44 protein-coding genes, 5 tRNA genes and 1 riboswitch are annotated in these 57671 nt (G+C 42.6%); of the genes, 9 read left to right on the plus strand and 40 right to left on the minus strand.

All coding sequences use genetic code 11. The features are described from left to right. Nucleotides 1-283 precede the first annotated feature (283 nt). The gene (locus T515_RS07345; RefSeq protein ID WP_036609367.1) at nt 284-1459 is read left to right on the plus strand and encodes an IS110 family transposase; all 1176 of its coding nucleotides are present in this window, start codon (nt 284-286) and stop codon (nt 1457-1459) included. A 112-nt stretch (nt 1460-1571) separates the two neighbouring features. Here T515_RS07345 and T515_RS07350 read toward each other — a convergent pair whose 3' ends face one another. From T515_RS07350 to uxuA, 12 genes are all read right to left on the minus strand, one after another. After that, the gene (locus tag T515_RS07350) at nt 1572-4133 is read right to left on the minus strand and encodes a hypothetical protein (protein WP_036609369.1); all 2562 of its coding nucleotides are present in this window, start codon (nt 4131-4133) and stop codon (nt 1572-1574) included. A gap of 92 nt (nt 4134-4225) precedes the next feature. Continuing rightward, complete coding sequence (locus T515_RS07355) at nt 4226-4972, minus strand: sortase B protein-sorting domain-containing protein (RefSeq protein ID WP_036609371.1); 747 nt, start codon at nt 4970-4972, stop codon at nt 4226-4228. 265 nt (nt 4973-5237) lie between these two features. After that, a tRNA-Leu gene (locus T515_RS07360) sits at nt 5238-5318 on the minus strand. 85 nt (nt 5319-5403) lie between these two features. Continuing rightward, complete coding sequence (locus tag T515_RS07365) at nt 5404-7116, minus strand: GGDEF domain-containing protein (protein WP_051671546.1); 1713 nt, start codon at nt 7114-7116, stop codon at nt 5404-5406. 296 nt (nt 7117-7412) lie between these two features. Further along, nucleotides 7413-7485: transfer RNA gene (locus T515_RS07370), tRNA-Lys, on the minus strand. Nucleotides 7486-7490: 5 nt separating this feature from the next. Beyond that, nucleotides 7491-7562: transfer RNA gene (locus T515_RS07375), tRNA-Gln, on the minus strand. 20 nt (nt 7563-7582) lie between these two features. Further along, nucleotides 7583-7656: transfer RNA gene (locus T515_RS07380), tRNA-His, on the minus strand. A gap of 58 nt (nt 7657-7714) precedes the next feature. Beyond that, nucleotides 7715-7788: transfer RNA gene (locus T515_RS07385), tRNA-Arg, on the minus strand. A 201-nt stretch (nt 7789-7989) separates the two neighbouring features. Next, nucleotides 7990-8622 (minus strand): bifunctional 4-hydroxy-2-oxoglutarate aldolase/2-dehydro-3-deoxy-phosphogluconate aldolase, encoded by a 633-nt coding sequence (locus T515_RS07390; protein ID WP_036609372.1) that lies wholly within the window; start codon nt 8620-8622, stop codon nt 7990-7992. A 248-nt stretch (nt 8623-8870) separates the two neighbouring features. After that, a complete protein-coding gene (gene rdgB / locus T515_RS07395) occupies nt 8871-10055 on the minus strand; it encodes an RdgB/HAM1 family non-canonical purine NTP pyrophosphatase (protein ID WP_036609374.1) in 1185 nt (394 codons plus the stop codon). A gap of 253 nt (nt 10056-10308) precedes the next feature. Further along, nucleotides 10309-11919, minus strand: coding sequence for a mannitol dehydrogenase family protein (locus tag T515_RS07400; protein WP_036609376.1), 1611 nt, complete (start codon nt 11917-11919; stop codon nt 10309-10311). 1 nt (nt 11920) lies between these two features. After that, nucleotides 11921-13027, minus strand: a complete 1107-nt coding sequence (gene uxuA, locus T515_RS07405; RefSeq protein WP_036609378.1) for a mannonate dehydratase — start codon at nt 13025-13027, stop codon at nt 11921-11923. 404 nt (nt 13028-13431) lie between these two features. Between uxuA and T515_RS07410 the strand changes: the two genes are divergently transcribed. Further along, on the plus strand, nt 13432-14160 hold the full coding sequence (locus T515_RS07410) for a GntR family transcriptional regulator (protein ID WP_051671547.1): 729 nt from the start codon (nt 13432-13434) through the stop codon (nt 14158-14160). 97 nt (nt 14161-14257) lie between these two features. Beyond that, entirely contained in the window at nt 14258-15031 is a 774-nt protein-coding gene (locus T515_RS07415; protein WP_036609381.1) for an SDR family oxidoreductase, read from the plus strand. Between the two features lie 163 nt (nt 15032-15194). Here the strand turns inward: T515_RS07415 and T515_RS07420 are convergent, their stop codons facing one another. Beyond that, complete coding sequence (locus tag T515_RS07420; protein WP_081832719.1) at nt 15195-16211, minus strand: SPFH domain-containing protein; 1017 nt, start codon at nt 16209-16211, stop codon at nt 15195-15197. A gap of 399 nt (nt 16212-16610) precedes the next feature. Between T515_RS07420 and T515_RS07425 the strand changes: the two genes are divergently transcribed. Next, complete coding sequence (locus T515_RS07425; RefSeq protein ID WP_036609383.1) at nt 16611-18302, plus strand: sensor domain-containing diguanylate cyclase; 1692 nt, start codon at nt 16611-16613, stop codon at nt 18300-18302. A 477-nt stretch (nt 18303-18779) separates the two neighbouring features. Then, a riboswitch (glycine riboswitch) is annotated at nt 18780-18885 on the plus strand. Between the two features lie 190 nt (nt 18886-19075). Then, on the plus strand, nt 19076-20455 hold the full coding sequence (locus T515_RS07430) for an alanine/glycine:cation symporter family protein (RefSeq protein WP_036609385.1): 1380 nt from the start codon (nt 19076-19078) through the stop codon (nt 20453-20455). Nucleotides 20456-20673: 218 nt separating this feature from the next. Here T515_RS07430 and carB read toward each other — a convergent pair whose 3' ends face one another. The 10 genes from carB to T515_RS07480 all read right to left on the minus strand — a co-directional run bounded on the left by carB (nt 20674) and on the right by T515_RS07480 (nt 34792). Beyond that, complete coding sequence (gene carB / locus T515_RS07435; RefSeq protein ID WP_036609386.1) at nt 20674-24006, minus strand: carbamoyl-phosphate synthase large subunit; 3333 nt, start codon at nt 24004-24006, stop codon at nt 20674-20676. 296 nt (nt 24007-24302) lie between these two features. Next, nucleotides 24303-24965 carry a hypothetical protein gene (locus T515_RS07440; protein ID WP_036609388.1) on the minus strand — a complete coding sequence of 221 codons (663 nt, stop codon included), beginning with the start codon at nt 24963-24965 and terminating at the stop codon, nt 24303-24305. Nucleotides 24966-24992: 27 nt separating this feature from the next. After that, nucleotides 24993-25634: a hypothetical protein gene (locus T515_RS07445; RefSeq protein ID WP_036609390.1), complete on the minus strand. Its 642-nt coding sequence runs from the start codon at nt 25632-25634 to the stop codon at nt 24993-24995. Between the two features lie 251 nt (nt 25635-25885). Then, on the minus strand, nt 25886-27487 hold the full coding sequence (locus tag T515_RS07450) for a xylulokinase (RefSeq protein ID WP_036609392.1): 1602 nt from the start codon (nt 27485-27487) through the stop codon (nt 25886-25888). A 10-nt stretch (nt 27488-27497) separates the two neighbouring features. Continuing rightward, entirely contained in the window at nt 27498-28196 is a 699-nt protein-coding gene (locus T515_RS07455; RefSeq protein WP_036609394.1) for an L-ribulose-5-phosphate 4-epimerase, read from the minus strand. A gap of 105 nt (nt 28197-28301) precedes the next feature. Continuing rightward, nucleotides 28302-29768, minus strand: a complete 1467-nt coding sequence (araA, locus tag T515_RS07460) for an L-arabinose isomerase (RefSeq protein WP_242839350.1) — start codon at nt 29766-29768, stop codon at nt 28302-28304. A 66-nt stretch (nt 29769-29834) separates the two neighbouring features. Continuing rightward, a complete protein-coding gene (locus T515_RS07465) occupies nt 29835-30872 on the minus strand; it encodes an ABC transporter permease subunit (protein WP_442950146.1) in 1038 nt (345 codons plus the stop codon). After that, on the minus strand, nt 30869-31933 hold the full coding sequence (locus tag T515_RS07470) for an ABC transporter permease (protein ID WP_036609398.1): 1065 nt from the start codon (nt 31931-31933) through the stop codon (nt 30869-30871). The genes T515_RS07465 and T515_RS07470 overlap by 4 nt, the downstream gene beginning before the upstream one ends. A gap of 2 nt (nt 31934-31935) precedes the next feature. Beyond that, on the minus strand, nt 31936-33456 hold the full coding sequence (locus T515_RS07475; RefSeq protein ID WP_036609400.1) for a sugar ABC transporter ATP-binding protein: 1521 nt from the start codon (nt 33454-33456) through the stop codon (nt 31936-31938). A 172-nt stretch (nt 33457-33628) separates the two neighbouring features. Further along, nucleotides 33629-34792: an ABC transporter substrate-binding protein gene (locus T515_RS07480; protein ID WP_036609402.1), complete on the minus strand. Its 1164-nt coding sequence runs from the start codon at nt 34790-34792 to the stop codon at nt 33629-33631. A gap of 381 nt (nt 34793-35173) precedes the next feature. Here T515_RS07480 and T515_RS07485 point away from each other — a divergent pair, with 381 nt between their 5' ends. Continuing rightward, nucleotides 35174-36289, plus strand: coding sequence for a GntR family transcriptional regulator (locus tag T515_RS07485; RefSeq protein ID WP_036609404.1), 1116 nt, complete (start codon nt 35174-35176; stop codon nt 36287-36289). A 152-nt stretch (nt 36290-36441) separates the two neighbouring features. Here T515_RS07485 and T515_RS07490 read toward each other — a convergent pair whose 3' ends face one another. The 8 genes from T515_RS07490 to T515_RS07525 all read right to left on the minus strand — a co-directional run bounded on the left by T515_RS07490 (nt 36442) and on the right by T515_RS07525 (nt 46693). Continuing rightward, nucleotides 36442-38040 (minus strand): response regulator, encoded by a 1599-nt coding sequence (locus T515_RS07490; protein ID WP_036609407.1) that lies wholly within the window; start codon nt 38038-38040, stop codon nt 36442-36444. Nucleotides 38041-38059: 19 nt separating this feature from the next. Next, entirely contained in the window at nt 38060-39094 is a 1035-nt protein-coding gene (locus T515_RS07495) for an ABC transporter substrate-binding protein (protein ID WP_081832720.1), read from the minus strand. Between the two features lie 14 nt (nt 39095-39108). After that, nucleotides 39109-40557 carry a sensor histidine kinase gene (locus T515_RS07500; RefSeq protein WP_036609410.1) on the minus strand — a complete coding sequence of 483 codons (1449 nt, stop codon included), beginning with the start codon at nt 40555-40557 and terminating at the stop codon, nt 39109-39111. A gap of 224 nt (nt 40558-40781) precedes the next feature. Next, nucleotides 40782-41903 carry a GntR family transcriptional regulator gene (locus tag T515_RS07505; RefSeq protein ID WP_036609412.1) on the minus strand — a complete coding sequence of 374 codons (1122 nt, stop codon included), beginning with the start codon at nt 41901-41903 and terminating at the stop codon, nt 40782-40784. 59 nt (nt 41904-41962) lie between these two features. Then, a complete protein-coding gene (locus T515_RS07510; protein WP_442950147.1) occupies nt 41963-42871 on the minus strand; it encodes an ABC transporter permease in 909 nt (302 codons plus the stop codon). A gap of 78 nt (nt 42872-42949) precedes the next feature. Then, nucleotides 42950-44449, minus strand: a complete 1500-nt coding sequence (locus T515_RS07515; RefSeq protein ID WP_036609414.1) for a sugar ABC transporter ATP-binding protein — start codon at nt 44447-44449, stop codon at nt 42950-42952. A 14-nt stretch (nt 44450-44463) separates the two neighbouring features. Then, the gene (locus tag T515_RS07520; RefSeq protein ID WP_036609416.1) at nt 44464-45432 is read right to left on the minus strand and encodes an ABC transporter permease; all 969 of its coding nucleotides are present in this window, start codon (nt 45430-45432) and stop codon (nt 44464-44466) included. 94 nt (nt 45433-45526) lie between these two features. Continuing rightward, nucleotides 45527-46693 carry a sugar ABC transporter substrate-binding protein gene (locus T515_RS07525; RefSeq protein ID WP_036609418.1) on the minus strand — a complete coding sequence of 389 codons (1167 nt, stop codon included), beginning with the start codon at nt 46691-46693 and terminating at the stop codon, nt 45527-45529. A gap of 400 nt (nt 46694-47093) precedes the next feature. Between T515_RS07525 and T515_RS07530 the strand changes: the two genes are divergently transcribed. Next, entirely contained in the window at nt 47094-47861 is a 768-nt protein-coding gene (locus tag T515_RS07530; RefSeq protein ID WP_051671550.1) for an SIMPL domain-containing protein, read from the plus strand. 130 nt (nt 47862-47991) lie between these two features. On the opposite strand, the gene T515_RS07535 is transcribed toward T515_RS07530, so the two are convergent. Next, nucleotides 47992-49716, minus strand: a complete 1725-nt coding sequence (locus tag T515_RS07535; RefSeq protein ID WP_036609420.1) for a hypothetical protein — start codon at nt 49714-49716, stop codon at nt 47992-47994. 211 nt (nt 49717-49927) lie between these two features. Here T515_RS07535 and T515_RS07540 point away from each other — a divergent pair, with 211 nt between their 5' ends. Next, nucleotides 49928-51145 (plus strand): CapA family protein, encoded by a 1218-nt coding sequence (locus T515_RS07540; RefSeq protein ID WP_036609422.1) that lies wholly within the window; start codon nt 49928-49930, stop codon nt 51143-51145. A gap of 46 nt (nt 51146-51191) precedes the next feature. On the opposite strand, the gene T515_RS16550 is transcribed toward T515_RS07540, so the two are convergent. Then, nucleotides 51192-52160 carry a LysR family transcriptional regulator gene (locus T515_RS16550; RefSeq protein ID WP_051671551.1) on the minus strand — a complete coding sequence of 323 codons (969 nt, stop codon included), beginning with the start codon at nt 52158-52160 and terminating at the stop codon, nt 51192-51194. A 353-nt stretch (nt 52161-52513) separates the two neighbouring features. Here T515_RS16550 and T515_RS07550 point away from each other — a divergent pair, with 353 nt between their 5' ends. Further along, nucleotides 52514-53551: a uroporphyrinogen decarboxylase family protein gene (locus T515_RS07550; RefSeq protein WP_036609424.1), complete on the plus strand. Its 1038-nt coding sequence runs from the start codon at nt 52514-52516 to the stop codon at nt 53549-53551. A gap of 346 nt (nt 53552-53897) precedes the next feature. On the opposite strand, the gene T515_RS07555 is transcribed toward T515_RS07550, so the two are convergent. From T515_RS07555 to T515_RS07585, 7 genes are all read right to left on the minus strand, one after another. Then, complete coding sequence (locus T515_RS07555; protein ID WP_155988320.1) at nt 53898-54086, minus strand: hypothetical protein; 189 nt, start codon at nt 54084-54086, stop codon at nt 53898-53900. 58 nt (nt 54087-54144) lie between these two features. Beyond that, nucleotides 54145-55266 (minus strand): hypothetical protein, encoded by a 1122-nt coding sequence (locus tag T515_RS07560; protein WP_036609428.1) that lies wholly within the window; start codon nt 55264-55266, stop codon nt 54145-54147. Nucleotides 55267-55389: 123 nt separating this feature from the next. Beyond that, nucleotides 55390-55725 carry a hypothetical protein gene (locus tag T515_RS07565; protein WP_036609431.1) on the minus strand — a complete coding sequence of 112 codons (336 nt, stop codon included), beginning with the start codon at nt 55723-55725 and terminating at the stop codon, nt 55390-55392. A gap of 58 nt (nt 55726-55783) precedes the next feature. Continuing rightward, complete coding sequence (locus tag T515_RS07570; protein WP_036609434.1) at nt 55784-56053, minus strand: hypothetical protein; 270 nt, start codon at nt 56051-56053, stop codon at nt 55784-55786. A gap of 214 nt (nt 56054-56267) precedes the next feature. Then, nucleotides 56268-56699, minus strand: a complete 432-nt coding sequence (locus T515_RS07575; protein WP_036609438.1) for a DUF3021 domain-containing protein — start codon at nt 56697-56699, stop codon at nt 56268-56270. 2 nt (nt 56700-56701) lie between these two features. Continuing rightward, nucleotides 56702-57169 (minus strand): LytTR family DNA-binding domain-containing protein, encoded by a 468-nt coding sequence (locus T515_RS07580; RefSeq protein ID WP_207641131.1) that lies wholly within the window; start codon nt 57167-57169, stop codon nt 56702-56704. A 40-nt stretch (nt 57170-57209) separates the two neighbouring features. Next, nucleotides 57210-57653: an ATP-binding protein gene (locus tag T515_RS07585; RefSeq protein WP_051671552.1), complete on the minus strand. Its 444-nt coding sequence runs from the start codon at nt 57651-57653 to the stop codon at nt 57210-57212. Nucleotides 57654-57671 lie beyond the last annotated feature (18 nt).

Here is a 57671-nt window from a genome sequence, read left to right on the forward strand (position 1 = left end):
TCACGTATAATCCAATCATATTAGAAAAGTGATTGGATTATTCCTTTCTCCCAGGTTCTCTGGGCTATTTCTAATCCTTTTCTGATATATTTATTTAGGCACTGTGGATCTGTTTCTAAATCAATACAGCTTTGACTGGTGTGAGGTGACTCAGACCACAGCTTTTCGTCTAATACTGGTAATTAGTTTGTTAACGCTTGACGTTTAGATTTACGTGATTACACAGTCGATCTCTCTGTGGTAGACAACAGTGCCAACTATAATAATCAGGAGGTTATATCTAATGTCTATGTATTTTGCTGGAATTGATATTTCCAAGTACAAACATGATTGCTGCATTATAGCTGCAGCCGATCAATCTGTAGTTGCTAAATTCACTTTTAAAAACAATAAAGAAGGATTTGATCAACTATTCACAACTATTAACTCTTTATCCTCTCCCGAGGACATAAGAATAGGGTTTGAATCAACATCTCATTACGCCCTAAATCTTGAGCTTTTCCTTGAAAACGCCTCGCTAACGTTCATGGAAGTAAATCCAGTCTTGATATCGGAATATAAAAAATCAACCACTCTAAGGCGTACAAAAACCGATTCTGTTGACTGTGAATCTATTGCTCGATGGTTAATGACTGTTGAGTACAAACCCCATTCAAAAGGATTTTATCACTCTTATTCTTTAAAGTCATTAACCCGTCTTCGCGATAGGTTAGTCCGTCAAAGATCTTTATATCTTGTTAAACTCACTAATGTTCTTGACCATACATTTCCGGAGTTTAAGCCATTCTTTAATGAACGTTTTTCTAAAACAGCTCTATATCTATTAGAAAACTACGGCTCTGCTGAAAACATGTCTGCCATGAATGAAACTGACTATAATGAAATCCGTCGCATATCCCATGGTAAGTTTTCTCCTCAACAGTTCCTTGAGTTGAAGCGTTTAGCTACTAATACTGTTGGCATCAATAATTCCATATTTGATGTCGAACTTGAAAGTTTACTATCCCTTTTCAAATCCTTAGTCAAAGAAATAAATTCGCTTGAAGGCGAGATTATAAGGCTCATCAACGAAGTTCGTCCTCACTTCATGACCATTCCAGGAATTGGTCCTATTTCTGCGGCAGTAATCTACGCAGAATACGGAGACATTTCCAATTTTTCATCACCAGCACAGATGCTAGCATTTGCTGGCATTGAGCCAAGCGTAAATGATTCAGGTACAGAATCCCATGGTGGAAAGATGGTAAAGCACGGATCATCTCCATTGCGATATGTCTTGCTAAACTGTTGTCTTCCTTTAATTCGCTTCGATATGACTTTTGCAACTTACTATGCCAAGAAGCGTCATGAAGGTAAACCTCATCGGGTAGCTATAACCCATGTTGCAAAGAAACTCATACGAGTAATCTTTGCTTTAGAAAAACAAAACATAGACTTCAATTCTCAGAAATCACGCTAATTTCAAATAATATCTGATCCGTCCACCATCTGAAATACGGTATATTCAGATGGTTTATTAAAGTTACCCTCAAGTCAATTAATCCCAAATTTTCTCTAAAACCTATTGACTACTAATAGTTTGTCACCTCAACATGAATTCCCTTTCCGGAATACTTCATACAGGATCTTGAAGCTTCATCTATTGTGTCCTTTATATATGCAATAGATGTTAATTTCTCATCGTTAGCATGAATTGTCCAGGTCACATCACGGACTGTACAACCGTTTGAGGCTGTTGAAACCTTTGCTGGATCATCAACAAGTGTGCCGTATTTGACTATACTTGAGTAAGAAATATCGGACTCATAATGCGTGTCTATAACATTTTCTATACCCGGAACCTTTACGGTTACTGTATTTCCGGTTTCATCAAAGCTGATCTGGCTGTAATTATCGATGCTCTGAAGATTTACTGATGCGGTGTAGTCGATAGTAATGATTTCGTCGTCGTTCATCTTCGGAACTTTGATGGTGAAGCCGCGGCTGTCTTTTGAGCTGATAACCGCTTTGTCACTACCTTTTATTCTGATGGAGTCCGTATCCAGACTGAGAGCCTTTCCGTCAATCTTGTCCTCAATGGTTATATTTTCGGAAACACCTTCTGCACTTGCGGTAACTGTATAATGGATCTTATTATCTTTATTATCGTAATAGCCCTCTTTCTTGATATTGACTCTGTGGGAATCATCTACCACTATTTCTCTTACAACTGTATCCGAAAACATCACCCTCTTTGATGTTTTGTCGAAATGTCCCTCCAGTTCTGCGTAAAACTCTACGTTTGTGGAGTTAAGAAGCATGTTGTAGTTGGAGCTATTTTTATTCCACTGAAATCCCACTATACCCTCAGTGCTGTCTACCACCATACGGTTTCCTTCGACTATGTAAGAAGTACTACCATCCTCGATAGTTGCAGGAAAGGTAGTCTCTGTATCCTCCAGATAAAGTCCCAAGGGGATGCGGTATGTCATCCAGGTGTCATTATCAGGAAACTGATTATCGTTGGTTTCCTTAAATTTAAGCTTCAGCTTGTAGTTTTTTCCTTCTCTTACTGTCCAGGTCTTTCCGTCATCGGAATAAGCACCTTCGATGAAAACATTTTCAGCAAGATCGGCAATGTTTATTCCTGTCTCAACCATGGCATACTTTGAGAATGATTCGGAAGAAAATTCTATCTTTTGAACAGCCCCATCCGAATCCTCGGAAACGACTGTTTCGGAAGATTCAGTCAGGTCTTTAACACGATTAAGATCGTTGTTCTCTATATGATAGATTTTCACTTCGGAATTTTCTTCTGTTACCACAGGCTCTGTGAACTCCATGCTGATGGAGACATTGCCATCCGGCTCCACTTCATTTCCGTCTTCATCTATGAAGGAAATGTCGTAAGTATAAAGATTTCTGACATACAGTTTTTCGTCCTTCAGAAGCTTGTTAAAGGCTTCCTCGGCATTTTTCTTATCCTCTGACTTAACCGCACTTACCCTGAGGGAAACATCACCCTCAAATGTAGAAATGCCGTAAGATGCTGTAACAGATACTTTTTCATCATCAGAAACCGCAGTCTGAGACAGCGCTTTATAAATAGAAATGCTGCCGGCCTGACCTCCCAGTTCTATCTCTGTGATGTCATCCTCATTTTCCGGCATTGCCTTTGCTTTAAAGTAAAAGGCTCCGTCTATGTCCTTTCCTTTTTTTACAAAGCTCTCGTCAAAACGGATGATGAGGGAATCCTCCTTAAGGACATATCTTCCGATGGTTCTGTCATTGGAGCGTACATCTCCGGTCTCGTCTTTTACAGCCACAAGACCTTCAGGCATAACATAGACCACGCTAGATTCCTCAGGGGAAAGGGTTTCTCCGGGAATGTTGAAGAACAGTGTGACGTTGATTTTTTCGTTTGAATCAAACTCTGTAGCTTCTGTGAGCTTTCCGTGTGAAAGATGTTTTACTGAAGATATGGTCAGGTAATCATTTATCTCTATAGCATCTTCTGACTCAAGGTCCTTTTCGTCATTTTCTTTTTCAGCGGAATTGTTATCTCCGGATTTGATCCGGGAATCATCTTCTTTTCCCATGATTGATTCATCGAAATCCTCAGAGTCTTTTATCTCGCTGGCTGTTGCTTTCTTCCCGTTTTCCTTTATCTCGCTGGCCGTTGCAGTCTTTTTCTTCTGTATTTCGCTTTTAGTAGAAATATCAAAAGCAAATTTATTGTTCTTGATATCATCCTCATGTCTCGCATATACAAAACAGGATCTGTTACTGCTTATTTTGTCAATGCCGGCCATTATCTTATCATCAAGCCTGCGTTCTGCTTCTCCGAGTTTTACCGATAAATCGCTTTTGGTGGAGATTTTGTTTCCGTCGGAATCTTCATCAAAATCAAATATAGGAGAATCTGTCACTCCGTTTCTGGTAAGTGCTCTTCTGGCTTCTTCTCTTGTGAGTTCACCGGATTCATATCCTTCGATGATACTGTTTATGTAGTTGTCCCTGTATGCTGCTATAACCGGCTGCGCATCCCTCATTATGCTTAATGCCAGTATGGCAGATGCCATTAACAGGCTCATGAACTGTTTTTTAAATCTGCTGTTAAAGCAGGGAGTAAGCTCTGTGAAATGTTTTTTCATACCAAATAACTTCTTTTCTACTCTTCTACTACTATTTTAAAATTACATTATGATGAGAGTGTCCATGACCGACATCCCATGGAATAAAACATTTATCTTCGCGCTTTTTTCAGCCATATGATCATCCAGGATATCAGTATCAGCACTGAAGCGGCTGTAAGATAAAGATACAGCTGCATCCTGCTTTCGTCTCCTGTCTGTGGTGTTCTGCCTGCCCCAAGGACCATCTTTTTTTCAGGTATGGGAAGGTCACGACCTGCACCGAGAACGTTTCCCTTTTCGTATTCAAAATGGTCGGGTGATGAAGGTGAATCATTATCGGGAGTATTTCCTCCGCCACCACCGTTTCCTTTTGAATCCTCGATCTTTGCCTCTATGGAGACTGAAGAAGACTCGTACCCGGGAACAGAAACCAGACTGGGAGATGCATCATAGTCGTCTCTTTCGGAAAAAATGATGATGTATATTCCGTCTTTAAGGTCTTCAAAAAATACTTTGCCTTCAGTGTCCGATGAAGCTGAAGCTGTTGCTGTAATTCCGGTTTCTCTTATATGGTCCTGAAGCTCCAGAGCCTTGTTGGATATTTCGTTGGCGGTTTTTTCTTCTGTTATAAAGGCTGTATCTATTAAGCCTTTATAGCTTTCCTCAACAGAGTAGGAAAGTGTTTCTGAATCATAAGCCGCTATCTCATATAGAGCTATGTTCCAACCGCTTATTGCCTGATTTTTGGAATTTTTAATATGTGAAATGGTGATTGAATTGCTTTCTGATGCAATTGCTGTTGATGCCGGAAAAACGGACATCAAAAAAAGAAACATCAATGTAATAAACTTTTTCATACTATTCAGCGCTCACTCTTCGCTTAAACTGTTTGAATTTCGATGTTTGCTCCATGAAAGAGAATTCTTTATATGGAGTATTTAAAATATTTATAGCGCAATAGAAACCTCTACATGCGCACAAGGAAAAAGAATAGTACAAAATTACTTAGAAATCCGCTTAAAAATTAAGATAATTAAACTGCTTTATTTTTTTTTAATAAAAAGACGGCTCCCTATGTGATCTTAAAAATCACATAGGGAGCCGTCTTTTTGATTATTTTTATGGGGTCGAAGGGACTTGAACCCTCACGTCATGGACACAGGAACCTAAATCCTGCGCGTCTGCCAATTCCGCCACAACCCCGTTTAATGAAAAAGGTGGATTCTCTTAATCATCAGCGCTTTTATATAATAGCAAATGACGATAAGATAATCCACCATTAATTATATCAGATGATTTTCTCGCTCTTATAGATACGGCTGTATTTCTTCTCAAAGTCCATGATAGATACAGGCTTTGAGTAAAGATATCCCTGATAAACGTCACATCCCATGGAATTTAACTCACGGAACTGCTGAGGTGTTTCAACACCCTCTGTGACGGTATACATTCCGAGACGTTTAGCCATATATATAACAGAATCAAGTATTATCCTGCTTCGATCCTCATTCTCGGATTTGCGCAGAAAGCCCATATCGATCTTTACAACGTCGGCTCTTATATCCTTCAGCATGTTAAGGGAAGAATATCCGCTTCCGAAGTCATCTATCTCAATTATGAAGCCATCATCCTTCAGACGGAGTATCATCTCGCTTACAGTGGCCGGGTTACGCATAATAGCGGTCTCTGTTATTTCGAGATGCAGCTTTCCCGGGTCTATATCATACTTTTTCACAATACCTGTGATGACTTCGTATACATCCATAAACTCCATATCTCTCGGAGAGATATTAACAGATATATACAAGTCTCTGAACTCGGTATGCTTCCACTCACGGAGCTTGACTGCTGCAAGTTCCCAGACGTAAGCGTCCAAATGGCTGATCAGATTGGACTTTTCAAGAACAGGTATGAAGGCATTGGGCGGAATAACGGTAATGTCATCCTTCTTCCATCTTACAAGGGCTTCACAACCTATCAGCTCTTCATGCTGATTCATCTGCGGCTGCAGATATATTCTGAATTCCCCGTTCTTAAGTGCCGATTCAAAATGAGTAACCACTATTTTCTCGGTAATGGCCTTTTTCATCATTTCAGGATCATAAAAGGCAAAGGTTACAGGGTCCTCTGATTTGATGGAATTTAAAGCTATCATGGCTCTGTCGCACATTGCGCTTACATCGTCCATCATGGTATCCATCTTATAGACACCTGCCTGGAGTCGAAGTACATGTTTTTCGGATGTGATCTGACTTCTGATCAGATTTATCATGCTGTGATACATTGCCTTGTCAAAATTCTTTTCGGGAACAAGGATTGCGAACTTATCTGCGTACAGACGTCCGTAAATATCATCTGCATACAGAAGGGACTTGATTATGCGTCCTGTAGTCTTAAGTATGGAATCGCCGAACTTGTCTCCGTGTATCTGATTTATCAGCTTGAAATCCCGGATATTTGTTATGATGAGGTAATGTGCGCCGCGGTCCAGCTTATGCTGATTACGGTACTCTTCCACTACGTGACAGAATCCCTCGCGATTTAAAAGACCGGTAAGGGGATCATGCATCTGTCTGTATAGTGCACCTGCTCTTCCGGAAACATTGGAAACGCACTCATCTATGATGTATATGGAACTGCGAAGCTTGCCTTCAGCACTCTTTATATGCTGACATGTGATATCGAAGACCTTTTCTCCGTCTATGGACTCATAAACCTGACACCAGTTGGAATATTCAAGATTACTGGAATAGGTCTCTATCCAATTAAAGAATACCTTTTCCAGACTCTCACTGCTGGTAACGTTAAACATCTCAAATGCTCTTGCGTTAGCGTATGTAAGCCTGTTTTTGTCATCGAAGCATACGAGTATCAGATTGCTTGACTTGATTGCCTGCTGTAATAATGCCACAAGCTTTTCATTTGTTAATGCAGTATCCGTAAATGAATCTCTATATCCTATTAGATTTCCAAAGCGAAAATAAGCATCATCGTTGAACATAAATTTCTTCCTGTTTCCTGTAATTTAGCGCGGTTTTTAATATATCATACCCACTTGTATCTATCTACATAAAAAAAGACATGAATGAATTAAATTTCATATCATGTATCAATATTTTTTTGTAAAAAATAATATACTACATAATTCCAAAAAATTAAATCTATGAAAAATCTTAAAAAAATTAATTTTACACACCTGATATAACCTGGTTTGCATAAAAAGCGGTAAAAACGGAAAAATAAGCAAAAAAAAGATGTAACCGAAGTTACATCTGAACTGATCAAAAATATAAAAGATGAGGCTGACGGGATTCGAACTCGCGACAACTTGATTAAAAGTCAAGTGCTCTACCGACTGAGCTACAGCCTCATAAACAGGGCCAGTTGGATTCGAACCAACGAATGCAGGCGTCAAAGGCCTGTGCCTTACCGCTTGGCGATAGCCCCACTTTAGCCTGCTGGCTAAGGGTGGGTACCGGAACTCGAATCCGGGATCTCCAGAACCACAATCTGGCGCGATAACCAACTACGCTATACCCACCATATTACGGCCGCGTTAGCGAACCTTTATTGTCATTCTCTTTTTCTCAAAAGAGAAATGAGCCAGAAGGGATTCGAACCCCCGACCCACGGCTTAGAAGGCCGTTGCTCTATCCAGCTGAGCTACTGACTCATTTGTTTTTGTGTCGCTCGCTTCAGGCGACTCAGTTATATTAGCGAATACCCGCGAGAATGTCAACAACAAATTCAAACTTTTTTCAAATATTTTTTTGAATGGGCTTTAAGCCTTGATTTTACAGGGGGAAATGCCACGATTTACTTTAAATAAAATGCTGTTCTGTATCTCCTTCCGGATACAGAACAGCATAAATAATCAGTGTGTGAGATCGTAAGCTTCCTGACAAAGCTTTGTGATGCCTGCCCAGTCCTTGGCTGCAACGAGATCCTTCTTGCATACCCATGTACCGCCAACGCTGATGATCTTGTCGAAACCAAGATACTCGTTGACATTATCAACATTAACACCGCCTGTAGGCATGAACTTGATCTGTGGGAATACGCTTGCAAGAGACTTGATTGTCTTAAGTCCGCCGTAGTTTCCTGCAGGGAAGAACTTTACCATAGGAAGATTGTATCTGAGAGCATTTGTTATATCAGTAGGAGTACATGTTCCGGGGCAATATGCTACTCCGTGTCCGATAGCGCACTGTGCTACTTCATCTGAGAAAGATGGTGCAACGATGAACTGAGCACCTGCCTTGATGGCACGTGTGCACTGCTCACGATCGATGACTGTACCGGCACCAACTACTACATTCGGGCACTCCTTGGCGATACGGGCGATAGCATCGGCAGCTGCAGGTGTTCTGAAAGTAACCTCAGCCATAGGAAGCTTTCCTGCTTCAAGAGCCTTTGCAAGAGGAACAGCATCCTCAACGTCATCAATAACAACTACAGGACAAACCTTAATTTCAGCAAGTCTTGCCATAAATTCTTCTTGTGTCATAACATATCTCCTTTGTATAACAATATAAATACAGGTTCATAAACATAAGCGGTTTTGTAACCGCTTACAAGACTATATTATATATTAAAAAAACAGCTCTTACAAGTAAAAGTACCTGCGATTTACAAAGAACAAAACCGGTTTACAGAATTTCAAACAAAGCTCTTCTTCATATAATTGAGTCAAACAGTCGGGTTTCGTGCTCCGCACTCTCAACCCTGACTCATATAAAAGAATTCAGTTCAGTATCATTTCCTGTCAAGATAGACCTGGTGATATTTGAATTCCCCTTCTTCGTTTATATCTATGACCATATAGGAAGGACGTCTGTCAATCTGTCTGGGGAAGCTTATAGAACCCGGATTTATGCATGTAACACCGTTTACAACCTTCAGAAAAGGTTTATGGGTATGGCCGAACATGGCGATATCACATCCCCGGAGCTTTGCCTCCTCTGCGAGCTGTGTCATGTCGAAATTCACCCCGTAATAGTGACCGTGAGTCATAAAGCACTTGTGGTTACCGAATTCCGCAACTATATCCCTGGGAAGATCATTGAAGAAATCGTTGTTTCCCTGCACAAAGTAACACTTTACACCATCTCCGGCATATTGCTGTATCATGCCCTCTGTTCCCTCTGCATCGCCAAGATGAACGAGGAAATCTATCATACCGAGACGGCTCAGTACATCCTTCAGATTCTCGTCTTTATGATGCGAGTCACTTACTACAAGGATTGTCTGAAAGGGGCGGACAAGTCCGCTGTCCTCCTTATTCTCGGGGAATGCTGCCTGATTGATTCCCTTTTTCTTATCTTCTTCGAAAACCTTCTTAAGAAGATCTCTCATGGCTCTGAGAGCCTTGCCTCTGTGAGACATGCTGTTTTTTTCCTCAGGAGTAAGCTCGGCTGAAGTTTTTCCGTATTCCGGAAGATACAGTATGGGATCATAGCCGAAACCGTTCGTGCCCTTCGGTTCCTCTGCGATCAGACCTTCAAAAAGTCCCTCGGTATGAAATACTCTTCCGTCAGCGAATACCGCGCAGATATTGCATGTGAAGTGTGCTGCACGCTCCTCGCCCTGTGCAAACCGAAGTTCATGTATGATACGGGCATTCTTCTCTTCATATGAAGTATCCTCGCCCAGATATCTTGCACTGTATATTCCCGGCAGTCCGAACATGTAGTTCACGCATAGTCCGGAATCGTCTGACATGATAATGTCATCGTCCTTCAGCATTCCGTGGGCCAGCATGTAGCTTCTTATGCCTGCGGCTTTAAGTTCTGCATTGTCCGCAAATGTCTTTCCCGTTTCAACAGGCTCAAAGTCGATACCGAGTTCGCTTTTTGCAACTATGTCGCTTGCCACTTCGCCCAGTATCTGCCTTACCTCGATGATTTTGTTTTTGTTATGTGTAGCAAAAATAATACGCATATCCTATCTCTTTTCTCAGGGTGATTTGCAGGCGCCTTTCTAACAGTAAGACATGAGTGTCAAAAGCCGACATCGAATCGTTCTGCAAAGAACGCTCTTACATTTATGTCATATTAAGCTATCCTAAGAAAAGGAACATGCTCTCTATGGATAAGGCTATACCTACAGTATTAAATAATACAGTAAGTATAGCCATACATAAAAGTTAAAATTGATAATTAATCAAATTTAAGCATATTTGTAATTTGAAGCTTTAACCAAGGTACTTCACAAGAGTTGCTCTTACTGCACCCTTGCCGGCGATTTCCTCTTTGAAAAGCTCCTCTATTCTCTCTCCGAGACCTACTGAGTAGAGGTCTGAGCCGAAAATGTTGGCATTGGAAAGGATAGGCTTTAACTTATCGCCTACAGTTTCAGGCTTGCCAAGCTCGATTCCCTTAACGGCCTCTGTAAGAGACTCAAGCATAGGGTCTGATGAGCGTTCAAATGCTTCACCCTGATCATCAACGCCGAGAAGGTATCTGAGCCAGCCTGCAATGGCAAGAGGAATAGCCTCAAGCTTCTTTGCATCACCATACTTCGCAACATAGCTCTTGATGGTCTCACCGTAACGGATGCCTACCTTCTGGGATGTATCTGTGGCGATACGCTGAGGTGTGTCAGGCATGAAAGGATTAGGTATTCTTTCGTTGATAACCTCATTAACAAAGGTTTCAGGTGAAAGGATTCCGGGATCTGTAACTACAGGCATGCCCTCTACAGGTCCGATGCGATGAACAAGCTCCTTGAGCTCCTTGTCCTTCATTTCATCGGCAATAAGGTTATATCCGAGAACGCAGCCGTAAACAGCAAGTGCTGTATGAAGCGGATTTAAGCAGGTTGTAACCTTCATTCTCTCAACCTTGTTTACGGTATCACGGTCTGTCATGTAAACACCGGCTTTCTCAAGTGCGGGACGTCCGTTAGGGAACTTGTCTTCGATAACAAGATACTGAGGACCCTCAGCATTAACAAAAGGTGCGATGAATGTGCGCTTTGAAGTTACTACAGGAGCCATGTCCTCGATGCCAAGCTTCTCAAGCTCAGCCTCAACAGACTCTGCAGGTCTCGGTGTGATCTTGTCGATCATTGACCATGGGAAGGCTACCTTTGACTCATCTTTTAAGTAATCAATGAAGTCTGCCGGAACGAAGCCTTTCTTTGACCACTCTTCTGCCATTGTTACTATTGAAGACATAAGCTTCTCACCGTTGTGTGAGCAGTTGTCGCAGCTGACGATGGCTACAGGATACTTTCCTGCCTTGAAACGTTCAAAAAGAAGAGCTGTAACGATAGCCATGGCTGCACCCGGCTTCTCGGGACCGTTGTCGATGTCTGCCTGTACGAAGGGGAAATACTCGCCGGAAGCATTTTTAAGAGCATAGCCCTTTTCTGTGATGGTAAAGCTTGCCATCTGGAATTCAGGATTTGTGAAAATCTCCTTGAGACGGTTCCAGTCCTCAGGAACCTGAGCCTGAGCCTTAACAGCTTCTGTCAGAGAACCGATGACTCTCTTCTCTGTTGTACCGTCAGCCTTTAAGGTTACGCCCAGTACCAAATTGTCGTAAGGCGCATAAATCTTGTCCACAACATCGAAGTCAAATGTCTCCACACAGGTGATTCCTTTATCAAGAGCACCCTTCTCGATGAGAGTGTCTGCAATACCGCCGATGAAGATACGGAAAATGTTTCCGATTCCGAAGTGTACCCATACAGGAGACTTCTTTGTATTCTCCGCAACAGCTTCTATATCATACTGAGGAAGCTGTACACCGGCCTGCTTCCATGCCTCTTTATCCTTTAATCCTTCAAGTGTTAAACGCATTTTAGTTTCCTCCCAGTCTCTTCTCACTCTTCTCTATAGCTTCCCAAAGTCCCTGGATATATGTAGCGCCAAGGGCTCTGTCGTAAAGTCCGTATCCAGGCATTACACCAGGCTTACCAACCTCGTCCCAGATGTTTCGGCCATGGTCAGGTCTTATCGGACCGTCAAAGCCTGTCTCGTAAAGTGCACGAACGATCTCATACATATCGAAGTTTCCATCGCTTGAAATGTGGCATGCCTCCTGGAAATCGTAGTTCTCACGGGATGTATCGTTGAATCTTAAGTTTCTTACATGTGCAAAATGTACACGGCCCTTAAGTACACGGATCATATGAGGGAGATCATTCTCAAGATTTGTTCCATAAGATCCTGAACAGAAGGTTACACCGTTGTGTACATCATCAACCGCCTTCATAAGACGAAGGATGTTCTCTTCAGAGTTTATGATTCTTGTAAGGCCGAAAACTGACCATGCAGGATCATCAGGGTGGATAGCCATCTTGATGTCATACTTGTTGCATACAGGCATGATGGCCTTAAGGAAATATACGAGATTTTCGAAAAGCTTCTCTCCGTCTATATCCTTGTACATAGCAAAGAGCTCGTTGATCTTTGCCATACGCTCAGGCTCCCATCCCGGAAGTACTGTTCCCTGAGACATCTTCTCCATGGAAGCTGCAAGATCGGAAGGATCGATTGCATCGATAGCCTTCTGATTGTATGCAAGACCTGTTGAACCGTCAGCATTCTTTCTTGCAAGCTCGGTTCTTGTCCAGTCGAATACAGGCATGAAGTTATAGCATACAAGGTGAATGTCTTCCTTACCAAGATTCTCAAGAGTCTGAATGTAGTTCTCGATGTACATATCGCGATCCTTGTCGCCGACCTTTATGGAATCGCAGACATTAACAGATTCGATACCGCTGATGTGAAGACCTGCAGCCTCAACCTCTTCCTTTAATGCGTGAATTCTTTCCTGTGACCAGACCTCACCAGGTGTTGTGTCATAAAGAGTTGTGATAACGCCTGTTACGCCCGGAATCTGGCGAATCTGCTGTAAAGTTACAGAATCAAACTTTGATCCATACCAACGAAATGTCATTTCCATAATGCATTCTCCTTTAAATACGCTTTAAATTTCTTCACTTACTACACATCATTTCAAAAGATATGTGTAACATCTCAGAAAATGTATACCAGTTTTTACGATGCTAATGTTAAGCCTGTTTCACCATAATGTCAATCCTGTTTTTTGACTTTTTTGCATTAATTCATCATCGGATCAGGACGGTATTTAGGGTAATTGGTACAATATATTGTGATTTTTTTATCTATGTGAATAATCAAAAGTATTGATACGATTATAAGGAATTTATCCGGCAATGATGAAAAGTCGGATTCATGTAGTATAATATCTGTATACCACTTTTTGAAAATACAGAGTCGGCTTGATTTATCGCCGGTTTTATTTTATGTTTATCTTATATTTGTATACCAGATTGAGAGGTTGATATGGAAACACCCAATTTTGAAAACAAAGACTCCGCTATCGAGGCACCGAAGCTTCCGGACGAGATACATTATTATCTATGGAATAAGATAGCAACCCTTGAACTGAAACCGGGAGTCAAGCTTAGTGAGCTTGGTCTTGCGGAGCAGTTTAACTGCAGCCGTATTCCGGTAAGGGAAGCTGTAAGAAGGCTTAATGTTGAAGGCGCTTTGGACTCACAGCCTCAGAGGGGCAGCTTTGTAAGCCGCATAGATCTTAACGAAGTGAAGCGCGTAAGATATTTGAGAGAAGTTCTGGAAACAAGAATAGTTCTGGATGCTTATGATGCAGATCTTCTTGGCCCCCTTGTTCCGCTTCTCCGTGGTATGGTTCGTGATCAGAAAAATATGCTTTCCTTCAATGAACTTGAGAAAATGACAGAAGCCGACTCTCAGTTCCATGATTTTTTCTACCATCTTGAAAACAAGGAATTCGTACAGGCCCATACAGGAAGATACGATATCCACTATATACGGGCACGTCGCCTTGCCCTTGGTGTAGAACGCAGTGATAAGCAGCGTTATGATGACAGTTTAAATGTAGTACTCCAGCATGACCGCATGGTTGATGCCATCGAAAACAGAGACCGTGCCGCACTTGAAGACGAGCTGATTAATCACTTCAGAAACATTAACCATACTCTCGAAGATATATTAAGCAGGAACGAATTTACCGATTATTTTTTAATTTGATTAAAAATTTTATAAAATTTGACCAATTTTGATTGACAGAGTATAATCAGAAGCAGTGAAAATTAAAGTCAGTTGCTGACAGGAAAGAGGTTGGAAAATGAAAGAGTATTTTGACTTAAAGGGTCAAGTGGCTATAGTCACCGGCTGTTCAACAGGTCTTGGAGTTCAGATGGCCAAGGCTCTTGCAAATCAGGGTGCAACTATCGTTCCCGTTGCTCGTCGTCAGGAAAAGATCGAAGCCGTTGCAAAGGAGCTCACTGAAGAGTTCGGCGTAGAAACATTACCTATCCGCTGTGATATTACAGATACAGAGGCAGTTGAAGCATTAGTTGATAAGGTTCTTGAGAAGTTCGGAAGAATCGATATCGTTATCAACAACGCAGGCACAGGCGCAGTTGCTCCTGCTGAGGACATTACAGATGATCAGTTCTCTGCCGAGATCAATATAGACCTGTTCGGAACCTTCAAGGTTGCACGTGCCGCAGCAAAGAAGGCTATGATACCTGCCGGATACGGACGTATCATAAACATTGCATCCATGTACGGTCTTGTTGGCAACAAGATCGCTCCTGCAAGTCCATATCATGCTGCCAAGGGTGGAGTTGTAAACCTTACAAGAGCACTTGCTGCTGAATGGGGCAAACTGGGAATCACAGTCAATGCTATCTGTCCCGGATATTTCTGGACTCCTCTTACAAAAGAAACTCTTGATTCCGATTGGTTCAAGGAGTACGCAAAGGCTTCCATACCTATGGAGCGTTACGGAAAAGAAGGCGAGCTTGATACAACTGCCCTCTTCCTTGCATCAAAAGCATCAGGCTATGTAAACGGTGTTATGATTCCTGTTGATGGCGGATACACCTGTGTCTGATTATTAGGTACTGAGCCATCTTAAATAAAGAAAATAAAAATCCGGTAAAGCATTCGATCTGCTTTACCGGATTTTCTTTATTATTTCCTTTTCTTATAAACAGCCCTATGTTTTCGGCTAATCTTCCCGGGAACTGAACAAAGACATTACCATCCCGGTTTCGTCATTTTCCGGGTCTCTCAAGGAAGTCCGGCTCTTTGTGAATATCGAAGCCATCTTCCTTTGAAGGAGTCTTTACACCGGCCTTTTCCTTTGAAGTTTCAAATGTCTCTGCCGCAACAGATGCAAGGGATGCCACCTTTGTAAGATCAGACGGGATGAATATCTTTGTGGAATTTCCGTCTGCCACCTTTTCAAGTGTCTCAAGACTCTTAAGCTTTATGACCGCATCATCGGCTCCTGATTCTCTTATCATACGGATACCGTCGGCAGTTGCCTGCTGTATCTGTCTGATAGCCTCTGCTCTTCCGGCCGCCTTATCGATGAGGGCCTGCTTTTCCGCTTCGGCTTCGAGAATTCTTTTACGCTTATCTGCCTCTGCATCAAGGATAAGGGCTTCCTTATGACCTTCTGCCTTAAGAATATCCGACTGCTTGTGACCTTCGGCTTCAAGTATTTCAGCTCTCTTGTTTCTTTCGGCAGTTACCTGCTTCTCCATAGCCTGACGAACATCGGCGTTAGGAGTAAGTGACTTGATCTCCACTCTTCTCACAAGAACTCCCCAATCATCGGTTGCTTCATCAAGCACGGTTCTCATGGTACCGTTGATTCTTTCTCTTGAAGTAAGTGCTTCATCAAGGGTCATCTCACCAACAACATTTCTCAAAGTAGTTGCCGCAAGAAGTTCGATTGCCTTCTCCGGATTTGTAACACCGTAAGCATATTTCTTGGGGTTATCATCATTTTCACGTACCTTATAGAAGACAACGCTGTCTACCTGGAGCATGACATTGTCCTTGGTGATGGCTTCAATAGCTGCAAAGTCGCCTACCTGCTCCTTTACATTTACACGTCTTGCCACCCTCTCAAAAAAAGGAATCCTGAAATGGGGACCTGCATACCAGGTTGAATGATATTTGCCCAGTACCTCGGTTACATAGGCAAAGCCCTGGGGAACGATGACCAATGTTGATACCGCAGCGGCAATCAAAATGATAAAAAAGAATAAAACAACAAACATATTACCCCTCCATCACATCATGTGTTTTTGATAATGAAAAATTAACTGTTCTTTTTCACATTATCCTAAGCTGTTTATTATTTCTGAGTATATTTTAGCTGTTTTTTAATCAAAAGTCATAGGCCGTAAACAAAATTATAAAATCTTTCATGCTTTGTAAGGATAATTATATTTATGAAGTTATTATAATTATTTTATAAGTTTTCGTGGAAAAGTATTAAAATAAAAGTATCAGCAGAACAATATTGATATTAAATTCACAACAATAACGTGTTATTTTAAATGTTGCTATATAAAATATAAATAGTATAATAGAGCAGGTAAATTGTTACGCTCTGAGTGTAGGAAAATCAGTATTTTTTAGTTTTTCATGTATAAAAAATTTTTTTGGGAGGGTCTATGAAGTTTCTACGCGAACCTTACATTTCAATACAGACAAAGTTCGCCACTTTGATCCTCGCATGTATTTTCTTTACAACATTGGTCATAGGCGGGGTTGGTATCAGTACGTCAGTTTCCATACTGGATACCAATTCAACAAAAATTATGAATTTCACTGCTCTTGATTCTGCTACAAACCTGAACAACAAGATGCAGACTATCATTCAGAATGCCGATAAGAGTTCGTCTTATGCATTATCCATGCTGAATGACTGGCATGATCTTAAGGATCCGGCTTTCAGACAAGAGTACCTCGATGATCTTGATCAGGTTTTTAACATCATTTCAGGAACAGAGGATATAATCTATTCTTATGGAATCCTCCTCAATCCTGTGATTTCATCCGTCGATTCAAATATTTATTACTACAGACCCTCCAGTGACGAAGGCTTTATACGGGCAGATCATCTCGATATCCAGCAGTATGATGAGATGGACAGCAAAGTCAACTGGTACTTTCAGGCCAGAAATGCAGGGACAGATTTATGGCTGAAACCCCATTATGATGATGTCTATCAAAGCTATGTTATTTCCTATGTAAAACCTATGTATAAGGATGACATGTTCATAGGTGTCATAGGCATGAACATCGATTTTACATATATAACAGAGTATCTGGACAGCATCAGTCCGTATGATGGAAGCATTTCTTTTCTGCTTGATACAAAGGGACATGTGGTATATCACCGCCTTTATGAAGCAGGAACAAATTTCGCTTCCCTGAGTCCCGAAATAAACAGGATAACCCAGCGTATACGTACAGAGAATCACAGCGACAGTCTTGTGGATTTCAACTGTCCGGTAAAGGAAACCGACTACAAACTGACATGGTATACGCTTAAGAACAATATGAAGCTTGTGGTAAGCGCTCCTACGGAAGCTATTGATGCAGAGCGCATCGAGCTTATGAAACGTATCATGTCAGCCTCCGTAATCATAACCATAGTTTTCTTTTCTCTGACTATGATTATGGTACAGCATATAATCAGACCTATTCATAAACTCAAGGACTACGCTTCGGAGATTGCCGCAGGAAAGCTTGATCTGACACTTGAGCCCGAGTCCAATGATGAAATCGGTGATCTGACGGTGAGCTTCACCAAAAACGCCCAGGCTCTGAAGGAATATGTTGAGCAGATTAAGGTTTTGGCATACAGGGATGCTCTTACCGGTACAAAGAGCAAGCTTGCATACCAGGAATATCTTATCAATGCAGAGTATATCATGCAGCACAGGAGCAAACCCTTCTCCATCATAGTATTTGACGTAAACAATCTGAAGAAGATCAATGATCTCTACGGACATACTTATGGCGACAAGTACATAATTAACTGCTGCTACTGCTTCCGCAAGAATTTTGTTCACAGTCCCTTCTTCCGTATAGGAGGTGACGAGTTTGTTGTATTCCTTTATGATAACGACGATTATAGCAAGCGCTACAGTATACTTGAAAGTATCGAACAGGAGATGTTTGCACAGAATGCTTCGGACATCCCTGTGGAGAACAGAGTTTCAGTTGCCTATGGTATAGCAGACTTTGATCCTGAGACATCCCCTGAAAACATGCATTTTGCGCAGCTTTTCGATATCGCCGATGTTCGCATGTACGACAAGAAAAAGGAAATGAAAAGGAAAGAGAAGGCCCTTTGAATGCCGGTAATTGCATTCAAAGCGGTCTTCTTTAGTACCATCAAAGTGCAGTTGTCAGAGTGTAATTAACTCTTAAACTGCACTTATTTTTTTAGATTTAAAATGCCTGCCGGGGGGCTAAGGCGTATGTTCAGGATTTGAGTTCCGTATAGTTCCGGTGTAACCTTCTGACGGAAAAATAGAAGAATGTTTTAATATAACCACATTTTATGTCTGACTGCGGTTTTGCCAGGCATGCATATCTATTATTTATAGTAGTTTCTTCCGCCTTGACGCTGGGTTTTACCGATGTTACGCTTAGCGGGCATAATATATACGTAGAAGTTATTAGAAAAGTGGTTAGCGATATTTCAGTGTTATCCTTTTGGATTTATGAGATATCATGTATCTCCCGATAAACGCTTTGTTTTCATAGGAGTACCTGCCTGCCGAAGGAGTAAAACTCTCAGGAGTCTGTAACAGACGGAGACTAATAACGGAGTGAACTCTGGAGAAGCTCTTTAATGAGTGCCGAAGGTGCAAAGGTCCGGGATAAGAAATTATCCTTCCCCAATCTCTCAGGCAAAAGGACAGAGAAAATATTGCATTAGATATCATGATTACATATCTATGGGTACTTTCAGGTACCTCTTTATTTTGTCAGACCACTTTATCGATTTAAAGGTCTGATGTATTTATTCCGTTATGTTTCTATAGTTTTCCCGAAAGTTTATTTATATTCCTTCTTTGCTATTAACCTCCACGGGTAATTCTTTTAAGAGGGAGTATGAGTTATGGACGCAATTAACAGCATGGTTTCACTTTTGGATGACAAAGTATGGTTTATCCTTCTTTTTCTCCTTGTAGGAAGCGGAGTGTATTTTTCTATCCGTACAGGTTTTGTACAGGTCAGAAGATTCCCCCATGCATGGAACAGAGTATTCGGAAGCTTTTCTTTAAAGGGTGAGGCTTCAGGCAGTGATGGAATGAGTTCCTTCCAGGCCCTTGCCACTGCTATAGCGGCACAGGTGGGAACAGGAAATATCGCAGGCTGCGCTACCGCTCTCGTAGGCGGAGGTCCTGGAGCTATTTTCTGGATGTGGGTTGCTGCTTTCTTCGGTATGGCAACCATCTACGGTGAGGCTGTTCTTGCCCAGAAGACCAAAACAAAGGATGAGCACGGTGAGGTTATCGGAGGTCCTGTTTATTACATCACCAAGGCATTTAAAGGACAGGCAGGAAAGTTCCTTGCAGCATTCTTTGCTGTCATGATCATCCTTTCACTTGGTATCATGGGTAACATGGTTCAGTCAAACTCCATAAGTGATGCCTTCTATACAGCCTTTGGAACACCAAAGTGGCTTGTCGGTGTCTTTGTAGCTCTTATTTCTGCTTTTATATTTGTCGGAGGAATCAGCCGTATTGCATCTTTCACCGAGAAAGTGGTTCCTTTCATGGCTGCCCTCTATATCGTTGCTGCAGTGATCATCATTTTCATTAACCATGCAAATCTTGTACCTGCTGTGGTATCCATCTTTACAGGCGCATTTACTCCTGAGGCTGTTGCAGGCGCAGGTGCAGGTATCACAGTTCGCCAGGCCCTTCGTCTCGGTGTTGCCCGCGGTCTTTTCTCAAATGAGGCAGGTATGGGTTCAACACCTCATGCACACGCTCTTGCAAAGGTAAAGAATCCTCAGGAGCAGGGCGAGGTTGCCATGATAGGTGTATTTATCGATACTTTTGTGGTTCTTACACTGACAGCCCTTGTAATCCTCTCTTCCGGTGTTTTGGGTTCTGAAGTTCCTTATGCCGGAAGCATCACAGGTACTCCTGTTGCGCAGCTTGCATTCTCAACAGGCTTCGGCAGCTTCGGTCCTATGTTTGTAGCCATCTGTCTTCTGTTCTTTGCATTTTCAACTATCATCGGATGGTTTCTTTTTGCAAGACAGAATATCACATATCTTTTCGGTAAGAAGGCAGTCATCCCCTTCGCTCTTCTGGATGTGGTATTTATCTTCACCGGATCACTTCTTAAGGTTGAGCTGGTTTGGAATCTTCAGGATCTCCTGAACGGCATCATGGTTATACCTAACCTTATTGCTCTTATCGCACTTTCCGGCGTGATATCTGTTATGTCCCGTGGAAAAGATGCAGATCTTGATAAGGCCGCTTAATTAATGGCTAAGACATTTGATGTATATGTACCAACGGCTTCGGATATTGGCATTCAAGCTGATGGTGTCATTACAAGGAAATACAATCAGAAAAGACCTGAATCAGAGAATTCTCATGTGATGAAACATCATCACGGAATTATCCGATTCAGGTCTTTTTTTGCTTTTATGAGACTCCCGACAAATAAGTCAAACAGACGAGTTTCGTGCTTTGTGACTTATTTTATGGATCCATGCCACTCCTGCAGTGACTTTATGCTTGCGTCTCCGTGGGACTTCACATAGCTTATACCTTCTGCCGCAGCTTTTGCAGCGGCTACAGTGGTGATATAAGGAATCTTTCCCTTGATGGCTGCTTTTCTTAAATAGCTGTCATCATGAACACTGTCTTTTCCTATCGGTGAATTGATGACCAGATCGATGTTTCCGTTAGTCATCAGATCAAGGATATTCGGTCTTCCCTCGTAAAGCTTCTTAACCTTTTCAGCCGGTATACCTGCTTCGGTGATGAGCTCATGGGTCTGTCCTGTTGCAAGAATCCTGAAGCCCGCCTCATGGTAAAGCTTAGCGATCTCTGCCGCATACTTGTGGTCTCTCATATTGAGAGAAATAAGCACTGTTCCATCAAGCGGAAGCTCGGATCTTGCAGCTTCCTGAGCCTTGAAGAAGGCTTCTCCCGTAGAGCCTGAAAGCCCCAGAACCTCACCTGTAGAACGCATCTCAGGACCAAGGACAGGATCAACCTCAGGGAACATATTGAATGGGAATACCGCTTCCTTTACGCCGTAGTAAGGTATGTTCTTTTCTTTGAGTTCAGGAACCGGTGAAGGTCTTCCCGTAAGCTCTCCTGTGATAATGTCTACCGCCAGAGGTACCATTCTGATACCGCAGACCTTTGAAACCAGAGGTACTGTACGTGAAGCTCTCGGATTTGCTTCGATGACATAAACCTTGCCATTCTCTATTGCGTACTGCATGTTCATAAGACCTACAACATGCATCTCCTCTGCTATCTTTCTGGTGTATTCCTTTATGGTAGCGAGATTCTCTTCGGAAATGTGCTTCGATGGTATGATACAAGCCGAATCACCTGAGTGGATTCCTGCAAGCTCGATGTGCTCCATAACAGCCGGTACATAAGCATTGGCACCGTCACTGATGGCATCTGCCTCGCACTCCGTTGCCTCATTGAGAAAACGGTCAATAAGTATAGGTCTGTCAGGAGTGACACCTATTGCGGCTTTCATATAATCAGTAAGGCTTTCGTCGTCATAAACAACTTCCATACCCCGGCCTCCGAGAACGAAGGATGGACGAACCATAACAGGATAGCCTATTTCGTGAGCAACCTCCAGAGCCTCGGAAACATTTGTTGCCATACCTGCTTCTGGCATAGGTATGTTCAGCTTGTTCATCATGGCTCTGAAGAGATCTCTGTCTTCAGCGAGATCTATAACATGAGGTGTGGTTCCCAGGATCTTTACGCCGTTCTTTTCGAGACTGTCAGCAAGGTTAAGAGGGGTCTGTCCTCCAAACTGGGCAATAACGCCAACCGGCTTCTCCTGCCTGTAAATGCTTAGGACATCCTCAAGAGTCAGGGGCTCAAAGTAAAGCTTGTCCGAGGTGTCATAGTCGGTGGAAACAGTCTCCGGATTACAGTTTACGATTATGGTCTCGAATCCGAGCTTTTTAAGGGACTGTGCAGCATGAACACAGCAATAGTCAAATTCTATTCCCTGTCCTATACGGTTTGGTCCGCCGCCGAGTATCATAACCTTCGGACGGTCTTCACCGGTCTTTTCTTCACTTGGGCTTCCGGATGAAGCGTCGTCTGTCTCATATCCGCCGGCAGCCGGATTCTCAGGTTCAGCTGCGGAATCTTTTACGGCTTCCGCACTATGGGATCCATCCAGGGAGATCACAGCGTTATCGTAGGTACTGTAGTAGTAGGAACTGTCCTCTGTTCCGCTGACATGCACGCTGTCCCAGCTTTCTGTGATACCCAAAGCCTCACGTCTGTTTCTGATATCATCCTCCGGGATATCCAGTATCTTTGCGAGATACTTATCAGAGAAACCATCCTGTTTTGCCTGCAGAAGAGCTTCGTCAGACGGAACATGTCCCCTGTTTTTCAGAAGCTCCTCTTCTTCCTCCACAAGCTCCTTCATTTCTTCTATGAAATATTTCTTTACCTTTGTGAGCTCGAAGATTTCATCCACAGTGGCTCCCTTTCTAAGGGCTTCATACATGATGAAATGTCTTTCACTGGAGGGTGTAATGAGGGCTTTAAGCAGCTCTTCTTTTGAGAGACTGTTAAAGTTCTTTACATAGCCAAGACCAAACCGATCCTTTTCCAGGGAACGTATTGCCTTCTGGAAGGCCTCCTTGTAGGTCTTTCCTATGCTCATGACTTCGCCAACGGCGCGCATCTGGGTTCCCAGCTTATCTTCCACACCCTTGAACTTTTCAAAGGCCCAGCGGGCGAACTTTACAACCACATAGTCTCCGTCTGGAACATATTTATCGAGAGTCCCGTATTTTCCGCAGGGAAGTTCCTTTAAGGTAAGACCTGTAGCGAGCTTTGCGGAAACAAGGGCTATAGGGAAACCTGTTGCCTTTGATGCAAGAGCTGAGGATCTTGAAGTACGTGGATTTATTTCGATGACAACTATACGGTCTGAAACCGGATCATGGGCGAACTGAACATTGGTGCCGCCTATGACTCCGATATGCTCTACAATCCTGTAGGCCTGTCTCTGAAGCTCATCCTGCAGTTCTTTTGAAATGGTAAGGAAGGGCGCTGTACAGAAGGAGTCACCTGTATGGATTCCCACAGGGTCCACGTTCTCTATGAAGCAGATGGTGATCATGTTATTATCCTTGTCACGGACAACCTCCAGTTCCAGCTCTTCCCAGCCGAGAATGGACTCTTCAACAAGTACCTGATGTATGAGGCTTGCCTGAAGACCTCTTGCACAGACAGTTCTGAGCTCCTCCTTGTTATATACAAGTCCGCCGCCGGCACCCCCCATGGTATAGGCAGGACGAAGTACTACGGGATATCCAAGTTCATCTGCGATTTTAAGAGCTTCTTCAACGCTGTAGGCAACTTCGCTTCGGGCCATCTCAACACCAAGCTTGTTCATGGTCTCCTTGAACTCTATACGGTCTTCACCTCTCTCGATGGCATCCACCTGAACACCTATAACCTTGACCCCGTATTTGCTGAGAATTCCTTCCTTATAAAGCTCTGAACAGAGATTAAGTCCCGACTGGCCACCCAGATTCGGAAGCAGAGCATCCGGACGCTCCTTCGCGATGATCTCCTCAACCCGTTTAACATTAAGCGGTTCAATATATGTGATATCCGCCATCTCAGGATCCGTCATGATGGTAGCGGGATTGGAATTAACCAGAACGATCTCATATCCGAGGCTTCTCAGAGCCTTGCAGGCCTGAGTTCCCGAATAGTCGAACTCACAGGCCTGACCTATGACTATAGGTCCCGAGCCGATAATAAGTATTTTGTGAATATCTGTGCGCTGTGACATACTGCCCCTCCATACTCTAAAATAGATAACTTAAATAAAGTCCCACGATATATAATTTTAAACCAGCCTCAGAGCTTTGACAATCATACATACAGCAACTGAAATATCCCAAAGTTATAATAGATATCAAAAAAGTCCGCCGGTTAAGGCAGACTTTCATGCTATTTGTATGATGATTTATGGCATATCCGGGAAATAATATACCGGACTCTTTTGTGCAAAGAGATTTTTGTCATTTACTGATTTTGGTATATGCCGTGAACAGCTCGTTTTATTTTTAAAACCGTAATATTTCCTCAATCCTTCCATGTGTAATACCATGTGGTAGTAACAGGATATCTGTCACCTCTATGGAATTTGCATGTTACTTCAAGTTTCTCTCCCGTTTGTCCTTCCGGAAATTGTGCCTTCAGCTTCCACTCATAGGAGCCATCACGGCAGTTATAGTATTTAGGCTCATCGTCTATTACATTATCCCAGGATTTGGTGTAATTGCTTGGCCAGTGACCATCATTAAGGTGATAGTCTATGTATCCCATCTCAAGGAGTCCCCAGACTCCCGGATCTGCTACAACATTCTCTGCATAAACCTTCATATCCACGGTGGTGAATTCTTCGGGGTACAGATACGTCGGAATGTTTGTACATTCACCGATGGCGGTATAGTGCGCATATTCATCAGTCTTATGCCAGGTATAGTCGATTATGTATCGGCCGCCTTCATCTATGTCCTTATACTCATATTTCCATGTTTTATATACATCACTTTCACCATCCATCACTTCATGTGTCGTATCCGTCAGCACCCAGCAGTGCGAAGGTTCTGCATCTTTCTTCTTGAAAGTATTCCATATGTCTCCCTGCTTTAAACCGGCTGCAAATGCAAAATTGCTCACTAAAAGAGCAATGATCAAATTGATTGCCGCTATAACAAATAGTTTACATTTCTTACCAGTCATAAAAGGCCTCCTTGTAATTTCATTTTTTTAGTTTTCTTTTTGTTTATAAGAATCTTCATTTATTCTGATTTCCTTCTTTATTTCACCTTTTTTACTATCAAAAACCAGAATAATGGAAAAAAGAATACAGCCTTTCAATATGAATATTCGTATATCTTTTGCCAGAGCCGACAAAATGGACGTAGGCAATTCTATCCAGTCTTTTTCATCTCCATCCAGATATCGTTTGTAGGATGCCAGATTATAGCTTTCAATAGTCCAAAGGTAAGCATCCGAAACACTATCACAATCCATTTCCGAAAGTGACTTTTTATCGGCCCGGCGAATGCCTATATCTGATGCTTCCTTTTCATTTAATTCTATGGTTTCGTAGTTTGTACCCAACAACACTTTTATTTTTTGTGATACACCGGACAGATTTTTAAATGAAATATCATGTGAAGTACCGGGAGACAGTTCCAGGGTAAGGATACACAGAGGTCCGTTTCCATCGATAGTGATACATCTGTCGCTTGTATTTCCGGAAATTCTGCTTATTTCCATCATCTCTTCCATAGCGAGATTCATATGCATCATATCACGGCTGCAAAGATTTTGTTCCTTTGCGTACTGCTCGGCAGTACTTTTTATATCTTTAACAGCTCTTTGTTCATCGTCTATAGTGATCATACCCTCTCCTTCCGTTTTATTAAAAGCTTATAATGCTCAGATGCGAATTTACTACTGTATCTTTATCGTCGGCAGTTTTATAAAAAGAATAATTTGATATTAGTGTAATGAGTAAAACAAAAAAGTCCTCCGGGAGACTATCGCACATAGCAGCCTTCCCAAAAGACTTTTTCATAACGTATAGGTTAAACATCATATACAGGTAAGGTATCCTTTAAAAACCTGTTCCACTGTACTTTTATTAAAAGAGATCACCATTTCATGGCATCAACAGCTGCTTTCTCAACTGCTATACCCTCTTTATAACGCTCTGTGAAGGTTTCAAAGCCCTCCACATCAGCGGGATCCGGCTCAACAGTTGTACCGGACTGATCAGCAAAAATCTCCTTTGCAAGGAAATCTCCGAGACTTCCTGCATCCTTACCCCGAAGCATATAAAGGGCAAGAAGCGCTTCACCCCATGGACCGCCTTCACTTGCGGTGTCCATGACGGTAACAGGTGCATTTACCGCAGCTGCCAGATAATTCTGGGCAACACCCTTTGTCTTGAAAAGTCCTCCATGTCCTGTGATGCTCTTAACCTCAACTTTTTCATCCTTAAGCAGGATATCGAGACCGAGTTTAACAGCACCGAGTGAAGTATAGAGATGGGATTTCATAAAGTTTGAAAGTGTAAACTTACTGTCAGGTGTACGCGCAAACAGAGGTCTTCCTTCATTAAGATGAGTAATGCCCTCTCCCGAGAAGTATCCGTAAGAAAGAAGTCCTCCGCAGTCTTTGTCTCCCTTAAGAGAATTGGTATAAAGCTTTCCGTACAGATCTCCCATGTCAACACTGTAACCCATAAGCTCTGAAAACTCTTTAAAAAGATTTACCCAGGCATTGAGGTCTGAAGTTCCGTTGTTGGCATGGGACATGGCAACAGGGTAACCGTCCGGTGTTGTCACCATATCGATTTCTCTGTAGAGCTTAGACAGCTTCTTGTCCTGCTGAAGCACCAGCATTGCAAAGGTACTGGTTCCGGCGGAGACATTACCCGTACCAGGAGCAACTGAATTTGTAGCAACCATTCCGGTTCCCGCATCACCTTCAGGAGGACACAGAGGTACTCCGGCCTTTAGAGTTCCGGTTTCGTCAAGAAGCTTTGCACCCTCTTCTGTTAATGTTCCCGCTTTTTCGCCTGCCACCAGAACCTTTGGTACTATATCCCTAAGCTTCCATGGATAGCCTTTTTCTCTGATGAGAGCGTCAAACTTCTTAACCATCTCTTCATCATAGTCAAGCTTTTCAGAGTCTATGGGGAAGATTCCCGCAGCATCACCTATACCTGTGACCTTCTCTCCCGTAAGCTCCCAGTGAATAAAGGAATCCAGGGTAGTCACAAAGGAGAAATCTTTAACGAAATCTCTGTCCTCCAGAACCATCTGATAAATATGTGCTATGGTCCAGCGAAGGGGGATGTTGAACTGAAATTCTTTGGTAAGCACATCCGCAGCCTTTTCAGTATTACTGTTTCGCCATGTCTCAAAAGGACTCAGAAGTTTACCATCTTTATCAAAAGCCAGGATTCCGTGCATCATGGCACTGATACCGAGAGCTCCATAGGTTTCGGGAACTATGCCATACTGCTCCTTTATGCTTTTCACCAAAGAGCTGTAGCATCCCCTGAGGCCTCCATGAATATCCTCCATGGTATAGGTCCAGATATCATTGACCAGGCGGTTTTCCCAGTCATGGAAACCTGTGGCAAGTACATGTCCTTTATCGTCTGTAAGAACTGCCTTTATTCTGGTGGAACCGAACTCGATTCCAAGGGCGGTTTTACCTTCGGTTATATTTTCTTTTGCACCCATATTCACTCTCCTAGCTCTTCTGTCCGTAGTAGGCATTGGGACCGTGCTTTCTCAGGAAATGCTTATCCAGGATATTCTGCGGCCCCCGCTGTACATCAGGATCAACGATTTTTGTGTACAGATCCATCTTGGCCACTTCCTCAAGAACCTTTGCATGATAAACGGCTTCGTTTACATCCTTTCCAAAGGCAAAGGGACCGTGATTTCTGCACACAACCCCAGGCACATATACAGGATTCAGCTTACGTTCACGGAAAGTCTCAACGATAACCTTTCCGGTGTTGCCTTCATAGTCTTCCTGTATCTCCTCTGTGGTGAGTGCTCTTGTACACGGCACATCCCCGTAGAAATAATCCGCATGGGTCGTTCCGTAGAAAGGCACATCCTGTCCTGCCTGGGCAAATGCCACAGCATAGGGTGAATGTGTATGCACAACACCACCGATTTCAGGAAAAGCTTTGTACAGTTCAAGATGAGTTTTGTTATCTGAAGAAGGACTAAGATTTCCTTCTACCTTATTGCCCTCCATGTCCATGACCACCATGTCCTCCGGGCGAAGCTTTTCATAGGATACTCCGGAGGGTTTTATGACAAAGAGCCCCTTCTCTCTGTCAATTCCGGAAACATTGCCCCAGGTGAATATCACAAGGCCAAGTTCGGGAAGCCTCATGTTGGCCTGATATACTATTTCTTTTAAATCCTCTAACATTACGTCCCCTCTTATAGCCCGATTATTTGATGATTTACTGATATATATAATCGGGCTTATACATTTTTTTTAGGTCAATCTCTGGAAATGCTGATCAAATCCATCTCAAAAGTGAAGAAGATCAGCTTCAGTTGTATCATCCCCTATGGTTACAAGCTCTGTATTTGTAAGCTTTGCAAAAAGTGCAATGTCTTCTCTTGTAAGTGATGTGGAGATAACACTGTGATGTGCTCCGCCTGCATAGCACCAGCCTTCTGTACCGATCTGGAAGTTTGGCTTATGACGGAACATAATCCGGGCAACAGGAAGCTTAGGCATAGGCTCAGCCTGCTTTACAAGCTCGATATCTGCACAGATGATACGGAAACGGTCTCCCATATCCACCATGGTTACCTGGATGGCATCACCTGTGATACCGTCAAATACAAGACGTGCAGGGTCTTCCTTTCCGCCTATACCGAGAGGATGAACCTGGATTTCAGGTTTTGATGCCGCAAATGCAGGCGGTACCTCAAGCATATGGGAAGCAAGCTCAACTTCCTGCCCCTCTGTAAGGTCATAGGTGTAATCCTCTATGAATCCGGTTGCGCCCTTTCTGCACTCTGACATCTTCATAAGAACTGCAGACAATGCTGAAACCTTGTAATCACCCTCCGGGCCGAAACCTACGCCCTTGGCCATGAGGTTCTGTGCAGCGATGCCCGGAAGCTGCTTAAGGTTATGAAGATCCTGGAAGGTATCGGCGAAGGCACCGATTCCGTTCTTCGAAAGGAACTTATCGAGAGCCACTTCCATCTTTGCCTGCTCGCGTACAGACTCAACATTGTCTGTCTTCATGGTGTAGAGTTTTTCATACTCTGCCATCTTTTCATCTACTTCAGCCTCTGAGACATTGGCCATGATATCAACAAGATCTCCGATACCGAAGTAGTTGCACTCCCATCCGTAACGGATCTGGGACTCTACACGATCACCGTCTGTAACCGCAACTTCACGCATGTTGTTGCCGAAGGACGCAACACGAAGATGATGTGAGTAGTCGATAGCCTTTGCTACTTCCGCAAATTGTCTTATCTTCTTAAGTACACTTTCATTCTTATAGTAGCCTGCAACCACCTCATGAGGTATGCCGAGACGGGCAACGATAAAACCATATTCACGGTCGCCGTGTGCTGACTGGTTCAGGTTCATGAAGTCCATGTCGATGCTGTCGTATGGAAGCTTTTCGTTGTACTGAGTGTGGAGATGTAAAAGGGGCTTACGAAGCTCCTGAAGGCCCTTTATCCACATCTTTGCAGGAGAAAATGTGTGCATCCATGTGATGACACCGATACAGTCATCATCTGTTGAAGCTTTTCTCAGGTCCTTTATACAGGTCTCTGAATCTATTACTGTGGGAAGGAGTTCCACCGAAACAAGCTCTTTGAGCTGCTCATTTAAAAATGCTGTCATGTCCGCAGCATCAGCCGCAACCTGACGGAGGCACTCCTCACCGTAAAGATCCTGACTGCCGACTACAAAATACAATTTCTTCATAACTATTCCTTTCTTATTGGTTCCATTTTTACGCATATACCGGCTCTGCCCTTACATGGACAAAGCCGTATAGCGTATGTGTAAGGAGAAAAATACAACTGATTATCTTGTGCGGTTCTTAACATATGCAAATACACTCTGCAGTATGATGAAGAAGCAAAGCAGCGCAGCCGTTGCGATATTTGCCCAGCTGGAAAGCAGCTTACCGTTTGTATTTACAAGGGTTGTGATGGTTCCGGTAATCATTACACCGAAGAAGGAACCGATGACATTACCGACTCCGCCTGTAAGAAGGGTGCCTCCGATAACTGAGGAGGCGATGGCATCCATTTCAAATCCTGAAGCCTGCTGTACTGAACCTGACATGGTGTTCAGGCAGTAGCAGATACCGCCGATGGAGCAAAGGAAAGAAGAAAGGATATATGCCTTCATCTTTATCATTCTGGTATCCAGTCCCATCATGGCTGCAGATGTCTGATTACCTCCTACTGCATATAGAGAACGACCGAACTTTGTATACTTCAAAAGGAAGAAGGTTGCTGCAACAACCAGAAGTGCGATGACAACCGATATACGGATGAAGGGCACCTGAAGCTTTCCTTTTTTATTTACATAGCCAAGGAATGCCGGAAGCTGGATTTTGAAATTGGCCCAGGCATAAAAGAGCTTGTTTGTAGTATCTGTAATGGAAATCTGATCTGTACAGATGACTGCTGTCATACCTCTGGCAAAGAACATACCTGCCATGGTGATGATAAATGGCTGAATCTTCATGTAACCGATGAGGAATCCCTGCACTGCTCCGAAGATAAGGCCGATAACAAGTATCATCAGTATAAGGGGGATACATGGCAGGTTTTGCTTACCCATGCCATAGGCAAGTATCATACAGTCCATGGCCACAAGGGAACCAACGGAAATATCTATACCGCCGCACAGCATGACACAGGTCATTCCGCTGGCCACACAGATAAGTCCGGCATTTGTGATCAGAAGATTCAGAAAAGTCTGTAGATGAGTAAAACCTTTACCGCTGTAGATCATGCACCCGATGAGATACATAAAGAAGAACAGGCAGATGGTGATCACCAAAAGCAGTGTGTTGCCGTTTAATTTTTCAAAGACCTTTTTGTTCATTATGCGGCCTCCTTCTTCTGAGTTTCATTTTCCTGTACAAGCTTCTTTGCCTTACGTTCCTGAAGGAAAGCCTTAAATGCAGGAGCCTGTGCCGTTACGATCAGGATAACGATGATGGCCTTTACTACAGGGGCCTGGTCTGTGGAAATGCCCATGGCAAGAAGTGTTACGGTTATAGCCTGAATCGTATAGGCGCCGATTATGGAACCCGCCATGTTGAAGCGTCCGCCTCCGAGGGAATTGCCTCCGAGAGCAACTGCAAGAATCGAATCAAGCTCATAGTTTCGTCCGATATTGTTGGAGTCTGCGGAATAGATTCGTGAAGATGCCACAAGTCCTGCGATACCTGCACAGAGTCCGCAGATGAGGTAACACATAAAGCAGATGTTGCTTGAATTGAGGCCTGAAATCCTGGCGGCTTTTTTATTGATACCTACCGACTGGATATAAAGTCCCATAGCTGTTTTCTTAAGGAAAAGCATGACTATGGCAACCACAACCACAGTAATGAAGATTGCTGTTGGAACGGGACATCCCGGAATGAAGTTTCCGAAATACTTGTAAGGCTCATAGCGGATATAGGTTATCTGATTGTTGCAGAGCAGAAGTCCTATGGCTCTCGCTGCGGTAAACAGAATGAGAGTCGCTACCATGGGCTGAATGTTCAGCTTTGATACAAGGAAACCGTTGAATGCGCCGCAGCACATGGCAAGGACAAGACCGAACAGAAGTCCCACTATAAGAGGTACCGCAAGAGTCGTTGTACTGTTAACGCCGTATCCTGCAAGAAGCATACAGGTTCCGCAGGCCGTAAGGCTCATTACGGATCCTACTGAAATATCGGTACCGGCTGATACCGCAACAACCAGTGTCTGTCCGACCGCAAGTATGGCGATTTCAGATCCGCGGTTAAGGATATCTATGATACGACCGTAAAGAACACCATTCTGAATATTGATTGAAAAGAAATCCGGACTCTTGATAAGGTTTATAAGAAGTACCAGAATCATCATTGCAAATGGAAGAAAAAGCTGATTCTTAGTTAATGTCTTCAATTTTCCCATTATTATTTCTCACCTCCTGCAATTGCTCCCATAACAGCCTGCTGGGTCATAGCTCCCTCTTCGGAAGATATTTCGCCTACCTTCTGGCCGTCACGCATTACGCACATCCTTGTGCATGTACGAATCATCTCTTCGATTTCCGAGGAAATGAAGATAACACTCATTCCCTGCTTAGCAAACTCAAGCACCAGTTTCTGGAATTCTGTTTTTGTACCGATATCGATTCCTCGTGTCGGCTCATCCAGGATAAGGAAATCAGGATGTGTGCACAGCCATCTGGCAAGGATGACCTTCTGCTGGTTTCCTCCGGAGAGCTGATTTATTGGTGTCTCACGGGAGGCTGTCTTTATCTGCAGCATCTTAATGAATTCATCCGCTATACGGTTCTGTTCCTTGATTGGAATTCTCTTGAACATACCGTTTCTTGCCTGAAGAGCCAGAATTATATTCTCACGTACACTAAGCTCACCTATACATCCGTCAGCCTTTCTGTCATCGGGAAGGTAACCCATACCGGCCCGGATAGAATCAATAGGAGCCTTTGCTTTAAGCTCTTTACCATGCATGCTGAGCTTTCCGCCTGTAGGTTTGTCTGCACCGTAAATACAGCGGACCATTTCCGAACGTCCGGATCCCAGAAGTCCTGTAACACCTACTACTTCTCCCTTATGGATCTTGAAGTTAAACGGCTTTATGGTTCCCTTATGACTAAGCTCCTCTGCTTCTACGACCACTTCCTCCGAGAAACTGCTGTGTCCCTCTGCCTTGATGGCTGCAAGATCATCAAAATCCTTTCCCAGCATGGCTGCAACCAGCTTTACACGGGGAAGTTCCTGTACGGAATAGTCACCTACGAAAGTACCGTTACGCATTACAGTGATGCGGTCACATACTGCGTATACCTGCTCAAGGAAATGCGTTACGAAGAGAATACCTACGCCCTTATTCTTTAGATCCGTCATGAGCTTGAAAAGCTTTTCAACTTCATTGTCATCAAGTGAACTTGTGGGCTCATCCAGGATAAGAACACGACAGTCCATATCCACTGCACGGGCAATGGCGATCATCTGCTGTATCGCCAGTGAATAATTATCAAGAGTTTTTGTTACATCAATCGGAATTTCCAGATCCTCCATGATCTTCTTTGCTTTCCGGTTCATGGTCTTCCAGTCTACTGTCCCGAACTTTGTTTTAGGTTCACGACCTATAAAAAGATTTTCTGCAACACTGAGATTCGGGCAAAGGTTGACTTCCTGATAAACCGTTGCGATACCGATTTTCTGGGCATCCATAGTTGAGTGGTTGTAGATATTACCTTCGACACCCTCCATGTACACCTCACCGGAATCACGTTCATAAACACCGGTAAGACATTTGATGATGGTGGATTTACCGGCACCGTTTTCTCCCATAAGTGCGTGGATTTCACCCTTTCTGATGGTAAGCTGTGCATGATCCAGTGCCACAACTCCCGGGAAGGTTTTGGTGATATCCCGCATCTCTATCAATACGTTATTAATCATTTTCCTCATCCTCTGTAGTGAAAAATTTCGAAATATTCGGAAACGATCCTATGATCCGTGTTTCCTCGGTATTATTTTTAAAAGGGGGATGGCTCCCAAAGAACCACCCCCGATTGGCTTCTCCGTACTATGTACGCAGCCTGTGAGCCGCACTGAGGCTGTCTGTTTATAATTAGTAAGCTGCGTCAACTACTGCCTGATCAACTACTACAAGCGGCTCAGTTACTTCGTTTCCTGAGTTGTTTGTGTATGTGATTTCCTTAAGCTTATCTTCTGCAACGTACCAAGGCTCTGCCATGAATGTCTTCTGATCTACAGTCTCGCCTGCTTCAAGCTTCTTGATGATGTTGAGACAGTCAGGTCCCTGAAGCGGGTTGCACTGGAAGTCTGCATTGATCTCGCCTGCAAGTACCTTCTGAAGTCCTGCTGTACAAGCATCAAATGAGATAACGATTACATCGCCGTCTACACCATAGGAAACACCTGCTGCCTTCATAGCATCGATAGCACCAAATGCCTCGTTATCGTTCTGGCATACAACTACGTTGAACTTTCCGTCATATGACTTAAGGTAAGACTCCATAACCTTCTGGCCGCCTTCCTGTGTGAAGTCACCTGTCTGCTCATCGATCTTGTTCCAGTTCTCAGCCTCAACATACTTATCAAAACCGTTTGAACGTCCGATCTGTGCGGAAGAACCTGTGGTACCTGAAATAACAAGTGCATTAACCTCTGAGATACCCTTATCAGCCACATAAGCCTTAAGCCATGCACCTGCTGCAAGTCCCTCATTTGTGAACTCTGAACCTACCCAAGAAACATACTTGTCTGAATCATCGATGGTACGGTCGATTACGATAACAGGAATGCCTGCATCGTCTGCCTCTGTAAGAACTGTATCCCAACCTGTTGATACGATAGGATCGATAACGATGTAATCAACACCCTGCTGGATGAAGTTACGAACTGCTTCAAGCTGTGCTGCTGAATCGTTATCACAGTCTACAAACTGAAGGTCGATTCCGTTTTCCTTGCTGAGTGCACTCTGTACTGAATTTGTTGATGCTGTACGCCAGTCAGACTCGTGACCAACCTGTGCAAAACCAACTGTGATGGTCTCTCCGTTAGCTTCTGCTTCTTTTGCGGCCTCTGTAACTGCTGCAACAGTCTCTGCTGCCTTTGTCTCTGCGGGAGCTGCTGTTGTTGCTGCAGCCTGTGTCTCTGCTGCTTTTGTCTCTGCAGGTGCCTGAGTAGCCTGTGTGTTTGATGATCCACATGCTGCAAGCATTGAAGTTGCCATAGCGGCTGTTAACAGAACTGATAATGTTTTTCTCATAACTTCCTCCTAAAATGGTATTCGTTCTTTTGGAACTCTTTGTTCCTCTTCATGTAACTATTATCCTATTCAGGCGGTATTTTAACAATGTTTACACTGCATACTGCACAATAATCATCGTTTTGACCGTACAAATTATGTGCTATAATATGCAGAAAAAGTACAAATATTCCGAAGTATTTGAAGAATGGGTAAATATTTTGGATAGTTTCACCGAAATGGTAGAAATATTTAGATTCAAATATGAATTTAAGAGTATTTATATGCGCAAGATGCATAAAAATCCGGTAAAAATCAGATTATTTAAGTTGATTTCTTTAAATCACCGGATACTGCAGCTAAAATTTTTTACTTTTTACATCTATTTTAGGGAGGTCTTTTATGATTCCGGAAAATATTCATACAAATGTGATAAAACCTGTTCCGGGAATCCGTAAATCCGGGCAATTAAAAAAGCATCTGCTCATGGAGATAGAGCAGATGCTTAAAGATAAAAAAAGTACTCTTGAACCGGAACATAAACTTATGGAACGTTTTGGTGTCAGCCGTCAGACCGTACGTAAGGTTCTTAAGGAACTTACAGATGAAGGTTATCTCCTGTCCCGTCAGGGAAGCGGAACCTACCTTACAGGTAAATCTCCCGATGACAGGGGGAATGTTGTTGAGATACTTCTGGCAACACCGGATGATTACATTTTCCCGGAATTACTGGCTTCTCTTCGTCAAAAACTTGGTGTCCTTGGTTTCAGGGTTTCCCTTACGGATATTAAGGGGGATTTTTATGCGGAACGAAAAATCCTTGAAGGCTTTCTGAAAAATCCGCCCCGGGCCATCATATCCGAGTGCTTCTCGGCTTTAAAAAATCCAAACCTTGATCTTTATACAAAGCTTAATCAGCGCGGAACTTCTCTCCTCTTCTTATATGGTATCTATCCTGACTTTCCCGCATGGTCAGTGGTAAAGGACGATAACTATCATGGGGCATATGAACTGGTAAAGAGACTTAAGGGACGTGGACACAGTTCCTTCGCGGGAATCTTTATCTCTGATACCGTACAGGGACAGGAGCGTCTCTCCGGATATACCGATGCCCTCAGGGATCTCAATATGGATTTTTCCAGATCACATATTCTGATGCTGAATAAATCCGATCTTAAAGATCTTTTGGATCCCGCTCTTAAGATAAGACTTCAGAACTTTACTAAAGATGTTCTTTATGAAGCTACGGCTCTGGTCTGCTATAACGATGAGATAGCATATCGGCTTCTTCCCATACTGACTAAATATCATATCAATGTTCCCGGGGATCTGAGCATCGTAAGCTTCGATGACAGTTTCCTGAGTCTCATCGAACGTATACACATAACATCTCTTGCTCACAAAAAACACAGCTTTACCGATGCTGTAACCACGTCCATCACCCGGCTTCTCTCGGATACTGCAGAAACCACAGTCAGCGTGCCATGGGTACTTAGTGAAGGAAACAGCGAGACATAAGTTTCGTGGCAGGTCCACAGGACCTGGCATATAGCCCCAGCCTTCGCGTAGCGAATTTCCATGGCTGGGGTTCCCAGCGAAGCGACTTTCAATGGGCTGGTGTTCCCAGAGAGCGATCTGCACGGAAAGATTCGATGTCAATTAATGATATCTCAGGAAATCTTCGTTCTGTACTCCTTAGGAGACATGCCCTGGGTCTTGCGAAACACAAAGCTGAAATAGTGTGCATCCTTGTATCCTATAGCCTGGGCCACCTCAGCAGTGTGAAGCTTTCTGGTACTTAAAAGTTCCTTTGCCTTATTCATGCGGAGCTCTGTAAGATACTCTGTAAAGGTCTTTCCCATTTCCTGAGAGAACATGGAGCTGAAATATGTACCGGATACCCCTGCCACCGTGGCTACGGAATTCAGCGAGATATCTTCCTCGGTATAGTGCTGCTCGATATATGGCAATGCCTCCTTAACCACAGTATGACCTTTACTTTCAGATTCCTGATCCCTGAGGGAAAAGGCCAGTCTCAGCATACTTATGACATAATCCGGTATTTTTTCGCTGTTTCCCTCCAGCTCATGGATATCAAAGGGCAGCTTCTCCAAAAATTCCTTTTGATCCATACCATAGTCTTCCACAAAGCGTATGACGGTAAATCTTATGTTCAGGATCAGATAGCTTCTGAATATCTTGGACTTAAGCACATCCTTCAGGCTTTCAAGATATCCATTCACAAATTCAGTTACATCACTTACATCCCCGTTTTTCAGAAATCCGGTAATGATGGAGGGATCAACACTTTCAGCATTGACGCCATCTATACTTCTCTTCTCGTCTGAAACAGTAAGACTTGCGTCCTCCGGGCGGAGGATATTCCTTTCCGGCCGCCAGAAACGTTCCGCAAAGCGGTGATTTGTCTTTTCAAAACATTCCGTCAGCTGACTGAAACGGTCCACAGGTTCCCCTGCCGCTACATACCACTGCATAGGACATCGGGTGTCCGAAGCGATTCTTTCTATTTCCTCAATGCCTCTTGCCGTAAAATCTCTGACAACATCCTTTTCTCCCCGTACTATTACACAATAGGAACTCAGGCTCCATTTAGAAAGAATGTATTCGGGAAATCTAAGAAAAAAAGCCAGGATATCGTTCTGCCTTATACGGAACTCATCACTTTCGTTCTTTTTCTTGTCGTTCACACTGAACAAAAGGATGTTGTAACAGGCTGAGTTCACATTGAAGCTTAGTCTTTGGGCTTCCTCATAAATCTTTTCAACACTAAGTCTTCTGCCGAAAAGAGCCTCCAGAAAACTACGTCTCTGGTACTGCTCATACTCCCGGGATTCAAGACGGTATTTTTCCTGATAGTTCTTCTGCTCTCTTTCATTATCGATTTTCTGTTTAACCTCATCGAGAGCTTTTTTAATGGTTCTTCTGGTAATAGGCTTACTGAGGTACTGGTCCACACCTTCCTGTATGGCACGTCTCGCATACTCAAAATCATCGAAGCCGCTCATGATGATCATTTTCATTTTGGGAAATTCCTGTCCCACTATATGACAAAGAGTCAGACCATCCATAAAGGGCATACGTATATCTGTAATAAGCACATCCGGTTCAGTCTTACGGATCATGGGCAGAGCCATCTCTCCGTCGGAAGCTTCACCGGTAAACTGAAATCCGTATTCCTCCCAGGGGATATTGTCCCGAAGTGCCTCACGCACTGTAACTTCATCCTCTACCAAGAAAACTTTTAACATACTTTATCTCCTGTCGTAATCAATAGCTTCGGTCGTCAACATAATCGGAAGCATTCAAAAGTGTAAATACCTTTTCCTCCATGTAGTAGGCTTTCTCCACCTGATTTCCCATTTCCAGCTCATGGATCACCTCTGAAAGTTTAGGACCGCTTGCGGGATTGCACTCCACATCCACATCTATGATACCCTTAGTCACCAGTTCCAGTCCCTGACGGCTTGCATCAAAGGAAATGATGATGGGTTTTTTCGGACTGTAGAGATCTATTCCTGCATTTTTCATGGCCTGGAGAGCACCTATGGCCATATCATCGTTCTGACATACCACAACATCGATGTTATCGTATTTTTCCAGAAAGCCCGCCATGATCTCCTGGCCCTTTGCTGTAGTGAAATCCCCGTCCTCTCTGTCAAGCAGTACCCAGTTCTGATGTTTATCACAGATGGTGTCAAAGCCAATGCTTCTGCCTATCTGACTAGAGGATCCCCGGGTACCCAGAAGCTCCACTATGTTTATCTTGTCATGGCTTCTGCCGCGATCTTCCAGTACCTTTGCAAGTCCTTCCCCGGCATTTTCCCCCTCCTGCCGCATGTTTTCTCCTATCCATGTGGTATATAGTGATGAATCTGAAGATACCTGTCTGTCCACAATGATGACGGGAATCCCTGCATCTTTTGCCTCTTTCAGCACCGTATCCCAACCATCTTCTGTCACGGGACAAAAGGCAATGTAATTCACCTGCTGGGATATAAAACCGCGTATGGCTTTTATCTGATTTTCCTGTTTCTGACGTGCATTATTGAACTGAAGGAAAAAACCGTTCTCTACTTTCAGGGAATCCTTTATGCTGACGCTGTTGGCCCGCCGCCATTTGGATTCTGACCCCAGCTGCGAAAATCCTACACGGATAAGATTCTCTCCGGTTTCTGTTTCATAGGGCTTTTCATTTTTTGTTGTTTCATCCACGTTAAAAGGTGAACAGGAAGAAACTGATGCAGAGAATAGTGCCACCAGTAATGTAAGCATTATTTTTTTCGTAATTCTATATTTAGTCATATCAAACATCTTTATTATTTTTTAGCAGACTCTTTCGGAATCCTTACTGTGACCATGGTTCCGCTGCCGGGATTCGAATCCAGGGTAAGACCGTATTCCGGGCCGAAGTTCATACGTATACGTTCATTTACATTGGCCATGCCAAAGCCGGAATCCGTATCCTTGCAGGGCTTTGTAATGGCAATTCTCAGTTTTTCAAGGGTCTCCCTGTCCATACCGATACCATCATCTGAAACAGTAAAGAGGATATCATTATCCCGCAGACGTCCGGTGATACGTATGATTCCCCGGTCACGCTTGTTTTTGATACCGTGGTAAAGTGCATTTTCCACCAGCGGCTGAAGAGTCATCTTAAGAATACGATACTCATAAAGCGCCGTATCCATATTTATCTCGTACTCAAGGATATCATGGTATCTGAACTTCTGAATCTCAAGATAGCTTCTGATGTGCTGTTCCTCTTCATGGATACTTATGTATTCATGACCATGGCTTAAAACCAGACGGAAAAAGTTGCTGAGGGACACCAGCATATCCTCGGCTTCATCAAGCTTACGGCCTTCGATAAGCCATATAATAGTATCCATGGTGTTATAGAGAAAATGGGGATTTATCTGTTCCTGCAACAGACGAAGCTCTGCATGACGCATCTTCTTTTCATCATCACGGATCTTTTGCATCATTTTTTCAAGACTTAATGCCATATCATTGATACGTTCACCCAGCACCGCGATTTCATCTCCTGCGGCACAGTCGGCTCTTGCCTGAAGGTTTCCATGAGAAATCTCCTGGGCCACCTGTCCGAGATCTGCTATGGGCACAGTGATGCTTCGTGATATATGAATTACTATTAACAAAGAAACGCCTACTATAAAGAATAAAAGCAGGGCTACAAAGACCACAAAATAACGAACCCGCACACGTAATTCTGTTTTCATCTGTTCCATGATGCGGGTCTGATAATACAGATAGTACTGAATGTCATCCTGAATCAATTCGGTCAGGATGTAGACATTGTCATTTAACATATGAATATTCGCATCGTAATGACTTCCATCTGACAGGTTTCTTTCAATGTCTCCGATACGAAGTTCCAATGTGCTGACATTTCTTAAGAGATTGTTTAACCAGTTACGGCTTTCAATGTCCTGGGTTTTTTCCTCCAGCGCAGAAAAGCTTTCCTTAATTTCCCTAAGGGATTCATAGGGATCACTGAGCTCAGGATCATCACCTATTACTTCAAATGAAGCTCCACTGACTACAATCTTATAAAGATTCTCATCAACTGCTTCTTTAAACTTAAGGTTATACTGATTGGCTACTGCCATGTTGCTTACGATTGCATCATAGTCATTGCTATAGCTTCGCAATGCAAATATCAGGTATTCGGCCACAAGAACCAATGGAATCATGGAGACCGAAGCCAAAAGAGCCAGTCTCTTACGAAGCGACAAATTATCCAAGACTTTAACCACCTTTGTGCAAAATGTACATAATTTCGCAAAGATGAGCTAATTTTAGCATAAATGACAAAAAAAAGACAGGCAAAAGCCCGCCTGTACCCAACGAAAAATGTATGATTGTAAATATTTCAGTCAGGTATAAAATTTGCGAAGAGCCGGAGGGCATCCATATAAAAAGATGCCCTCCGGCTCTGACTAAAACTAAACCTATCCTGAATGAATCGTCACCTTATATCTTTCACAGAATTGCCTGAATTAAAAGCTACGGGAAAACGGTATGCATAATTATGATGAGTCCAATCACGATCATTCATCATGCGCAGAAGATTATTGGCAGCCATTTTTCCCAGTTCAAATTTCGGATGGACTACGGATAAGATATTTATCTCTCCTGTTTCCTGCATTTTCGCATCATCAAAGGAAACCAGCGAAATATCCTCAGGAACCTTCACACCACGTTCTGTCAGAAAATCCATATACCGATAGGCGATTTCATCATTGTACATAATAAGAGCTGTACACTCTTTTGTCCTTCGATAAAACTCCATCAGGCTTTTTTTGCTGAATTTTTCCTCCATATCCTTTGTGGTATACCACCGTACCCAGTCATCGTCAAAACGAAGGCCGAAATCCGAAAGGCACTCCGTAAATCCGCGATACCGCTCCATACCCTGCATATCATCGGACTTCATCATAGCACCGATCTTTCTGTGTCCGTTTGCTGCCAGATACTTAGTCAGCTCATAACTGCTTTTTGAGTCAGACATCTCGACGCTGTCAAAAGAGATGTTTGAATAATGATTATGAATAAAAATGGTGGGAATATTCTTTCTTCTGATTTCCTTATACAAACGAAGATTGGGATTGGGAAAACTTGTACGTGTACCTTCAATGATAAGCCCCGATACACCTGCCTTCAAAAAATTCTCAAGGTACATGGTTTCCTCATTCAAACGATTTCTCGTAATTGCAACATCGATTTGAAAACCCTGTTCCTTCATAACCGATTCTATGCCTGCATAAACTTCCGGGAATAAATAATCGGCAAAATAGCTGAGTATCAAACCTATATGCGGCTTATTATCACCATCATCTCCCGTCAATGTCTCGTATGAGACGTAGGTTCCGCTGCCCCGGACTCTTTTAATCAGTCCTTCCTGCTCCATTTTTTCAAGGGCCGCACGTACCGTTTGTCTGGAATATCCAAACTTTTTTTCCAGTACATGTTCAGACATAAACTTGTCGCCGTCCTTCAGCACACCACTCATGATCAGTGTACGGCCCCATTTATACAGTTTCTGGTATTTTAAACTTTCATTTATATGTTTGTGGATTTCCTTTGCCATATCACTCACTCTTTTTTGTCGGGCAAGAGGCATTTACATGCGATTTCCATCATAACAGCTTACTTGATAACCTGTAATGACTTCCGGTCAGCAAATACAGCTACAAATACCAGGAATACTATTCCCTGAATAAGCTGCATCATCTGTGTGGAAAATCCCATCATGGTCAATCCACTGTTCAGTACTATATACAAAAGTGAACCTACGATGATATTTTCAAAACGTACTTTGGCACCGCCGGAAATCGGCATACCTCCCAGCACCAGCGCAATCAGTATCTGTGTCTCAAGCTGACTTCCCCCGGATGACGTAACCGATCCAACTTTGATTACATTGATGAATGCAGCAAAACCCGTAATGGCTCCGGAAAGTACATAAACAAAGAACTTCATCTTATCCGTACGGATACCGGAAAACATAGCGGCTTTTTCTCCTGCACCTATTGCCTTAAGATAGGTTCCGAATTTTGTGAATCTGAAAAGCACGAAACCAACAACAAGTATAAGTAATGTGAGAGCCACTTTCAATCCTGTGCTGTCATAGTTTATGAGAGCCGCAGATCCGGCAACCGGAGCATTGGTTGTCAAATACTTTATAAATCCACGGAACAGAAACATGGTACATATGGTAACGATAAATGATTTGATCTTACGGTATACATAGAAGTAGCCGTTAAATGCACCTATCAGGGCACCTGTCAGAATTCCGCATACTATGCTTAAGGGAATGTTGATTTTAGATACCATACACACCACTATGGATGCAATTCCAAGTATGGATCCCTGTGAAAAATCAAGGCCTCCCATAGTCATGATGAAAAACACACCTGTGGTGGCGATCATTGTCACATAGATCTGTGAAAGAACCAGAGACATGTTTTTGATCATCCTGAAATTTGTAAGTATATTAAAAATCAAAAACACTATGATGAGACCAACGATGGGAAGAAATGTCTTGACCATGGACATTATGGAAATGTCTTTCTTTAACTTTCCTTCTTTAGCTGTTGTCATCTCAGTTTTACCTACTGCAACCATAATCCCTCCTTAAACCATCATTGTGATCAGATTGTTTTCATCAAGAGTTTCATGTCTTTCAATCTCTCCGCTGATCATTCCATCCTTCATAATGATGATACGATCACACATTCCGATGAGTTCCATCAGCTCTTCAGATATCATGATGATAGACTTCCCTGCCTTTCTCATTCTGTCCATAAGCTGATATATATCCTGCTTTACCTTTATGTCGATACCTCTTGTGGGACTGTCCAGAACAACTATATCTGAGTCCTTTCCGATCCATCTGGCAAGAACAACCTTTTGTTTGTTTCCGCCGGAGAGATCTGATACAAACTGATCAACATTTACCATCTTTACAGACATTTCCTTCGCGAATTTATCCGCAAAGTCCCGGAGTTTTTTATCACTCAGCATATGTCTCTTATCTGAAAGCTCATCCAGTGAAGGGAGGCAGATATTATCCATGATACTTTGATTCAGTACGACAGATTCATTGTCCCTGTCCTTTGATGTATATGCGATACTGTTCTGTATAGCTGTGGGGATATCATTGATTTCTGTTCCATCCTGCAGTGTAACTGAACCCTTCCTGTCATAGGACGCACCGAAAATGGCCTTTCCGACTTCATGCATGCCTGATTCGGATAATCCGCCGAATCCCAGAATCTCACCTTTATGAAGTTCAAAATCAAGGTTACTGATAAGTCCGGGAACCGAAACATCCTTAACCGAAAGAACGACTTCCGGAGATACGACGCTGCCGTAATCAGATCGATAGTAGTCTCCTGTCACTTCACGTCCTACCATGAGACGCTTCAGGTCCTCTTCCGTGACATCTTCACTTTTTACAGTGTCAATGTAAACTCCGTCACGTAATATGGTTATGGTATCAGAGTGCTCCAGTACTTCCTGAAGATCGTGGGATATGAAAATGATAGTATTTCCTTTTGCCCTTATCCTGTCCATCACCTTGTAAAGCTCATTTCTTCCTTCCTGGGAAAGAGCCGTCGTTGTTTCATCCACCACCACGATCTTAGGGTCAAAATAGGTTGCCTTTACAATCTCAACAAGCTTACGGTCTTCGAAATTGTAATCATCTATCATTCGCTGTGCTTTGATACGGTCAAAGCCATAGTTATGAAGAAGCTCATTGGCCTCTCTGATCATCTGCTTTGTATTTTTGATTCCATACTTCACAAAGCGGTCTTCATGTCCCAGAAATATGTTTTCGGCTACAGTAAGACCGGATAATGTTCCAAGCTCCTGCACTATGATGGAAACTCCGTGATCATTGGCATCAACCTGATTCTTTGGATGTATCTCCTCCCCATCCAGTACAAAGGTACCGCTGTCGATACTGTAAATACCGGTCAGCATATTGGTCAGTGTGGATTTTCCGGATCCGTTTTCCCCGATAAGCGCGTGAACTTCTCCTTTATTGACGGAAAATGAAACATCTTTGACTGCCTTCGTAATACCGAAGGACTTACAGAGATTTTTTACCTGTAAACGAATTTCACTCATTGCTTTCTCCTTCGTCACTTTACAATTTCGCCCTTATTGATCTTTGTGGTTACCGTAATAATGATCAGGAGAGCAAAACCTGTGATTACATCCTGAATGGCAGTCGGGGCACCCAAAGCAATAAATCCGAAAAATATAATGTTGATGATGAACTCACCGATGATGATAGCCTGTAAAGGTATACCGTATTTTTTGAAAGCAACTCCAAAGAAGCAGCCCATGGTGGGGATAAAGTTACGGCTCATGGAGGCCATACCTGTAACAGCAACCATGGAAGATCCATAGCTGATAGTCAGAACCGCCATGATGCCCAAAAAGCCACCGCTTAAAATGAATGCGAGAACTTTATATTTATTGACATTTATTCCCATATTCCTGGCTACAAATTCATTGCTTCCGATGGCATAGGTATATGTACCTATCTTCGTATAATTCAGGAATACATAAGCCACTAAAAAGGCAGCAATCGCAAGAACTATATCTCCCGGCATCTGTCCGAACATTCGAAGACCGGCCGGTAATGTCTGCTCCACTCCTCCCGCGATGTAGTTTGCAACCGCTTCATAGATAAGAGCAAGACCCGTGGTAACTATCATGGATGGAATCCTGAGTTTTACGTAAAAGCTTCCGTTAAATAATCCTACGAGACATCCGCAGCATAAAGCTCCCAGAACAAGCCCGATATATCCAAGTCCCAACTTTGTTGCGAAAACACAGCCAACGATTGCTGAAAGCATTATGTTTGCGCCTATTGAAAAATCAAACATGCCCATGACCATGACAAAATAGAATCCCACAGCACCTACGCTGGCGATAAGACTGGCCTGAAAATAACTGAGCATATTATTTAGTGTTCCGAAATTATGTGGTGTAAGTATCTTGAAGATACTCCATGAAAGCACAACCAGGAAAAGTAAAATCATATACCCCCGAAGGCTTCCTTCGATCTTTTTTTGATCCATTGTCACAGTGGCAGAATTCATTTCATTACCTCTTCTTTATTTTTTAAAAACCAAGCCGGTATCTGTGCCTACGCTCGATACCGGCTCTTTTTCTGTTTCTTGACAGATCAATAGTTTATTTTCCTGCACGAGAGGCTGCATCCTCAATAGAGATCTTTGCAGCTGCCTCCTTTAATCCTTCAAAATCAAGCTTTGACATCTCAACAAGCTCATCATCAGTGTATGGAAGCTGATCTACGAAGTACTTCTCATATGCCTTGTAATCATCTGCGGATGAAACAAAAAGATACGGGAACGGAACGTCATTGAATTTTCCTTCGAATCCTGTGTAGTTGCCCTTGATTGCATTGTAAACCATCATAAATGCAATAAGCGGATCACAGTAATGTCCTCCGGATTCACCGGCCATGGAACCGTTTGCAAGTCTCTCTCCAAGATCAGGAAGGAAATCAGTTGATACTATATCGATATCATTTGTCTTTCCTGCACGCTCAACCGCTGCGATAGCTCCCTGAAGAGGATCTCCGCCGCCGCCTGCAGGAATAAGCGCATCAAGAGTCGGGTCAGCTGACATCAAAGCTTCGGCAGCTTTGGAGCCGCCTTCTGAAGTAGTTCCTGCATACTGCGGCTCAGAAAGCTTTGCCTGATCATCAGGATGCTCACTGTTCCACTTCTCTACTCCTGCCTTATAGCCTTCCCATCTTCCGAGCCATGTAGCATCGCCCTGCTCCCATCCGATGAGACCGATGTTTCTGTCTCCCTTTTCAAGGAGAATGTTTACAAGCTTCTCACCATTCTCAGGCTCATTCTCATGAACCGCACCTACGAAATAAGGAGAATCTGTAGCGGCTTTATAGATATCTGCGCTATTGTCCTTTGAAATAACACGGAAGAACTGTGCAAGATAAACCTTGTTGTCATTACAGGTCTTAATGGCTGAAGTCATCTCAGTATCCGAAGAGTTGCAAATAACAATTCCCTGACATCCTGCTGCGGCAAGCTGCTCCACAGAAGCAGTTACCTTCTCTGATACATGTCCCTGGTCAACGTACTGAACCTGAACTCCCAATGACTTTGCAGCCTCATCCAGAATCTGCTTACACTGTGATCCAAGAACATCTGTTGAAGACCAGATGGATACACCGATCTTAATGTCCTTATTATCAATAGACTGTCCTCCTGCTGAAGATGCAGAAGTTGAAGAACTACCACAAGCCACAAGTCCTGTTACCATAGCTACGGACGCTGCAACGGCCGCAACCTTTTTGAGAATTTTTCTCATAAGAAAGCCTCCTTTATTCAATTAATCACGATCTTAGTTGTTTTTCACAACGCTTTAACCGTAGTGTAACAGTGGTCTTGTCTATTATCAATACAATACAAGGTTTTATCCTTAAATAGTTGTATTGTTTTTATAGTGTATTTTATGCTTTTTTTCTTTGGTTTTTCAAAACGATATAAATAGTGCACAAACATCGGCCGTTTATGGCCACTTTTAATGGACATAAAATGATGTTTTTTCATTTGAAATTAATTTTTATTGTCTTAGTACAAACAAACAATACAACTTCGTATTTGTATTGAATTTTTTTTGTAATTTTTTTTAGTTTTTCTGTGACCTCTTCACCCGGGAATCTGTGTATATGGTTAGAACGATAAAAAACACAGAAAAGGAGAAAATCATGAAAAATATCAAAAAATCAACTCTTTGCATAGGAATCACAGCATTAATCTTATCTTCCGCCCTTTTAACCGGCTGCCAGACCAATGAGATTCCTGCGATTTCGCCACAGACACAGAGCATCCCATCAGATTCTTCGGCATCAAACACCATAACCGTATCGGCATCAGGTAAAGTGACCGCCATCCCTGATATGGCGGAGATAACATTTTCCATAACCACAGAGGAGAAGGATGTAAAGTCAGCCCAGGACAAGAACAGCCGGGAAGCCCGGCAGGTAATTGATAAACTGAAAGAACTTGGGGTGGACGAAAAAAGCATTAAGACATCAAACTATGATATCTACCCTCAGTATGATTATGATGAAGAGGTGGGAAACCGTATTGTAGGCTATACCGTGGATACCACTCTTACTGTAAGTGATCTGAAAATTGAAGATGCCGGTAATGTCATATCCCGGTGTGTGGAAGCCGGAATCAACAGCATGAATAACATCACCTATTCCTGCTCGAGCTATGATGATGCTTATAATGAAGCTTTGAAGGAAGCCGTTGCCAATGCTGACATAAAAGCCAGGGCTCTGGCTGAAGCTTCAGGAAAGAAAATTATCGAAATAAAGAATATTACAGAGGGATATCAGGATTACTCCCTTCAGTATAGGTCTCAATCAGTCATGAAGAATTCTCCGGAAGCTGCTTCTGATGCTGTCATCATGCCGGGAGAATCAGACATTGAAGCAAATGTAACTGTAACCTACAGCATAGGCTGATAAAAACTCTTATCCCAATAGAGCAGAAAAACAGAGTAGGGAAAAAACTCCCTACTCTATGCTGCGTTGTCCGTCAAATGCATATCATGTACACTTGATATGCGCTTGACGGTTTTTTACTGTTCAATTATCAATCCCACCAGTAACTTCCGTAATAAGATGTGATTTTGGTGTTTTCAAGACTTACCTCAAATACTCCCGCTAAAGCAGGTCCGTTCTCAAGATACCGATCCGTATCTTCACTCATAAGCTTATAGTTTCTTATGATCCATTTATAAGGAGTGTCACCCTTTTCATAGTTTCCGAAGCTTCCGGTTTCGGCAGATGCATCAAATACCGCATCCCCGGAAACAAGAAGATTGTATTTAACAGGTTCACCCATAGCCGGATAGGGTATCGAAAGGGACACATCCTGAAGCATTACACCATCCTTCAGTACTGAAATATTTTCACCGCTGTACATGGTATACCAGTATTTATCTCCCATGTATGTTCCGGCATGTTTCACGTAAGCGTCTGCAAAGCCGGAAGCCTTCACTTCTGAAAGGGTCTCTTTGGCATCACTTTCCGTTGTGTAGAGTCCGGTTGTGGCAGCATAGTAAGGTTCCGGATTAAGGCCGGAAAAATCAGGTGTATATACCAGAAAGCTTCCGTTAAAGCCTGCACCTTCAAGTTTCTCTACAGCATCCACGCACTCATTCCGGTTCTTTGATGCTGATACAAATACGCCGTAATAGTCCTGTGATTTCAGCTCATCGTAATTCTGATACCCCCCATACATACCAAAGGATGAGGAATCAAACTCAACTTCATCCATGGTGATTACATGAGCACTGCCGTCATTTACTCTTTTGTATTTTCCGGTCGCCGGGATCTCCAAAGAATCATCAGCATTTGCAATATTCAAACTAAGTTCATCTCCACTCAGTTTATAATCACATGACAGTTCAAAAGGCATTCCTCCATATCCCAGGCGGTTTGCTGTGTATGTAAATGTTCCGTTCCGGAAATCACATCCCCCCGCAATGTAAAATACTTCTTTGGATGAATCCTTCCTGTACATATAAAGATCCGATCCTGTAAATTCAAGATAAAGGTCTGAACCTTTACTATCATCAAGAATCCAGAGTCCCTGTAAATCTTTATCTCCTGATTTATCATCCCGATTCAGGTATACAAAAGCATCTTCTACCCTGTCATCCTTCAGAAAAAGCCTGCTGTCATCATATTCCGGCACAAGGAAATCCTCATTTTTAAAACCCTCAAAAAGAATTCCGTCATCAGTAAGGGTGATAGTGCCTTTATGTCCCGGATCCCAGTACATTCCCGCATTTGACATCATTGAGAATCTGAGTTCATTTACAGTCACTGTATTGCCGTCTTCACTTGTCATCTCATCCGGATCATAGGGAACAAACTCACAGGCCCAGAAGCTGTACGCCTCAAGACTTTTATAATCATCCGGCATGGCATGGCCGCAATAAGCATACAGATTGTCACCAAAGGGAACCACATCCATGATATAAAATTCTTCATTGCCATTTTCATCACTGTTATGATAGCTGTATTTACCGGATAAACGCCTGGCCAGAGACTTCTTTCCGGAATCTGAAGCTGCCAGACTCTTTGTCCTAGGAGAAGATTCAGACTCATCCTGCTTCTCGACATCCACGGCCTTATGACCATCATCCTGCTTAGTCTCGGGTTTTGTGTCATCCTGAGTAACCTCAGTATGCGGATCAGTCTGTAACATACCGTCTCCGTCCATTACCTGATCTCTTGATTCGCATCCTGAAAGCAGCATCACCGAAGCTCCCGCAACCGCTATAAGGTATTTAGTGAATAATCTGTTCATTTCAAATCTCCCATACTTCTTTCAGTTAATAGTAATTATAAACCCACTCATCTTTACATTTCGGAAAATAATCATTCTTTATAAGTTCGGGGAAAATCTCTTTTTCAAATATTATATAAAGAAAAATCTATTTATATTATACTTCCTGCTGTCCGATGTTTCAGGTAGGCTCACGGGTTCTTTGTTCTGATATGTTTGTCAGGAGGTAAAAATGAGAAATAAAAAAAACGGTTCTGCGGCAGATTTTAAGATGAGAAACGGATGGTTTTGGGGGATTACGATACTTCTCTGCACTGTTCTAATCCTGACTGCATCACCCACAGATTCCATGGCTGCTATACCTTCATGTGAGCCGGAAACCAACGGACCGTCAGTCAACATACAGAATGAAAGTGAACCTTGTACCCTCACTATGATCGCGGCCGGCGATAACCTTATTCATAAAACCATAGTAGACAAGGCATGGCGTCCATATTCGGGAACCCATGATTTTCATTTCCTTTACACACCGATTCTGGACACCATACAGTCCCGGGACCTGGCTGTCATAAACCAGGAGACCATTTTTATTTCCGACAACTCCCTGATCAGCGATTATCCCACCTTCGGAACCCCACAGATCATGGGAGAGGCACTGGTGGACAGCGGATTTGATATTGTGCTTTCCGCCACGAACCATACCTGGGACAAGGGCGTCCGTGGCGTAAACGACACGCTTAATTACTGGAAAACGTTCCATCCGGAGATAACACTTCTGGGAATCCACGACTCGCCGGAATCCTTTAACACCATCGACTACGTGGAGAAGAACGGCATACGTCTTGCCATGTTTAATTACACTTATGGACTTAACGGCTTCAGAGTGCCCGGGTCCCTATACTACATGGTGAACCTTCTGGGGCAGTCCGGCAAGTTCCTGAATGACGTAAGAACTGCAGAGAATGAAGCCGACATTACAGTATGCTTTCTGCACATCGGGGAAGAATACCGGTACCAGCCCACGGCCTTCCAGCAGTCTTATGTGTACTCCCTTATCGATGCAGGAGCAGACCTGATTATATGCTCTCATCCCCATGTGGTGGAACCTGTATCTTACATCACTACAATGTCCGGAAACAGCGGTCTCGTATTCTGGTCCTGCGGAAACCTGATCTCGGCCCAGTCCAAGATTCCGCGAATCCTCGGAGGCCTTGCAGATGTGACCATTGAAAAAGATGATTCCGGAACCAGAATAAGTTCCTGGAATTTCATACCTACTGTAACCCATTTCTCCGGAATGGACGTACGTGTCTTTCTCCTTAAAGACTATAACGATGTGCTGGCGGCAGTGAACCATGCGAACTTCAACGATGGCCCCCTTACCACAGAGAGACTGTGGAATCTGTGGACTTCCATCACCGGGCTTGGAAGAGAAATGTACAATCACTGATATCGTTAGGGAACCGGAACTGATTATGACTGCTTTGTAACAGCACCTATTCTGCAGTTGCCTTTTTCAGGAAAGAATCTGCCTCGGATTTTATCATTTCCACTAAATCCCTGTACGCAGAAATACTCTTATAATGTTTTTCCGAATAAACCAGACTGATTTCCCCTTTAGTAGCTGTTTCATAGAATGGTATACATACCATATTTCCGTTCTCATATTCAGAATAACGAACATTGGCGGGATAAAAACTCACAGCAAAAACATCAGGCTGTTCACTGGCCATCTTGATAACCGTTTGAACAGAATCTACGGTAATAACATTACCGATAGTGATCTCCTTCACAAGATCCGGAACAAAACCTGATAACATGGAATATGCACGTACCTCAGAGTCTTTTTCATCAATAGTTGATGAATGGCTGGGAAATGCCAGACAGTACCCCTTAAGATCCGAAAAATGAAGAGCTTTGAATTTGGAAAGGGGACTTTGCCTGTTGACGAGACATCCGAAATAGCCTTCCATCAAAGTTATTCTTTTTATCCCGTCCGTATATAATGAATCATCTTTATCGTTAAGACTGTTAAGACACACCGCCAGCGCGGGATTTTTATTACTCAAAGCAACCAGTTTTTCCGGAGTGGCATCTACCTGATACTTTAAAAGAACATTGGCATGATTTCTTTGAAAGGGGATATGCAGTTTTGGAATAAGGAAACCCACAAGGGAAATATGAGTAAAAGCATTTATGGTCATGGATTCACCTTCGCTGGAAAGCTGTTTCCAGCCGTTGTAGTAATCCAGCACGATCTGGGCTTCCTTATATATTTTTTCACCTTCACTGGTCAGCTGTATTCCTGCTTTGTTTCTTTCGAAAAGAGTAACACCAAGTTCAGCTTCCATTAATTTAATGGATTTTGTTAAACTTGGCTGCGCTACATACAGTTTTTTTGCGGCTTTGTTTATGGAACCTGTTTCGGCAATTGCAATAAAATATTTAAGAGAGCTTATCTTCATGGCATTCCCCGGCTTTAAAACATCACTCCGCTGATCAGCACAGAATCGGAGTCCGACGGTACATATAGGATTTCATAGAAAATCTTACACAACCTGTGTATCAACTACAAAGATATATCGACCAACTTATTGATTATTATTTCTAACTTGAGAGCAGAATGTTATAGCTTTTTTTCATATATTAAAGATTTTTATATATTATACAAAGATTTCTGAGGATAGTATATTAATTCAGCAGGTATAGTTGAGATAATTTGAAGGAATAAACAGCTTATGACAAGTCCCCTATCGGGATACTCCTGTCACATTATTATTTCATGAGAGCTGTTCTTATCAAGGAGGAATAGAAAGTCATGACAAACAGGGAAAGAATCAAAAGGACATTTTCCAACCAGCCGGTGGATAGAGTTCCTATAGCCTTTTTTCATCATTTTACTTCACCAAATGTCTGGAATATGGGTTTAAATGATCCTGAGGCCCTTGAAGCCAATATAAACCTCCACAAGCCGTCTCTTAAAAAGTTTGTTCCCGATATCATCAAGATAATGAATGATACTCTCATGATGATGCCTTTGGATGTCAGCGGAATCGAAAAAGCTTCTGATCTCTACAAGATAAAGAAGCCTATGATTGATTCACCTTATGCAAAGGCTCAGATTGATCTTACAAAGCGTGTTATGGAAATATACAAGGGTGTTGATGCACCTGTATATGTAACCTGCTTCTCCGCAGCATGGGTTCTTAGAAATGCTTTCACTCAGGGTCTTCCTGTTTTTGGAGCAAAAGAGGATATCATGCAGCAGTTCATGAGAGAAGATCCTGTTGCCGTTAAATATGCTTTGGATATTCTGACAGAAGGTATAATCGATCTGAACAGAGTACTTCTGACAGAATGCGGTGCTGACGGTATATATTTAAGCTGCAGCAATCAGGGCGGCTTCTTCAATGAAGTTTTCCATAAAAAGTATGTTGCTCCCACAGAGAAAAAGATACTTGATGAAGCAAAAAAGATAAAAAATACAAATATACTTCATATCTGCGGATATCATGGTCATGGAAATGATCTGAGACTGTATAAGAGCTATGATTCAGCTGCGGCCATAAGTGTTGCGGTTGTTGCAGAAGGAACAAATCTTAAGGAAGCCAAAAAGCTGTTTAAAGGCAAATGTATCATTGGCGGCTTCTCACAGGATGGCATCATATATAAAGGCTCCAGAGAAGAACTGGAAAAAGCCACTTATTCCCTTCTTTCAGAATGCGGACAGACCGGTGTGATTCTTGGCGCCGACTGTACTGTTCCAAATGATATAGATGAAGAGCGTTTTAACTGGGTTCGTGAAGCTTGTAAAAACTACGCTGCATGCAATTCGGTTGTATCTTCAGCATCATAATTAATTTGCTTTAAAGAGAACTCTCCTCTCTTTAAATATATCCCCAAAACAGTGCCCTTCCTCTAAGGGCATTTTTTAGTGCCATAAACGAGAACGCGACTCGCGGAACGATTCGCTGTCAACCTATGACACTCAGGTAGTTATATGAGATTAATCAACAAGGGACCGGTTTTTGCACCGATCCCTTTTATGATTATTCTTTTTACCATGCAGCTAATTTAGTTCCGTTCTCTTCTTCCGTCTGAACAGGAGCTTCAAATACCGCTTTGCTGCTGTCCGGAATGGTGTTTTTAATTATGATGCCAAGCGCAAGTATGAGACATAGTATTTTCTATATTCTTTTCATTTACGCTCTGTTTCCTTTATTATTATCTTCTTTACCAAGAATGCTGATGGCTGTTATCACTATTCCTCCGGCCATAACAGCAAGCCAGCTATGACTCCAGTTGCCTTCAATATAACTCCAGATAAACATGATAAATACGGAGATCATAGCTATGACGGGTATAAGTTTTTTCGCAGTATGTATATTCATGGTCATATCCTTTCTTAGATCTTTTGATAATCAGCTGTTTTTCATTTATGGATTTATTTTACTTTTCAGCTGTGAGTTTTGTGATAAATACACCGTCATAGTATACGGATACTTCATCACCTGCCTGAACACCCTTTGTATCATAAACTGTATAGGACATATACAAACGTTTTGTGTCTCCGCCGACAATCTCAGGCTCTCTCGTCTGCTCGAATACAAAAGGATTTATGTAAACATCCTTTTCTTTTTCTATTACAAATTTAGTCTGATCAAAGGTCTTATCAGATCCCGTGTTGTTGTAGAGTTCAACTCCGAAATTCGGAGCACTTTCATTACAGCTTAGTTTGAGCTTTCGGCATTCAACTCCGTCAGAAGTTATAAACAGTCCGCCCTTTAGTTCCTTCACATCTTCGGATGAATCTTTTACTTCAAGAGTAACAGGATATTTCTTTTCGCCTTCCTTTGCCTGCTCCATAATCATTTTTGTGTAGGCTTCTAAATCTATGTTGTTAAAGAAATTCTCCAGATCCTCAGTGTTATTCTCATCAAGATTTTCGATCTCCGCCATCATACTGCTCTCGGTTTTTTCAAACATAGGCTTTGCCACTTTCATGACCTCGTCTATATCCATTTCCTTATCATCTGTGTACAAGGAGTAGATCATGCTTCCGTTAAACCAAAGAACATTACTTATATGATCATTGATGTTCTGACGTGACTTTGTCTCTACTGTATTTGAAACTTCCTCGTTCTCCACATTCCAGTCATAGAAAAGACCTGAAATATCCTCGAATTCCGTTCCGGGTTTCATTCTGGCACAGTACTTCTTACCATCAAGAGTGAAGTTCATTTCAGAAAGCTTATCTGATTCCATGATTCCATAGGACACCTCTTCTGCTCCTTCCGGAACTATGAACTCTTCACCGGTGAGATTCTTTACCTCTTCAGGAGATACATCATATTTCCATGGATTTGCCATTCCGGAAGCTGCAGCCTCTGCTGTCTCATGTTCGGTTTGTTCTGCTGTTGTTTCAGGTGTTGTTTCAGGTGCTTTTGTTTCAGCAGCGGTTGTTTCCTTTATGGTTTCTGCCTTAGTGGTTTCTTCCTTGTTTCCTCCTCCGCATCCCATCAGGGCCACTGCCAGACCAAAACTTATAAGTACCATGCCGTATTTTTTCATACTGATCTCCTCATCTGTAACCGTCTTTTCAGGTCCTTCATCTTTGACATACGGATATAAAATCCAATTGACTTTATACCCGCATGTTTTGGTTTATCTCTGACTTAGAGATGATTCTTATCCCTATTTCTTGGGAATGTCCTTCCACCACACAGGATAAACAATTCCCTGTGTCTGCCCTGCCTGTTCAAGGATCTTAATCATGGCGATGTAGTCTGCGTCAGAACAGAACTGGTCAATCTTACATGCATCACAGGTCCAGAAATTGTCACCATATGGATTGTCAACCGCCTTCATTGGTTTTCCGCATTCAGGACAGGTTGCCTCATTAGGACCTCCAAGTCCGCCAGTAACATTTGCCATATCCTCATCGGATAATGCAGTGTTCATCTTTTTGCCAAGCTTTTCAACCTGCTCCTTGGAATTTCTGATAAACTGAGTGTACTTGTTCTCGTTCATTTTTTCTCCTCTCTTAAATTTACTGGTTTCATTTGGTTTTATTTGTTTTTATTTGTTTTTAATCGTTTCCCAAAACATGCATTGTCCAGCCCCCGGCTATGGCATACAGGCCTACCTTCGTGCCCTCCGGAACTACAGTATCAGTCCGGTTTGTGGCAAAGAGCATAGCTCCGTCATCAAAAAGAACCTGATACTGTCTTCCTCCAAGATGAGTGACTACCGATCCCAAGGCATCAAATTCCGGTAATTTATGCTCTGATGCAGAAAGACCGCCGGTAGCGTTCAGCAGCATTTCATCCGAAAGCTTAAAATTCTTATTATCTGCCATACCACTACTCCTTCTTCTCTTAAAAGCTTTTGCCTTTATCGGCACCGCTATGTTTTTCATTCCCCGGAAACCTTAACTTTATCTCTGTCAACATTTCCTTTTCTTTATGTCTCGACTATAACAAGGCTATCCACCTTCTACAATGTTTCATGTCTATTCGGTCTTTTTTCATGTCTGATCGGTCATTCCGGCAGTTTAGGATTATTCTTTTCCGTTAGCTGACATTATCTTTATTCATAAATAATTCTTTCAGCTCTTCATTCATTTTTCTGATCTGCTTCTTCCAGAGCATGTACTGGACAAGCCATATCATCCCATAGACCAGGGTGAAAATGATTAGAACTGCAAAAAGTGTATTGTCGGGGAACCATCCCAGTATGGAGCTTATGATAAGCATGGTTATAAAAGTCACGAAATAATGTGTAAAGGTTGCTTTATCAAGAGACCACTCTTCGAAATCATAGACAACGGAACCTCCATATCCTACGATTCCCAGAATTCCCGAACCCAATAGATGCATTACAAGAAATGATTTATTTACAGTACTTCCGTCAGGTGTGCAGACCACATACATAAATATGCCTACCAGGAGTTCCAGGGTGAAACCGAGTAAAATTTTCCACATGATCTTATGTTTTAAATCCATGGTTACTCCTTTCTCTGAAGAGCCAGTTTTACATCCTTAACTCTTCTTCTCGCGACCCAGGTGCTTTCACCGTTAACAAGTTCAACCATAATTGTTCCAGCGGCAGAAAAATCAAAACTCTTTACCATCTGAAGGTTAAGTATCTCAGACTGTGAGATACGTACGAACCTGCCATGATCAAGCATCTCCTCAAGTTCTGTCAATGTCTTTTTAATTTCATAGACCCTTTTTCCGGTGGACACCATGACTTTTCTGTTGTTAATGAATATCCTTATCATCTGGCTTTGTGGAAGCATGACCTGGCTTTCTTTAAAAAACGCCGGTATCATGGGTATCTTCTTGCTGGCATAGGATTGGATCGCAGAAATGACACCCTCCACCTCCTCGGTGTGAGCATTATTCGTAATCAATACATTAAGTTTTTGACATGCCTTGTCTATCACAAGTTTGATATCAACCAAGTCGGACATATTATCACCTTTTGTTGTGGCCATACTAAACCGGCCGTAATCATGTTTCGGAGTATGTACTGCTATCTTTTGGGAGATTCTTTCTCAGGATGGTGTGATTGTACCCATCCTTACGCTCATAACACATTTCATCCATAACCATCTTGGTCATATAGATTCCAAGCCCGCCTTTTTTTCTCTGTCTAAGAGGAATGCTTACATCGGGATCCTCCTTTTTTGTGGGATCATAGGGGACACCCTTATCTCTTATATCCAGCTGTACCAGAGTTTCTTCCGGAAAGCTTACAGAAACATAAGCATCTCCGGTTATTCCCTCATAGGCATATTGGGAGATATTAACAAGCATTTCTTCAAGTGCCAGATCAATTCTTTGCATAACATCAACCCTGCATCCATGTTCTTCCAACAAAGAATTAATAAATCTGATGGCAGACTCTATATTTTCGAGTTTAGCCTCGATTTTCAGTTCCTTTATTTTCTCCATGGTTCATTAATCTATGAT

The sequence above is a fragment of the Oribacterium sp. P6A1 genome (genome assembly GCF_000702885.1).
In the GTDB taxonomy this organism is placed as follows: Bacteria; Bacillota; Clostridia; order Lachnospirales; family Lachnospiraceae; genus Oribacterium.

Bases quoted from the DNA above. Each gene is read 5' to 3' on its own strand.
- T515_RS16550 (WP_051671551.1), bottom strand. From the start codon at position 52,160: ATGAAGATAAGCTCTCTTAAATATTTTATTGCAATTGCCGAAACAGGT.
- T515_RS07585 (WP_051671552.1), bottom strand. From the start codon at position 57,653: ATGGAGAAAATAAAGGAACTGAAAATCGAGGCTAAACTCGAAAATATA.
- T515_RS07455 (WP_036609394.1), bottom strand. From the start codon at position 28,196: ATGTTAGAGGATTTAAAAGAAATAGTATATCAGGCCAACATGAGGCTT.
- T515_RS07415 (WP_036609381.1), top strand. From the start codon at position 14,258: ATGAAAGAGTATTTTGACTTAAAGGGTCAAGTGGCTATAGTCACCGGC.
- T515_RS07420 (WP_081832719.1), bottom strand. From the start codon at position 16,211: ATGTTTGTTGTTTTATTCTTTTTTATCATTTTGATTGCCGCTGCGGTA.
- T515_RS07410 (WP_051671547.1), top strand. From the start codon at position 13,432: ATGGAAACACCCAATTTTGAAAACAAAGACTCCGCTATCGAGGCACCG.
- T515_RS07350 (WP_036609369.1), bottom strand. From the start codon at position 4,133: ATGAAAAAACATTTCACAGAGCTTACTCCCTGCTTTAACAGCAGATTT.
- T515_RS07525 (WP_036609418.1), bottom strand. From the start codon at position 46,693: ATGAGAAAAATTCTCAAAAAGGTTGCGGCCGTTGCAGCGTCCGTAGCT.
- T515_RS07445 (WP_036609390.1), bottom strand. From the start codon at position 25,634: ATGATCACTATAGACGATGAACAAAGAGCTGTTAAAGATATAAAAAGT.
- T515_RS07485 (WP_036609404.1), top strand. From the start codon at position 35,174: ATGATTCCGGAAAATATTCATACAAATGTGATAAAACCTGTTCCGGGA.
- T515_RS07480 (WP_036609402.1), bottom strand. From the start codon at position 34,792: ATGAGAAAAACATTATCAGTTCTGTTAACAGCCGCTATGGCAACTTCA.
- T515_RS07440 (WP_036609388.1), bottom strand. From the start codon at position 24,965: ATGACTGGTAAGAAATGTAAACTATTTGTTATAGCGGCAATCAATTTG.
- rdgB (WP_036609374.1), bottom strand. From the start codon at position 10,055: ATGCGTATTATTTTTGCTACACATAACAAAAACAAAATCATCGAGGTA.
- T515_RS07475 (WP_036609400.1), bottom strand. From the start codon at position 33,456: ATGATTAATAACGTATTGATAGAGATGCGGGATATCACCAAAACCTTC.
- T515_RS07565 (WP_036609431.1), bottom strand. From the start codon at position 55,725: ATGAACGAGAACAAGTACACTCAGTTTATCAGAAATTCCAAGGAGCAG.
- T515_RS07570 (WP_036609434.1), bottom strand. From the start codon at position 56,053: ATGGCAGATAATAAGAATTTTAAGCTTTCGGATGAAATGCTGCTGAAC.
- T515_RS07540 (WP_036609422.1), top strand. From the start codon at position 49,928: ATGAGAAATAAAAAAAACGGTTCTGCGGCAGATTTTAAGATGAGAAAC.
- T515_RS07430 (WP_036609385.1), top strand. From the start codon at position 19,076: ATGGACGCAATTAACAGCATGGTTTCACTTTTGGATGACAAAGTATGG.
- T515_RS07470 (WP_036609398.1), bottom strand. From the start codon at position 31,933: ATGGGAAAATTGAAGACATTAACTAAGAATCAGCTTTTTCTTCCATTT.
- T515_RS07345 (WP_036609367.1), top strand. From the start codon at position 284: ATGTCTATGTATTTTGCTGGAATTGATATTTCCAAGTACAAACATGAT.
- T515_RS07575 (WP_036609438.1), bottom strand. From the start codon at position 56,699: ATGGATTTAAAACATAAGATCATGTGGAAAATTTTACTCGGTTTCACC.
- T515_RS07365 (WP_051671546.1), bottom strand. From the start codon at position 7,116: ATGTTCAACGATGATGCTTATTTTCGCTTTGGAAATCTAATAGGATAT.
- T515_RS07505 (WP_036609412.1), bottom strand. From the start codon at position 41,903: ATGGCAAAGGAAATCCACAAACATATAAATGAAAGTTTAAAATACCAG.
- T515_RS07510 (WP_442950147.1), bottom strand. From the start codon at position 42,871: ATGTCCATGGTCAAGACATTTCTTCCCATCGTTGGTCTCATCATAGTG.
- T515_RS07390 (WP_036609372.1), bottom strand. From the start codon at position 8,622: ATGACACAAGAAGAATTTATGGCAAGACTTGCTGAAATTAAGGTTTGT.
- T515_RS07425 (WP_036609383.1), top strand. From the start codon at position 16,611: ATGAAGTTTCTACGCGAACCTTACATTTCAATACAGACAAAGTTCGCC.
- uxuA (WP_036609378.1), bottom strand. From the start codon at position 13,027: ATGGAAATGACATTTCGTTGGTATGGATCAAAGTTTGATTCTGTAACT.
- T515_RS07400 (WP_036609376.1), bottom strand. From the start codon at position 11,919: ATGCGTTTAACACTTGAAGGATTAAAGGATAAAGAGGCATGGAAGCAG.
- T515_RS07535 (WP_036609420.1), bottom strand. From the start codon at position 49,716: ATGAACAGATTATTCACTAAATACCTTATAGCGGTTGCGGGAGCTTCG.
- T515_RS07555 (WP_155988320.1), bottom strand. From the start codon at position 54,086: ATGAATATACATACTGCGAAAAAACTTATACCCGTCATAGCTATGATC.
- T515_RS07560 (WP_036609428.1), bottom strand. From the start codon at position 55,266: ATGAAAAAATACGGCATGGTACTTATAAGTTTTGGTCTGGCAGTGGCC.
- T515_RS07495 (WP_081832720.1), bottom strand. From the start codon at position 39,094: ATGACTAAATATAGAATTACGAAAAAAATAATGCTTACATTACTGGTG.
- araA (WP_242839350.1), bottom strand. From the start codon at position 29,768: ATGCGTAAAAATGGAACCAATAAGAAAGGAATAGTTATGAAGAAATTG.
- T515_RS07515 (WP_036609414.1), bottom strand. From the start codon at position 44,449: ATGAGTGAAATTCGTTTACAGGTAAAAAATCTCTGTAAGTCCTTCGGT.
- carB (WP_036609386.1), bottom strand. From the start codon at position 24,006: ATGTCACAGCGCACAGATATTCACAAAATACTTATTATCGGCTCGGGA.
- T515_RS07530 (WP_051671550.1), top strand. From the start codon at position 47,094: ATGAAAAATATCAAAAAATCAACTCTTTGCATAGGAATCACAGCATTA.
- T515_RS07550 (WP_036609424.1), top strand. From the start codon at position 52,514: ATGACAAACAGGGAAAGAATCAAAAGGACATTTTCCAACCAGCCGGTG.
- T515_RS07450 (WP_036609392.1), bottom strand. From the start codon at position 27,487: ATGGGTGCAAAAGAAAATATAACCGAAGGTAAAACCGCCCTTGGAATC.
- T515_RS07355 (WP_036609371.1), bottom strand. From the start codon at position 4,972: ATGAAAAAGTTTATTACATTGATGTTTCTTTTTTTGATGTCCGTTTTT.
- T515_RS07520 (WP_036609416.1), bottom strand. From the start codon at position 45,432: ATGAATTCTGCCACTGTGACAATGGATCAAAAAAAGATCGAAGGAAGC.
- T515_RS07490 (WP_036609407.1), bottom strand. From the start codon at position 38,040: ATGTTAAAAGTTTTCTTGGTAGAGGATGAAGTTACAGTGCGTGAGGCA.
- T515_RS07580 (WP_207641131.1), bottom strand. From the start codon at position 57,169: ATGTCCGACTTGGTTGATATCAAACTTGTGATAGACAAGGCATGTCAA.